This window comes from Cupriavidus sp. OV096, from assembly GCF_900115455.1.
Classification (GTDB): Bacteria; Pseudomonadota; Gammaproteobacteria; order Burkholderiales; family Burkholderiaceae; genus Cupriavidus.
In genome coordinates this window covers 567,007-621,637 of record NZ_FOWM01000003.1, presented here as the reverse complement: position 1 = coordinate 621,637, position 54,631 = coordinate 567,007, and the positions used below count along the sequence as shown (strand labels likewise).

Below are 54,631 nucleotides of genomic sequence, written 5' to 3'. Positions count from 1 at the left end.
CCCACGCCACCAGCGCGGCCACCATGGCCAGCACGTAGCGGGGAATCGGCGCGCGGTTCTCGTGCGGATCGGCATTCTCGCGGGCACGCGCCGCGGCGGCCTGACGTTCTTCCGATGGATCTGCCATCTGTTTCCTCTGCGGATGCGCTTATCGGGTGCTTATCGCGGGTGCTTATCGCGGGTGCTTATCGCGGGTGCTTATCGCGGGTTCGACTCGCTACCTTCGGGCGGCAACACCGCCCCGGTGCGGTTCAGCGACTGGAGATAGGCCACCAGGTCAGACGCGGCGGCGGTCGGCACCACCACCTTGCCCGGCGGTGCGTAGCCCGGGGGCAGCGTCACCGGCTTGTCGCCCGGCTCCGGCGCGTCCTTCACATCGAACAAGTACGGGTAGCTGGGCATGATGCTGCCGCTCACGTAGGCGCGCGGCTGGTACAGGTGCCCGAGGTGCCAGTCGGCGCCGGGCTGGCGCACGCCAATGTTCATCAGGTCCGGCCCGGTGCGCATGGTGCCCAGCAGGTGCGGCTTGTCGTAGTAGTAGTCGCCGGCCACGGCCACGCGACCCCAGCCGCGCTTGGCGTCCGGCGCGTAGGAACTGTCGCGCGGCTGCTGGGAATGGCAGTAGATGCAGCCGTTGGCGATATAGACCTCCCGCCCACGCAGCTGCGCGGCGGTATAGGGCTTGGTGCCTTCGGTGGGCTTGACGTCCTGGAGTTGCAGATACGGCAGGACGACCAGCGCGCTGGTGGCCAGCGCCAGCATGGTCATGCCCCCCGCCAGCAGGGCGCTTTCATTGTTCACGGTTCAGACTCCCTCGGCAGGTTTTTGGCCCGACTGGCCCGTTTTGCGCAGGCGGCCCTGGTGGAACAGCGCCGGGCGGTCACGATTCGGCCCGAAGCCAAAGACCGCGCAGACGAAGTTCGTCACGAAGAACAGGTGGCCCGTCAGCATCATTGCCCCGCCCAGCGAGCGGGCGCGCAGGTACGGCAGGGTCACGGCGACCGAGTCCATGAACGGGCGCGCCGCGTCCAGCATGGCCAGCCCCTGCAGCCAGCCGCCAATGCTCAGGAAGACGAAATAGATGCCGATGCCGCCCGCCGCGAGCCAGAAGTGCATGTAGATCATCCAGCGGTACGGCCATTCGCGGCCGGTCACGCGCGGCACGATGAAGTACAGCGCGCCGAAGAAGGCGAAGCTGACGAACGCGTACAGCCCCAGGTGGGCGTGGGCCACGGTGTAGTGCGTGAAGTGGGCCACGCGGCTCACCGTGCGCAGCGCCTCGAACGAGCCCTGGATGGAACTCAGCGTGTACATCATCCCGCCGAAGGTGATGAAACGCAGCGTCGGCGAGTCGATCAGCCGGCGGAAGTTGCCGCGCAGCGTCTGGTGCTGGTTGATGGAGAACGCGACCACCGGAATCAGCATCATCATGCTCTGCACGATGGACAGCGTAATCAGCCACCCCGGCACCGGCCCGCCCACGAGGTGGTGGCCGCCCACCTGCCCGTAGAAGAACGCCAGCGCCCAGAAACCCAGCAGCGAGAGCCCGTACGACCGGACCGGCTGGCCGATGATCTTGGGCAGGAAATAGTAGATGGAAGCCAGCGCCAGCGGCGTGTAGAACAGCCCCAGCACGTTGTGGCCGAACCACCAGTTCATGGTGGCCTGCTCTACGCCGAAGTGCACGCCCGGCACGTTCGCCACCAGGAACAGCACCGGGAACCAGAACAGCGCGCAGCCCATGTACCAGACCGACACGTAGAGGTGATCCACCTTCCGGTTGACCAGCGTCAGCACCAGCGGCAACCCCACGAAGGCGCCGCCGATCACGAACAGGATGTCCACCTGCCAGGGAATCTCGAGCCACTCCAGCCCATCGGAAATCCCCGCGCCGATGCTGCCGATGCCGGCAATCAGCCCGGCATTCCACACCGCCGCCCCCAGCACCGCCCAACGGGCGCCGACCAGCGCCGTCTTGAGCAGCCGGGGCAGCAGGAACAGGGCGATGGCCAGCCCGGCCATCGGCGCCCAGCCGTAGGCCACGGCGTTCAGGTGGATGGTGCGGATGCGGCCGAAGGACAGCCAGGGCACGCTGGCGAGCAGGTCCGGTTCGTGCAGCTTGATCGAGGCGGTGAGCCCGGCCATCGACGCCACCACCAGCCACACCATGGCGCAGCAGATGAACAGGAACACGACTGGCGCGGAAGATGCATCGGCGGCATCGCGGGAGGGATCGTCCAGCCCGGGCGTCAGGTGCGCCGAGGCAGGATCCTCGGGGTGCCCGGTCTCGCCGTCGGCAAAGATCACCCGCGCGGCGGCTGGCGAAGTATCGAACAGGCCCTTCTGCATGCTCCAGATAAAGGCCGCCAGCGCGATCACGGAAAGCAGGAACGCGGAGAGCAGAATGGCGATGGTATTCATGGCATTGCCGGCAGGCATGAGATGAGTCCTGCGCAGATTACGCACGGGGCGGATAGGCGCCCATAGCCACTTCCTGCGTTTTTTGGGTGACCACCGCCGCCTCAGGTTGCAGGCGCGATACGCGCAGGGGGCGCGCAGCGGGTACTGAATCGAGGCACCGATGGGAGCCCGCCCCCTGGAGAGCGCCGCGCCGGACCCCGCCCCCGCAGCGTGGTTTTTTGTCGAATTACCTTAAATTGCATCAAGGATGCAACTTAACTAGAATGGCGGCAGCGCCTGCCTGCGCGCGGTTTTCCGACCGATGACTCGCCCCCGCCCCCATCATGAACGTCCACTTGAGCATTGAAGGCCGCCACGGCCTGGCCAGTCAGATTTATCGCCAGTTGCGCGCCGGTATTCTCGACGGCCGGCTGGCCGCTGGAGAGCGGCTCCCGTCGACGCGCGAACTTGCCACGCAACTCGGTGTTTCCCGAAAGACAACACTCGATGTCTTCGAACGGCTCACCGCCGAGGGCTATCTGCGCTCGCGCACCGGCGAGGGCACCTTCGTGGCGGCGGCCATGACGCGGCGCGGCAACCTGCCCACGCACGCCACGGCCTTGCAGCCGGCCGACGCGCTCTGGGAATCGATGCCGGACGCGCTGCCGATCCGCCAGGAGGGCGTCTCCCCGCAGTACGACTTCATGGGCGGCGTGACCGAAAAGCGGCTGTTTCCGTTCGACCAGTGGCGCCGCTGCGTGAGCCATGCGATACGCGTGCAGGCGCGCGTGCCGGCAGGCTACCGGGATCCGGCCGGCGAGCCGGAGCTGCGGCTGGCGGTGTCGCGCTACCTGGCCTTCAGCCGCGCCGTGGTCAGCAACTGGCACGACGTGATCATGACCCAGGGCGCCCAGCAGGCGCTGACCCTGCTGGCGCGGGTGGTGCTGCGGCCCGGCGACGTGGTGGCCATGGAAGACCCCGGCTATCCGCCCGCCCGCATGAGCTTTACGGCGGCGGGCGCCCGGGTGGTGCCGGTACCGGTGGATGCAGATGGCATCGTGGTCAGCGCCCTGCCCGCGGACGCCCGCATCATCTATGTCACCCCCTCGCACCAGTTCCCGCTCGGCATGCCGATGAGCCTGGAGCGCCGGCTGGCGCTGCTCGACTGGGCGCAGCGGCGCGGCGCGCTGGTGGTGGAGGACGACTACGACGGGGAATTCCGCTTCGAGGGCCGGCCGATGGACTCGCTCAAGAGCCTCGACCATGACGACGTGGTCGCCTATGTCGGCACATTCTCGAAGACTATTTTTCCGGAACTGCGCATCGGCTACGTGATTCCGCCCGCCCCGCTGGCGCAGGCGCTGTGCCGGGCCAAGCAGACCAGCGACTGGCATAGCTGCACCCTCACCCAGACCGCGCTGGCCAAGTTCATGCTCGACGGCTATTTCGCCAAGCACCTGCGGCGCATGCACAAGGAGTACGCGGCGCGGCGCGCGGCGCTGCTGCGCTGGCTCGATCTCGACCTGTCGCCCTGGCTGGCCCCGCTGCCGGCGTCGGCCGGCATCCACCTCGTGGCCGAAATCCGTCCGGTCGGCCTGAAACAGGCTGACGAAGCCGCCTTTATCGCCCGGGCCGGGGCGGCGTCGATCGGGCTCTACGGCGTCAGCGGCATGTTCGCGGGGCGGCCACCGCGCCCCGGCGTGCTGATGGGCTACGGCGGCCTCAGCATCGAGGAGATCGACGCGGCCATGCAGCGGCTGCTGGACACACTCCACGGCCGGGCGGTGTTGCCGGGGGCTGTGCATCTGTTGCCCAGCCAGCATACGCGGCCGGGCCGGGCCGCTATACCTTGAAAAATTCGGCAATCTGCCGTTAATTGTTGTCGGCCTCCGCTATTGCGTCTTTCCTGCTTGATGCATACCCATTACGACAACCTCAAGGTATCCCGCGACGCGCCCCAGGAAGTAATCCGGGCCGCGTACAAGTCGCTTAGCCAGAAATATCATCCCGATCGCCATGCGGACGGCGAGGAATCCAATCGCATCATGCGGCTGCTGAACGTGGCCTATGACGTCCTGAGCGACCCCGGGCGGCGCGCGGAGCATGACCAGTGGATCGTGGAGCAGGAGCGGATGGAGGCGATCCGCGCCCGCCGCCGCGAGGTGCCGCCGCGCCCTGCACCGGGCACGGCGCGGCCCCAGACGGCGCGTCCGCAGGCCCAGCCCCGGCAGCCACGCGCTGCCAGCGGCGCTGCCGGGGCGGCGGGAGGGGCCAAGGCCGGCGGTGCGTCCGCCCAGGGTGCCTCCGCGCGCGGCGCCAACAACAAGTCCTCGCAGAAAGCCGAAGAAGCCCGCCCCTCGCGCGGCGAGAAGACCCGTTTCCGCCCCAAACCCGAACCCCGGCCCGATGGCCCGCCGCCGCGCGGCCAGCCGCTGCCGGCCCATCTGGCCTTCCTGCTCTATATCGCGGTGGGGGCCAGCATCGTGGTCCTGCTTGGCGACTGGACGCCCAGCGCCAGTTCGGCCGCCGACACCCCGGTCGCGCTGGTCAAGCCGGCCCGGGCCGAGGAAGCCTTCCCGCCGCAACCGCTCCGCTACAGCCGGCCGGCCAACACGCCGCGCGGCATGCCGTGGCCGAGCCGCTCGGGCTACCTGACCGGCTATCCGGTGCTGAACAGCAACGGGTTGTCCACGGTGACCGTGGACAACACCCGCAATGTGTCCGATGTGTTCCTGAAACTGGTATCGATCGAGGGTGACGCGGCGATTCCGGTGCGCACAAGCTTCGTACGCAGCGGGTCGATGTTCACGATGGAGAATATTGCGCCCGGCCGTTACGACGTGCGCTACCGGAGCCTCGACTCCGGGGAGATCTTCCGTTCCGAGCGCTTCGACCTCAAGGAGATCCAGGAGGCCAACGGCACGAGCTTCGCCAACAACACGCTCACGCTCTACAGCGTGATGGGCAAGTCGAAGAGCGTGACCATCACGGAATCGGAATTTCCCTGAACCGGCTGGCGCCGGCCCAGTAACAGCTCAGTCGCCGTTCAGTACGGCTTGGGCTGCGGCTGCTTGTTCGGCGCGCCCTGGGTGCCCGAGGGGTTATAGGGCACCGGCTTCGGCGCGGGGGCCGGTACCGCGCCATAGAGTTTCTGCCAGCGGGACTTCAGCCCGTCGGCAATCTCCTTCTGGTTGTACTGCTCGGCAAAGTCGATCGCGGTCATGCGCTGCTGGTTCTTCAGGCGCAGGTCCGCGCCCTCGTCCAGCAGCACCTTCACGGTGTCGATATGCCCGCCGCGCGCGGCCATCATCAGCGGCGTGGTGCCGTTGGGGCTTTCCGCATCGATATAGGCGGCGTGATCGACGAGGTACTTCACCACCTCGTTGTGGCCGTTGGAGGCCGCGTAGTGCAGCGGCGCCCAGCCCTTCTTGTTGATCTCGGCCTCTTCGCCGTCGACCATCAGCTTCACCATGTCCAGCTCGCCCTGCAGGCTGGCCATCATCAGCGCGTTCTCGCCGGCCGGGTTGGTCTTGTCGAAGTCGATGTTCTTCGCCTTGATCAGCACCGTGGCGGCCTTGATCGATTTCTCGCGCAGCGCCAACACCAGCATCGGGTTGCCCCGGGCGTCGGTCAGGTTCGGGTCCACGCCGCGCGCCAGCAGTTTCTGCACCGTGTTGGCATCGTCGAATTCCACGGCCTTGCGCATGTCGTCCGCCGGCGCGGCCCAGCCTGCCGTGGCGGCGCCCAGCATCAGGGCGGCCGCCGCGCCACGCATCGTCTTCATGTCAAACATGAGCATTCCTGTCTATGTGCTTGAAGAGACGGAAGAAATTATCCGTCGTCTGTTCGGCGATGGTTTCCACCGGCACCCCGCGCAGCTGGGCAATGAACTCGCCCACATGGCGCACCCAGGCCGGCTCATTGGTCTTGCCGCGATACGGCACCGGCGCCAGATAGGGCGAATCGGTCTCGATCAGCATGCGGTCCAGCGGCACCTTCTTGGCGGTTTCCTGGAGGTCCGCCGCGCTCTTGAAGGTGACGATGCCCGAGAACGAGATATGGAAGCCCTCGTCGAGCGCCTGTTTCGCCACATCCCAGGTTTCGGTAAAGCAGTGCATCACGCCGCCGGCCTCGCGCGCATTTTCCTCGCGCATCACGCGCAGCGTGTCGTCCGCCGACGACCGGGTATGGATGATCAGCGGCTTGCCGGTCTGTTTGGCGGCGCGGATATGGGTGCGGAAGCGCTCGCGCTGCCATTCCATGTCGTCGACGCTGCGGCCATTGAGCCGGTAGTAATCGAGCCCGGTCTCGCCGGTGCCCACCACGCGCGGGTGAGCGGACAGCGCCAGCAGGCGTTCGAGCGTCGGGTCCTCGCCCTCCTCGTAGTCCGGGTGCACACCCACCGACGCATACAGGTGCGGATGCTGCTCGGCCAGCGCCAGCACGCGCGGGAAGTCCTCCAGCGTCACCGAGATGCACAGCGCGTGGGTGACCTGATTGGCCTTCATGTTCTCGAGCAGCTGCGGCAGCCGCTCGGACAGTTCCGGGAAATCGATATGGCAGTGGGAATCAACGAACATCGTCAGTCTCTGGATGCGGGTCAGTCGAGCCGGCGGCCGACGATCACGAGATCGCGCTCGATGCCATCGAGCACCGCCACGCGCGGCAGGTCGCCCCAGCGGGCGAAACCGTGCCGCTCGAACAGGGCCAGGCTCGGCGTGTTGTGGCCGAAGATGAAACCGAGCAGCGTGGTCACGCCCACCTGCGGGGCATGGGCGATGGCCTGCTCGAGCAGGTAGCGCCCCAGCCCTTGCCCACGGCGGTCCGCGTGTAGGTAGATCGACAGCTCGGCGGTCGCGCCATAGGCCGGACGGCCATAGAAATCCGAGTAGCTGAGCCAGCCGGCCATACGGCCCTCGGCATCCTCGCACACCCACAGCGGGCGGCGCTCCGGCTGATGGGCGTCGAACCACGCCTGGCGGGACGCCACGCTCACCGGCTCCGTATCCGCCGTGACCATGCGCGATGGCACCGTACTGTTATAGATCTCGACGATGCCGGGCAGGTCGGCCGGCATGGCCAGGCGCAGGGTGAAATCGGAAATACGCATGAATAACAAATACTTGCGAAGCTAACTTCGCGTGGATGATCAGATTGCTACAAGGTCTGGGTCGGCCGTCCGGAATCGATGGCCTTGCCCAGGATTTCCTCGACGGCACGGCGCAGGTTGCGGCCATTGTCGTCCTCGGGCAGATGCACGCCCACGCCGGGGGTCTTCATCGGCGTACCGGCCGGCGTGATCCACGCCACCGTGCCCTGCACCTGGTATTTCTGCGGGCGGTCCAGCAGGGACAGCACCAGGAACACCTGTTCGCCAATCCGGAACGGCCGGTTGGACGGCACGAAGATACCGCCGCGCGTCAGGAACGGCATGTAGGCCGCGTACAGCCCCGCCTGGTCCTTGATCGACAGCGACAGCACGTTCGGCCGCTGCGCGGCGCCTGCCGTGGCAGGTTGGCCCGGCACGGTGGCGGGTGCTCCGGGTGCTGCGGGTGCGGCCGGACGCACGGGCGCGCCGGTGACTGGTGCATTCATTGTTTGACCCCTGTTTGGCGTTGCGCCCTGTCCGCTTGGTGCGGCGCTATTTGGCGCGTTTGACAAATCGACAGCTTGACTGCGTTAGCTTTTACCACGGGCGGCGCCCGATTCCTATCGCCCGGCGGCACTTCCCTGGAACAAATGCCGGTAATCGAGGAAAACGGACTCCATGACGAGGCGCGCCGCCAACGGATGGTTCTCGTTGCGCCGATGGCCGACCAGCCGGGCGCTGAACGCCTGGAGGCGGTGGGCATCGGTGGCGCCGGCACAACGCGCCAGCGCCGCCTGCTCCTTCGGGAAATAGCGGACCGCGCCGGTGCCGACGCAGAGCGCCAGCAGGTCATAGGTCCAGCGCTGGAGCGTGCCGAGCACGGCCGGCACCGGCAGCTTCTGAAGCTGCTCGGCGGCGGCCAGCGCGTCGAACGCGGCGCCCGCGCCCAGTTGCGAGACCAGCCAGCGCTGCATCGGCTGCTCCTCGGCTTCGGCGGCATGGAGCGCCGTCAGCGGCGATCCGCCAGCCAGCGCCAGTTGCGCCTCGGCATCGGCCACGCCCTGGCTGCGCAGCCAGTCCAGCGCAGCGGCGGCCGTGGGGCGCTCCACGGAAAACTGGCGGCAGCGGGACAGGATGGTCGGCAGCACGCGGTCCAGCCGGTCGGTCACCAGCAGGAAAACCGTGGACGGCGGCGGCTCTTCAAGCGTCTTCAGCAGCGCGTTCGCGCCTTCGGTCTGCAGGGCATCGAGCGGATAGACCACCACCACGCGCAGCCCGGCGCGGTGCGTGCCCACGCCCACGGCCTCGATCAGCGCGCGCACCTGCTCCATGCGGATGATCTTGCTTGGCGCCTTCTTCTTGGCGCCGCCCTCGGCCTCGCCATCCGCCTCGCCGCTCGCATCGAGCGCCTCGGGGCGGACCACCGTGAAATCGGGATGGTTGCCCTGGCTGAACCAGTGGCAGGCCCCGCAGGTATTGCACGGCTGGCCATCGGCAAGAGCCGACTCGCACAGCAGGCCCTGGGCGAAATGCAGCGCCAGGTCCCGCTTGCCAATGCCTTGCTGGCCATGCAGCAGCATCGCGTGCGGCAGCCGGGGGCGCAGCGCAGCCAGTCGTTGCCAGTCTTCTCGTTGCCAGGGATAAAGCATGCCGATTCAGTCAGTTAGCAGGGATCGCTCATGTATTGTCGGAGGGTGGCCAGCGGACATCATCGCCGCCATATAGGCCATCCAGATCAAAGGCTTGCGATGATTTCCTCGAGCGTTACGCGAATCTCGTCGATCGAGCGCGTGGCGTCAATGACCCGGAAGCGCGCCGGGGCTGCCGCCGCACGGCGCAGGTACTCGTCACGCGTGCGCTGGAAGAAGGCGCGCGATTCGGCCTCGAACTTGTCCGGGGAACGCGCGCCGGCCAGCCGCGCACTGGCGGTCTCCAGCGGGACGTCGAACAACAGGGTCAGGTCGGGTTGCAGGCCGCCCTGCACCCAGGTTTCGAGCACTTCCAGCCGCCCGGTGGGCAGGCCCCGCCCGCCGCCCTGATAGGCGAACGTGGCGTCGGTGAATCGGTCCGAGATCACCCAGTCGCCTCGAGACAGGGCTGGCTCGATGACTTCGGCGATGTGCTCGCGGCGCGCCGCGAACATCAGCAGCGCCTCGGTTTCCAGGTGCATCGGCCGGTGCAGCAGCAGCTGGCGCAGGTCCTCGCCCAGCGGCGTGCCGCCCGGCTCGCGCGTGGTCACCACGCTGCCCGTATCGGCACGTGCGCGCAGGCGTTCGGCCACCCAGTCGATATGGGTGCTCTTGCCGGCGCCGTCGATGCCTTCGAAGGTAATGAATTTTCCGCGCATGAAAGGCTTATTTGCCGCGCTGGTATTTATCTACCGCGCGATTGTGTTCGGGAAGCGAATTGGAGAAATGGCTGCTGCCGTCGCCGCGCGCCACGAAGTACAGCGCATCGGACGGCGCCGGCGTCGTGGCCGCGGCCAGCGAGGCGATGCCCGGCAGCGCGATCGGCGTGGGCGGCAGGCCGGTGCGGGTGTACGTATTGTACGGGGTGTCCGTCTGCAGGTCCTTCTTGCGCAGGTTGCCGTCGAACGACTCGCCCACGCCATAGATCACGGTCGGATCGGTCTGCAGCATCATGTTCTTCCGCAGCCGGTTGATGAACACGGCGGCAATCATCGGCCGCTCCACGGCCTGCCCGGTCTCCTTCTCCACGATGGAGGCCATGACTAGCGCCTCGTACGGCGTCTTGTACGGGAGGTCCGGCGCGCGGGCGTTCCAGGCTTCGTTCAGGCGCTTCTGCATGGCGCGGTAAGCGTGGCGATACAGCTCGACATCGCTGCTGCCGCGCGCGAACAGGTAGGTATCGGGGAAAAACAGCCCCTCGGGTGACGGTTCCGTCGCACCGATGGCCTTCATCAGGTCTGCATCGGACATGCCCGCCGTGTCGTGCTTGAGTGCCGGGTTGGCATCGACCGCCGCCCGCATCTTGCGAAATTCCCAGCCTTCGATCACGGTAACTACATAGTGCGTGACCTCGCCCTTCACCATCTTCTCGATGATGTCGAGCGGCGTGATACCGGTCTCGAACTGGTAGCCGCCGGCCTTGAGGTCGGCGCCGTGGCCGGTGATGCGGGCCAGCAACTGGAACAGGCGCGGGTCCATCGACACGCCGCCGCGCTGGATCTGGCGGCCGACGCTGGCAACGCCCGAACTGGGCTTGATGATGACCTCGACGGGCGAGGCGGACAGGCCGACCGGCTGGTGCGCCCACCAGGCGAAGCCGCCGGCGGCTGCCAGGGCAAAGACCAGCAGGACCCCGATCAGACGCAGAACAATACGTTTCATGGAGGATTGGTGAATTTTGGCGACGCCAGGGTGATGCCAACGCCATGCCCCCAACGGCGGGTCGGGATCGGCAGGGCGGCGGGCCGGAATGGCGACAGCCCCATATAATACCGGGAGCCCCGCGCCGCCACGAGCCCGCATCGTCACGTTGCCGATTTGCCCTGGCGGCAAGCGTCCCTATATAGAGGAGGCGGCGGCACCCCATTCGGCGTGCCGCCGCCTCCCGTCACCTGTTCGCCAACCGGCCTGATTGCATGTCCAACGCAACTCCCACCCTGGCTTCGAGCCTTGAATCGCTGCGCCGCACCGGCGTAATCGCCACGCCTGCTGGCGTCGGGCTGATCCGCGTGGCCGGCGACGATGCCGCCGCGTTCCTGCACACCCAACTGACCAACGCCGTCGAGGATTTGTCCCCGGACACGGCGCGGCTGGCCGGCTACTGCTCGCCCAAGGGTCGCCTGCAAGCCAGCTTCCTCATGTGGCGCGATGCCGACGGCATCGTCCTGCAGATCTCGGCCGACATCCAGCCGGCCATCCAGAAGCGCCTGAGCATGTTCGTGCTGCGTGCCAAGGCCAAGCTGTCCGATCTTTCCGCCACGCATGGCGTGCTCGGCGTGGCCGGCCCGGCTGCCGCCGGCGCGCTCGCCGTGGCGGGCCTGCCCGCGCCGCAGGGTCCGCTCCAGGCAGCGAGTGCCGAAGGCGTCACCGTGATTCGTCTGGCTGATGCCGATGGCGCCCCGCGCTGGCAGATCGTGGCCCCGGCGGAGCGCATCGCCGCCCTGCAGCAGACGCTGTCCGGCAACCTCGACGCCGCCGCGCCGGCCTTCTGGGACTGGCTCGACGTGCTCTCCGGCGTGCCGCGCATCAGCACGCCGACGCAGGAGCAGTTCGTGCCGCAGATGATCAATTTCGAGCTGATTGGCGGCGTGAACTTCCGCAAGGGCTGCTATCCGGGCCAGGAAGTCGTGGCGCGCAGCCAGTATCGCGGCACGCTCAAGCGGCGCATGTGGCGCCTGCATGGCGATGGCGAGGTACCGGCCGCTGCCGCCGAGATCTTCCGCCCGGAAGACCCGGAACAGCCGTGCGGGATGATCGTCAACGCGGCGCCGTCGCCTGAGGGCGGCTGGGATGCGCTGGCGGAACTGAAGATCGAGGCGGCCACGGGCGCGCTGCGGCTCGGCGCTGCTGACGGCCCGGCCGTGGCCACGCGTGCGCTGCCGTACGAAGTGCCGCTGCCGAATGCGGCCGAAGCGGCCGGCTGAATCTCCCCGGAGCGCCGACATGAGCGATCATCTGTACGTCTATTTCAATGTACCGGACGAGCGGGCCGTCGAGGCCCTGCCCCACTGGCACCGCTGGATGGAAACGGTGGCCGAAGCCACCGGGATTGGTGGTACGCTCATGCGCAGGCCCGAGACCCGCGCCGGCCTGCAAACCTGGATGGAATGCTATGCCGATGTGCCGCCCGCCTTCGACGCCACGCTCACGGGCCTGTGGCACCAGAGCGGGTTGTCGCAATGGGTCAGCGGCGAGCGGATGGCGGAACGGTTCGTGGATCTCGATGTCTTGTAGTTGTCTTGCAGTGTGCTGCATGAAGACATCGACTGATCAAGTTGTAAAGGAAGTGCTATGTGCCTGATTCTGGTGGCCTGGCAATCGCACCCGGACTATGCCCTGGTGGTTGCCGGCAACCGCGACGAGTTCTATGCCCGCCCGGCGGCGGCCGCGCACTGGTGGCAGGATGCCCCCCACGTGCTGGGCGGTCGCGACCTCGCGGAAGTGATTGGCGAACCCGGTACGTGGATGGGCATTGCGGGCGCTGACGCCCAGCATGCCGGCCACGCCCACCCGGGCGCGCGCTTTGCCGCGCTGACCAATTACCGCGCGCCGTCCGAGAAGCGCACCGATGCGCGCTCGCGCGGCGAACTGGTGTCGCAGTTTTTGCGCGGCAACCAGAGCGCCGACGAATACCTGCATGCGCTGGCCGGCGACCACGGCGCCTACAACGGCTTCAACCTGCTCGCGAGCGATCTGCACGACCTCTGGTGGTACAGCAACCGTTCGCCGTCGCGCCAGCCGCAACGGCTCAAGCCGGGGCTCTACGGCTTGTCCAACGCGCTGCTCGATACGCCGTGGCCCAAGGTGCGCAGCCGCGTGGGCGCGATGTGCGAAGTGTTGGCAGCGGATAGCGGCCAGCCTACCGCCAGCGCGGAACCGTACCTGCAACTGCTGGCTGACGACCGTCAGGCGCCCGACTGGGAATTGCCGCGCACGGGCGTGGCGCCGGAATGGGAAAAGCTGCTGTCGTCGTCGTTCATCCGCTCGCCGAGCTACGGCACGCGCGCCAGCACGCTGCTCCGCGTGCGGCACGATGGCCGTTTCGACTTCAGCGAGCGCAGCTTCGATGCGAATGGTCCGACCGGCGAGGTGATGTATCGCGGCCGGCTCAACGTGGCGCGCGACCCGGGCACCGTGCCGGCGCCCCGGTAATCACTGTTAAATCCGTTTCCGCATCTCCACGTGCGGGATGCCGGCTTCCTCGAATTCCTCACCCACCTGCTCGAACCCCACGCGCGCGTAGAACGGCGCCGCGTGGGTCTGCGCGTTGAGGATCAGTTCGGGATAACCGAGTTCAGCGGCCTTGGCCATCAGCGCGTCCAGCACCTTCGCACCCATGCCGGTGCCGCGCGCCACCTTCAGCACGGCCATGCGGCCGATGTGGCCGTCCGGCAGCAGCCGGCCCGTGGCCACGGGCGTGCCATCGGCGGCGAATGCCAGCGCGTGCCAGCTCGGCTCGTCCATGTCGTCCCATTCCAGTTCCACCGGCACACCCTGCTCCTCGACAAAAACGCTGTAGCGGATGGCGCGGGCGCGCTCGAGGGCTTCGGCCCAGGCGCAAACGATGACGGTCTCGGACATGATTCGATCCAGCTTGGAAGTCTGTAGAAAGGCGCAATGATACGCTGCGCAACGGCCAAATCGTAACGCAATGCACCAATCGTCCTAGGGTTTCCCCGGTCGGCAGGCGCGCTGAAAATTTGTATGATGACCTGACTACCTGATCACTGCCCTCCCTCGCCGTGCCCGTCTTCCAGAAAATTCCCGCCCGCGCCCTGACCGACAGCGTTGCCGAACAACTGCTCGAGAAGATCGAGGGTGGCGCCTTCCCGCGCGGCGCCAAGTTGCCGACAGAGGCCGTGCTGTCCGAGGAATTCGGCGTCAGCCGCACCGTGGTCCGCGAGGCGATTGCCCGGCTGAAGTACGAGGGGCTGGTGGAATCGCGCCAGGGAAGCGGCGTATTCGTCACCGATCAGGCGGGCATCCGGCCGCTGCGCATCGACTACACCGATACCGGCACGCTCGAATCGGTGCTCCAGATCGTGGAACTGCGCCGTTCGATCGAAGCCGAGGTAGCCGCGCAGGCCGCGCGCCGCCGCACCGATACGGCCATGACCAATATCGACGCCGCGCTGGCGCACCTCGATGCCACCGTGGCCGAAGGCGGCGATGGCGTGCAGGCGGACGTGGCCTTCCACCGTGCCATTGCCGAAGCCACCGGCAACCCCTATTTCCTCAAGACGCTGGCCTTCCTGAGCCAGTACCTCGAAACCGCCACGCGGGTGACCCGCACCAACGAAGCCCGCCGCGAGGACTTCTCGCGCCAGGTGCGCGAGGAACACCAGACCATCGTCGCGGCCATCCGCGCCGGCGATGCCGATGCCGCGCGCAACGCCGCGCAGACCCACATGTACAACGCCGCGCGCCGCCTCGCCCAACTGGGCGAGGACACGCCGGCCGAACGCGACGGCCTCCGCTCGCACTGAAACACTTCCGTAGGAGATTCAATATGTCCCGCAATGTCGGCGTCATCGGTTTGGGCGCAATGGGCAATGGTGTCGCGCAGTCGCTGCTGCGTGCCGGTTTCAAGGTCCACGCCTGCGACCTGCGCCCCGAGGTGCTGCAACGCTTTGCCGATGCCGGCGGTGTGCCGTGCGCCAATCCGGCCGAACTCGGCGAACGTTGCGACGTGGTCATCACGCTGGTGGTGAACGCCGCGCAAACGGAAGCGGTGCTGTTCGGTGACAACGGGGCCGTGCCGGCCATGTCCGCCGGCAAGCTGGTCATCGCCAGCGCCACCGTGCCGCCCGTCTTCGCCGAGACGCTGGGCAAGCGGCTGGCCGAGCGCGGCCTGCTGCTGCTGGACGCACCGGTCTCCGGTGGCGCAGCCCGCGCCGCCAGCGGCGAAATGACCATGATGACCTCCGGCCCCGCCGAGGCCTACGCGCTGGCCGAGGACGTGCTGGCCGCGATGGCGGGCAAGGTCTACCGCCTGGGCGACGCGCACGGTGCCGGCTCCAAGGTCAAGATCATCAACCAGCTGCTGGCCGGCGTGCATATCGCTGCCGCCGCCGAGGCCATGGCGCTGGGCCTGCGCGAGGGCGTGGACCCGGACGCGCTCTACGACGTCATCACGCACAGCGCCGGCAACTCGTGGATGTTCGAGAACCGCGTGCCGCACATCCTCTCCGGCGACTACACCCCGCTGTCCGCCGTTGACATCTTCGTCAAGGATCTGGGGATGGTGCTCGACACCGCGCGCACCAGCAAATTCCCGCTGCCGCTGTCCGCCGCCGCACACCAGATGTTCATGATGGCCTCCACCGCCGGCCACGGCGGCGAGGACGACTCGGCCGTGATCAAGATCTTCCCCGGCATCGAACTGCCGGCGGCCAAGGCCAAGTAAGGGGGCGCGATGATGACTGCATCGACCCCATCGACCCACACGCCCCTGCTCGGCTGCATTGCTGACGACTTCACCGGCGCCACCGACCTCGCCAACACGCTGGTTCGCAATGGCATGCGCACCGTGCAGACGATTGGCGTGCCAGCAGCCGGTACGGCCAATGACGCCGTGCAGGCGGACGCCATCGTCGTGGCGCTGAAGTCCCGCACCATCCCGGCCGCCGACGCCGTCGCGCAATCGCTGGCCGCGCTGGCCTGGCTGCGCGCCCAGGGCTGCCGCCAGTTCGTGTTCAAGTACTGCTCAACCTTCGATTCGACGGACGCCGGCAACATCGGCCCCGTGGCCGAGGCGCTGCTCGAGGCGCTGGGCAGCGACTTCACCATCGCCTGCCCGGCCTTCCCCGAGAACGGCCGCACCATCTTCCGCGGTCACCTGTTCGTGGCCGATACGCTGCTGAGCGAGTCCGGCATGGAACACCATCCGCTCACGCCGATGACCGACGCCAACCTGGTGCGCGTGCTGCAACGCCAGAGCCAGAGCAAGGTCGGCCTGCTGCGCTACGACAGCGTGGCGCGCGGTGCCGACGAGACCCGCACGCGCATCGGCGCCCTGCGTGCCGAAGGCGCGCGGCTGGCGATTGCCGATGCGATCTCCGACGCCGACCTGTTCACGCTCGGCCAGGCCTGCGCCGACCTGCCGCTGATCACCGGCGGCTCCGGTATCGCCCTGGGCTTGCCCGAGAACTTCCGCCGTGCCGGCCTGCTGCCGCAACGCGTGGATGCCGCCGAGGTGCCGTCCGTCGATGGCCACGGTGTGGTGCTGGCTGGCAGCGCGTCGCGCGCCACCAATGGGCAGGTAGCGCACTGGATCGCCCAGAAGCGCCCCGCCCTGCGCATCGACCCCCTCCGGCTGGCCCGTGGCGAGCCGGTGGTGGACGAGGCGCTGGCCTTTGCCGCCGATCGCGCTGAACCCGTGCTGATCTACGCCACCGCCACCCCGGATCAGGTCAAGGCCGTGCAGGCCGAACTGGGCGTGGAGCGCGCCGGCCATCTGGTGGAGGCCGCGCTGGCTGGCATCGCCGCCGCGCTCAAGGCCTCGGGCACGCGCCGCTTCGTGGTGGCCGGCGGCGAGACCTCCGGCGCCGTGGTCCAGTCGCTCGCCGTGCAGGCGCTGCGTATCGGCACGCAGATCGCGCCGGGCGTGCCCGCCACGGTCACGCTGGACGTCACGCCACTCGCGCTGGCCCTGAAATCGGGCAACTTCGGCGGCGAGAATTTCTTCGACGAGGCGCTGCGCGCGCTGGGAGCGGCGCAATGAGCAAGACGGAATCCGCGCTGCGCGAGGAGATCTGCCGCGTCGGCGCCAGCCTCTACCAGCGCGGCTACACGGTCGGCACGGCGGGCAATATCAGCGCCCGGCTCGATGACGGCTGGCTGATCACGCCGACCGACGCCTGCCTCGGCACGCTCGACCCGGCCGCCGTGGCCAAGGTCGGCCTGGACGGCAGTTGGGTGTCCGGCGACAAGCCGTCCAAGACGCTGACGCTGCACCGCGCCGTCTACGACAACAATCCGAACGTGCATGGCGTGGTCCATACCCACTCCACGCACCTGGTGGCGCTGACGCTGGCTGGCGTCTGGCAGCCCGACGATGTCCTGCCCCCTCTCACGCCGTACCACGTGATGAAGGTGGGTCATATACCGCTGATTCCCTACCACCGTCCCGGCGACCCAGCCGTGGCCGCGCGCGTGGCCACGCTGGCCAACGACGTGCGCGGCGTGCTGCTGGCGCGCCTCGGGCCGGTGGTGTGGGAAGACAGTGTCTCGCGCGCGGCGTACGCGCTGGAAGAACTGGAGGAGACCGCCAAGTTATGGATGATGCTCAAGGACCAGGCCGGCTTTGCCGACCGCGCCAGCCTCGATGAGGCTGCGTTGACCGAACTGCGCGACGCCTTCAAGGCGCGCTGGTAGCCCGGGCAGGCCCGACGTCGATCAGTAGAACGCCCCCCTAGGACAAAACGCGACGATTTTCGCGACGCGAGCTGCGTGGTGCCCCCGGCCCCGCGCGGGATGCGTGCGCGCCAACGATTGCCGGCCGTCATCCGACGGCCATGAAATTGGAGACCTCAAACGTGAATACTTCCCACACGGCGGCCGGCGCGGCTGCCATTCCCGCCAGCGGCCGGCTCGACGCCGACGCCGTCATCGAGAAACGCGCCTACAAGAAGGTGTTCTGGCGCATCATGCCGTTCCTGATGCTCTGCTACGTGATCGCCTACCTCGATCGCGTGAACGTGGGCTTCGCCAAGCTGCAGATGGCCCAGGACCTGCAATTCTCCGAAACCGTGTTCGGCCTCGGCGCCGGGCTGTTCTTCATCGGCTACTTCCTGTTCGAGGTGCCCAGCAACCTGCTGATGCACCGCATCGGCGCGCGCATCTGGATCGCGCGGATCATGATCACGTGGGGCATCATCTCGGCGCTCTTCGTGTTCGTGAAGACGCCGACCACGTTCTACATCATGCGCTTCCTGCTCGGTTTGGCTGAAGCGGGCTTCTATCCCGGCGTGATCCTGTACCTCACCTACTGGTTCCCGGCCGACCGCCGCGCCAAGATGATCGCGCTGTTCATGTCGGGCATTCCGGTGGCCGGCATGTTCGGCAACCCGCTCTCGGGCTGGATCATGGACGCCTTCCACGACACGCACGGCTGGGCCGGCTGGCAGTGGATGTTCTTCATCGAGGCCCTGCCGGCATTCCTGATCGGTGTCGTCACGGTCTTCGTGCTGCGCGACGGCATCGACAAGGCCCCGTGGCTCGACGCCGATGAAAAGCGCGTGCTCAAGCGCAATATCGAGGAAGACGAGCGCAACGCCAGCGCCGCCGCCACGGCCAACGGCCAGCGCGGCGTGCATTCGCTGGGCGCCGTGTTCAGCGACCGCCGCGTGTGGTGGATGTGCCTGATCTACTTCTGCTTCGTGACCGGCCAGTACGCGCTGACGTTCTGGATGCCGACCCTGGTCAAGGCCAGCGGCGTAAGCGGCAACCTGAAGATCGGCCTGCTCTCGGCGATTCCGTTCGTCTGCGCCATCGTCGTCATGAACATCCTCGGCCACAGCGCCGACGCCCGTCGCGAACGCCGCTGGCACCTGATCGTGCCGGCCCTGATGGGTGCCGTGGGCTTTGCCATCGCGGCCTCGTTCACCGACAATACCGTGGTAGCCATCGCCGCGCTGTCCCTGGCGGCCGCCGGGGTGTTGACCTGCGCACCGCTGTTCTGGTCGCTGCCGACGGCGTTCCTGTCGGGCATCGCCGCCGCATCGGGCATCGCCGTGGTCAACTCGGTGGGCAACCTCGCCGGCTTTGTCTCGCCGTACATGGTGGGCACGCTGAAGGATCTGACCCACAGCACGCAGCTGCCGATGTATGTGCTGTCCGGCATCCTGGTGGTGGGCGCGCTGCTGGTGTGGCTGACGCCCGCTAAGATGGTCAACCGCTGATTCCATTCCTCCTAGGAGACCGCCATGCCGCGCTTTGCCGCGAACCTCTCGATGATGTACACCGAGCACGATTTTCTGGACCGGTTCGCCGCCGCGGCGGCGGACGGTTTCCAGGCGGTGGAATACCTGTTCCCGTACGATCATCCGGCCGCCGAGATCCGCAAGCGGCTCGATGACAACGGGCTGACCCAGGCACTGTTCAATGCGCCGCCGGGCGACTGGGGCGCGGGCGAGCGCGGCATCGCCGCCCTGCCCGGCCGCGAAACCGAGTTCCGCACCGCGTTCGCGCGGGCGCTCGAGTACGCCGGCGTGATCGGCAACGACCGCGTCCACGTGATGGCCGGCCTGGTGCCGGCCGATGCGGACCGCGCGAAGGCGCGTGCCACGTATCTCGAGAACCTGGCCTATGCCGCCGCCTCGGCCGCCGCGCAGGGCGTGACGGTGCTGATCGAGCCGATCAACACGCGCGACATGCCGGGCTACTTCCTGAACCGCCAGGACGACGGCCAGGCCATCTGCCAGCAGGTGGGCGCCGCCAACCTGAAGGTGCAGTTCGACTGCTACCACTGCCAGATCGTCGAGGGCGACCTCGCGGTCAAGCTCAAGCGCGACTTCGCGGGCATCGGCCATATCCAGATCGCCGGCGTGCCGGACCGCCACGAGCCGGATCTGGGCGAACTGAACTATCCCTACCTGTTCAACGTGATCGACGAACTCGGCTACGACGGCTGGATCGGCTGCGAGTACCGCCCGCGCGCGGGCACCTCGGCGGGTCTCGGCTGGCTGAAGCCGTACCTCAATCGCTGAACTGAACGTCTACACGACTGAGCTGCAACCATGAATGTACTGATTACCGGCGGCGCCGGCTTCCTCGGCCTGCAACTGGCCCGCCTGCTGCTCAAGCGCGGCAGCCTGAACCTCGACGGCAAGGCCGTCACGATCGACCGCCTGACGCTGCTGGACGTCGTGGCGCCGCAGATCGACGATGCGCGCGTGCGCGTGGTCACCGGCGACCTCTCCGACCCGGCCGTGCTGGCCCGCGCGATGGATGCCGATACCGGCGCCGTGTTCCACCTGGCCGCCGTGGTCAGCGGGCAAGCCGAGGCCGATTTCGACCTTGGCATGCGCGTGAACCTCGATGCCTCGCGCGCGCTGCTCGAAACCTGCCGCCAGCTGGGCCACCGCCCGCGCGTGGTGTTCACGAGTTCGGTGGCCGTCTATGGCGGCAAGCTGCCGGCCGTGGTGCAGGACGACACCGCGCTGAACCCGCAGTCGTCGTACGGCGCGCAGAAGGCCATCGGCGAACTGCTGCTGTCCGACTACAGCCGACGCGGCTTCGTCGATGGCCGCGTACTGCGCCTGCCGACCATCAGCGTCCGCCCGGGCAAGCCCAACGCGGCGGCGTCGTCGTTCGCCAGCGGCATCATCCGCGAACCGCTGGCCGGCGAGGCCGCCAACTGCCCGGTGGCCCCCGAGACGTCGCTGTGGCTGCTCTCGCCGCGCGGCGCCATCACGGCGCTGGTCAACGGCCTGGAACTGGACGGCGCGCGCTTCGGCAACCGCCGCGTGGTGAACCTGCCGGGCCTGTCGGTAACCGCCAAGCAAATGGTCGAGGCGCTCCGGCGCGTGGCCGGCGACACCGTGGCCGACCGCGTCACCTGGCAGCGCGAAGAACGCATCGAGAACATCGTCGGCACCTGGCCGGCGGCATGGGACGCCACCCGCGCCGTCGAACTGGGCTTCCAGAGCGACGCGAGCTTCGATGACGTGATCCGCGGCTATATGGAGGATGCGGGAATCGGGGGCTAAACCGTCCGACTGCGGTTCGATTGCGGAGGTTTTCGTCCCCGAAAGCCTCCGCCCTACCGCTCCGGCTTCACCACCTCGTACGCCTCGATCGTCTCCCTGACCTGCCCGGGGATCGGGGCCGATTTCTGCGTGGCCGGGTCAGCGCAGACGTAGATCACCTCCCCGGTGATCAGGTGTTCGTCGCCGCGATACATTTCCACGCGGAACAGCATGCTCGAGCGGCCCAGGCGGGCCATGCGGCCGCGGATCTCCAGCACGTCGTCGAACCGCGCCGAGGCGTGGTATTCCAGGGTCGACTTCACCACGAAGATGTCCACGCCGTGCGCGTGGAGCACGTCTTCGGGATAGCGGATGCCCACCGCGCGCCAGTACTCGGTCACGCAGATATCGCAATACGTCAGGTAGTGCGCGTTGAAGACGATGGACTGCGGGTCCACCTCGGCCCAGCGCACGCGCAGCGGCACGCTGTGGCGGAAATCCTCTTTCGCCATGTTTCGTATTCCCCAAGCCAATACGGGCGCCTCGAGGGGCGCCCGCATGTCATCGTCATTCAGCGAATTACTGTGCCTTGGCCAGGCCCAGCTTCTCGATGATGGCCTTTTCCTTCTTGACCGTCTCGGCGGCGAAAGCCGCGTACTGCTCGCTGCTCATGTAGTACGGCTCCATGTCGAACTTGGCGAGCGACTCGCGGTAGTTCGGCATTTCCATCGCCTTCTTGAACGCGTCATGCAGTTTCTGCACGATCTTCGGGTCCGTGCCCTTCGGCACCACCAGCCCGAACGGCGACGTCTGGACGATGCCCATGCCGAGTTCCTTTAGCGTCGGCACGTTCGGGAAGCGCGCCGAGCGCTTCTCGCCCCAGGTGGACAGCAGGCGCAGCTTGCCCTGCTCCACATACTGCGCCCACGCCGGCGTGTCCGCCACCGACATCACGTGGCCGCCCAGCAGGGCCTGCATCGATTCCGAGTTGCCTTTGTAAGGAATATGCGAGAACTGCACGCCCTGGCGCATGGCCAGTTCTTCCATGGTCAGGTGCAGCGTGGTCATCGAGCCTGGCGAGCCGTAGGTCAGCTTGCCCGGATTGGCCTTGGCGTAGGCCACGTACTCCTGCATCGTCTTGATCGGCGAATCGGCCGGCACCACCAGACCGAACGAATACCCGGCCAGGTTGATGACGTACGACAGGTCCTTCACCGGATCCCAGTTGATCTTGGTGGTGTACGGCAGGCGGTAGACCGGCATGGCGACCTGGGCCAGCGTGTAGCCGTCAGGCGCCGTGGATTGCATCAACTGGGCCGGCAGCACGCCGCCGGCACCCGGCTTGTTCTCGACGATCACGGGCTGGCCGAGGATCTTCGAGGCGTTGTCGGCCAGCACACGGAACGGGATGTCGGTGGAACCGCCCGCCGTGTAGCCGATGATCAGGCGGATCGGCCGGGTTGGGAATTTGTCCGCCTGCGCGTGGGCCGGCAGGGCTGCGAAACCGATCGCGGCCGTGGCGGCGAGCATGCCCGCACGGGCGATGAAATGGCGGCGTTGCATAAGTCAATGTCTCCTTCTTCTGCTGCAGTTCTGCAATATTGCGACTTCAGGTCTTGAATGCTTGACGGAGCGCGCCGTTGGCGTCGGCGTGCGCCTGTAGTACAGCCGGCACGAAGCGGCCGAGCTTGAAAAAATCGTGAATCATCGACGGATAGTCGACCAGCGTGGCCGGCACGCCCGCCGCCTGGAGCTTGGCGGCGTAGGCCACGCCCTCGTCATGCAAGGGGTCGTAGCCGGCCACGGCGATCCAGGCCGGGCATACCCCGCGCACATCGGCGCCGGTACCGCCCCCGTCCAGCGGCGCGAAGCGCCAGTCGTCACGGTCGGCGTCCTGGCCCAGATAGTGCGAAAAGAACCACTGGATCATGTCGCCAGTGAGCAGGTAGCCCTCGGCCAGTGCGCGGTGCGAGGGTGTGTCCTGCCGCGCGCTCGTGCCTGGATAGATCAGCAGTTGCAGCACCGGCGCCAGGCCGGCGTTGCGGGCCGCCACGGCGCTGGCTGCGGCCAGCGTGCCGCCGGCGCTGTCGCCGCCGAGCGCGATCCGGGCCGGGTCGGCGCCCAGCCGCTCGGCTTCGGCGACGACCCAGTGCAGCGCGTCGAACGCATCGTTGGCGGCCGTCGGGAATTTCCAGTCCGGCCCGAGCCGGTAGTCCACCGACAACACCAGGCATTCCGCGCCCATGCAGAACGTGCGGCACAGCGCATCGTGCGAATTGACACTCCCCACTGTAAACCCGCCGCCGTGGAAATACACCAGCAACGGCAGCGGATCGGCCCAGCTTGCCTCGCGCGGTGCATAGAGCCGCACCGGAATCTGATGGCCGTCGCGCGCCGGGATGGCGAAGTTCTCCACGTCATGGACGGGCGGCGGCGAAATATCGAGGATCGGGGCGCTTTTCTCGTACGCAATCTTGGCGTCCGCCACGTCCAGCGCGTGGATCGGCGGGCGCTTGGCGCGCGCGATCAGGTCCAGCAACTGCGCAACTTGCGGGTCGAGCGGCTGGGAGGACTTGCCAGGAGGAACACCGGACGCGGAATCGGTCGGCAAAGGCTTGGCGGACATGGACTGACCCGAGGAAGCTGTCTCTGAATATTGTCGAGGTTCGAATAGTGAACGATCGTTCGTTTTCCGTATCATGCCAGCGTTTTGCGGTTGCAGCATGACGAAATCATTCCGGCGATGTGTTTTGGCGACGCTTTTGCGCGATCATCGACCACATCAGCGGCTATGCTGAGAGCGTATTCCATCGGGAGACACCATGACAGGCGAGCACTTGCAGGTTGTACACGGGGATATTACGCGGCTGGAGGTCGATGCCATCGTCAATGCCGCGAACAACGGCTTGTTGGGCGGCGGGGGTGTGGACGGCGCCATCCACGGCGCGGGCGGGCCGGCCATCATGAACGCGTGCCGGGCGATCCGCGATGCACAGGGCGGCTGCCCGACCGGCGAAGCGGTCATCACCACGGGCGGCCTGCTGCCGGCGCCCTATGTCATCCATGCAGTGGGGCCGGTCTGGAAAGGCGGGAGCCAGAACGAGGACGCGCTGCTGGCCAACGCCTACCGCAACAGCGTGCGGCTGGCCGGCGAGCAGGGCCTGCGCACCCTCGCCTTCCCGAACATCAGCACCGGCATCTACGGCTTTCCGCGCGAGCGCGCCGTGGACATCGCCATCCGCGCCGTGCGGGACGCCCTGCCCAAGGCGCCGAGCCTGGAGCAGGTGACCTTCGTCTGCTTCGATGACGAGAACTACCGCCTGTATCGCGAGCGGCTCACCTAGTCACCCTTCACCACCCTCCACGATCGATCACGGCAGCGCGCTGCGGATCAGCAGATTGATCCGCTCGGGCTGCTCGTGGATGATCCAGTGCGTGCCTTCCGGAATCCGCTCCAGGCGCAGGTCGGGGACGAAGTCCTCCAGCCCGTCCGCGAGCGTCTTCGGTAGCGCGCGGTCGTTCTCGCCCCAGATCACCAGCGTGGGCACGCGTACGACGAAGGCCGACGGATCGAGCCGCGAGATGTCCGGCGCGGCTTCGCCCGGCCCGGGCGGGTGCATCGGCGAGGCGCGGTAGTAGTTCACACCCCCCGTAAGCGGATGGCTCCCGACATCGCCCGGCTGCGACCACGCCGCGTGGTACCGCGTGCGCGTCTCGCCGTTGAACCAGGCGGGCAGCCGGTCGGCATCGCCCGTCAGCATCTTCTCCAGCAGCGCGAATTCGTCAGCGGCCAGCGCCTGCTCGGACCCCGGCTTGCGCAGCCAGTTCATATAGCCCGATGCCTTTTGCTGCGCCGCATCGGCCGACAGCGCGCGCGCAAACACATAGGGATGGGGCGAGTTGATGATGATCAACTGCTCGACCAGATCCGGATGCTGGATGGCGAGGTTCCAGCAGATCGCCCCGCCCCAGTCGTGCGCCACCACCACGCAGCGCTGGTAGCCCAGCGCGCGCACGAACTGCACGAGATCCTCGACCAGATGCTTCGGTTTGTAGGCGTCCGGCTCGGCCGGCTTGCTGGACAGGTTGAACCCACGCAGGTCCGGCGCCACGGCGAAATGGGTCTGGCCGAACTGCGCCAACTGGTGCTCCCAGGCGTACCAGAACTCGGGAAAGCCATGCACGAACAGGATCAGCGGCCTGCCCTGCTCCCCGGCGCTCGCGTAATGGAGGCGGGTGCCGTTGGGCAGGTTGGCAAACTGCAGGTGCTGAATCACAGCGGGTGCGGTCATCGCGGTCTCCATCGCCACTCCTTTACGTTAGGGTGGCTCGGTTCAGCCGCGCAGCGCGGCGATCAGGCCGGCGCGCACTTCTTTCTTGTCGCCGAACGGATCGCCCGGATTGCGCTGGCCGACGATGTCCTCCATGCGTTGCCGCACCGTCTCCAGCGCCTGCGGGTGGGAGTAAATATAGAAGCTTTCGTCGCGGATGGCGTCGAAAGTGAGCTGCGCCACGTCCGCCGCCGTCACCTTTCCCGAATGCACGGCCTTGTCCGACAACGCCTGCGACACCAGTTGCGAGCGCGTGGGCGGTGCCTCATTGGCCAGCCCGGCCGGCCGGTTGCGCTGCGACTGGCTGATGCCGGTCGGCACGAAGTACGGGCACAACACCGAGCAATGCACCTGCTCCGTGACCAGGCTCAGATCCTGGTAGAGCGATTCCGATAGCGACACCACCGCGTGCTTGGAGACGTTGTAGACCCCCATCGCCGGCGGGTTCAGCAGCCCCGCCATCGATGCCGTATTGACGATATGGCCCTGGTAGCCCGGATCCTTCGTCGCAGCGGCCAGCATCAGCGGGGTGAAGATCCGCACGCCGTGGATCACGCCGTAGAGGTTCACGCCGAGCACCCAGTCCCAGTCCTTCTGGGTGTTTTCCCAGAGCAGCCCGCCCGCGCCGACGCCGGCGTTGTTGAACAGCAGGTGGACTTCGCCGAACGCGGTCATCGCCGCGTCAGCCAGCGCCTGCATGTCTTCGGCGCGCGACACATCGGTGCGCAGGCCGATGACTTGCACGCCCTGCGCCTTGAATTCGGCGACGGTTGTGTCGAGTGCATCCTCCTGCACATCGGCCAGCACCAGCTTCATGCCCAGCGAGGCACCGATCCGGGCGAATTCCTTGCCGAAACCGGACGCGCCGCCGGTGATCACCGCCACCTTGCTCTCGAACTGCTTCATATCGTCTCCTCCGGCAGATGCCTTCTTATATAGGGATGTCAGGCGGCGGACTGCACGTGGTAGCCCTGCCGCGGGAAATGGACGTTGACGGCGCCGGCACGCGGGTCCTGCCGGCGGATGGTGACCACGTGGCCGGTCAGCGTCAGCAGCACGCCGGCGACGGGATCCTTCGCATAATCGGTGGGCGTGACCGTGACCGGGTCGCCCGCCGCCAGGCCGCTGCCGGGCAGGATGGTGGTGTCGTGCGGCAGCGGGTCGTGGTTCAGCGCGTCGGCGATGGCGGTCTCGGGCGGCACCACGCGCAGCTTGCCGTGGCCGTACGCCTGCATGCGCGCGAACCAGGTCTTGACCAGCGGGTAGCCGTCGAGGATCGCCGCCAGCGGCGTGGCGCGGCGGATGAACCAGAGGTTGTGGAACAGCGAGAAATCGGCAATCGACAATTCCGGGCCGGCCACATGCGGCACGCCGGCTGCGAACTGCTCCTGCAGGCGGCCCAGCGTGTCGTGGAGCATCGCGGCGGCCTCGGGCAGCGGCATGCGCAGCGCGTTGGTATCGCCGCGCATGGCCTTGCGGTCGGCGATGAACGCCTGCACCTGGCCCGGCGTCAGGTGCGCCAGCATCGCCTGCACGCCGGCTGGCTGCATCGTGTAGGTGACCGAGGCCGTGAACAGCGCGCTGTCGATCCACGCCGCCGCCAACCGCGCCGAGGCAGCCTGGATGGCCGGATAGAGCGGCGGCTGGGGGGCCAGCCGGTCCAGCACGTCGCAGATCAGCGCCGTATCGCAATAGATGTCCGCGCCAATCTGCATCACCGGGGTGCGGCGGTAGCCGCCGGTCAGCGCCAGCAGATCGGGCTTGGGCAGGATGGGCGGGATCTCCACCGCGTTCCAGGTCAAGCCCTTGGCGCCGAGCACGAGACGAATCTTCTCGGAAAACGGCGAGGTGGCGTACTGATGCAGGATGATGTCAGGCATGCGATGCGGGTCCGGTCAGGTCGGGTTGGATCGATTGGGGGCTTATTCCAGGAGGTCGGGCTGCTCGCGCACGATGCGCGCGTACAGCGGCTGGAACTGGAACCAGCCCGCCTGTGCGGTACCGACGATGGAGTATGCCTGCCGCGCCGCTGCCTCGCCAATCATCTTGAGCGGGGCGTTGGTGCGCGCCGACGCAGCCTCCGCCAGGAGCTGCACCTGGCACGAACGCTCCATCGTGATGAACCACCACGCGGCCTCGTCCACGGTCTTGCCGACGGTCAGCAGGCCGTGGTTCTGGAGGATGGCGGCCTTGTTGTCGCCCAGCGCGTTGGCAATGCGCTGGCCTTCGTCGAGTTCCACCACCACGCCGCCGAAGTCGTCATACAGCGCGTGGTCGTCGTAGAAGGCGCAGACGTCCTGGGTGAGCGGATCGAGCTTGCGGCCCAGCGTGGACCACGCGCGGCCATGGGTGCTGTGCGAGTGCGCCGCCGCCACGGCGTCCGGCCGGGTCCCGTGCACGCGCGAGTGGATGGCGAACGCCGCCGCGTTGACCGGGTAGTCGCCCTCCACCACGTTGCCGTGGTGGTCGCAGCGGATCAGGTTCGACACCGTCACCTGGCTGAAATGGACGCCGAACGGGTTGACCCAGAAGGTGTCCTCGAACTCGGGGTCGCGCGCGGTGATATGGCCAGCCACGCCTTCATCGAATCCGAATTTCGAGAACAGCCGGAACGCCGCCGCCAGCCGCTGCTTGCGGTGCAGCCGCTCCTGCGCCGGGGTGTCGAACTTGGGCGGGCGCGGCAGGTTGCGGTAGCGGGCCTTGACCTCCTCGGACAGGCCCTCGGCCATGTCGTCGGGGCGGGGTGCGGATTGCGGGGCGTTCATGGGGTGTCTCCCTCTATATGTATACGTTTAGCGTCAGACCAGCTTCACGAGCTGCTTGCCGAAGTTCTTGCCCTTCAGCAGGCCGATAAAGGCTTCCGGCGCGCTGGCCAGCCCTTCGGCAATGCTCTCGCGGAACTTGATCTTGCCTTGGGCGACGTAGGTGCCCAGTTCCTTGAGCGCCTGCGGCCAGACGTCCATGTGCTCGGAGACGATAAAGCCCTCGATGCGTGCACGCGATACAAGGATCGCCCGCGGATTGCGGATCGGCATGTCCTGGCCGTCGTAGCCGGCGATCAGGCCGCACACCGCCACGCGCGCGAAGGCGTTCAGGCGGGCCAGCACCACGTCGAGGATGTCGCCGCCCACGTTCTCGAAGTAACCGTCGATGCCGTCCGGGGTGACTTCCTTGACCATCGCATAGAGTTCCTTGGCGTCCTTGGCGGCCTTGTAGTCCACGCAGGCGTCGAAGCCGAGTTCCTTGACCACGTAGTCGCACTTGTCCTTGCCACCGGCCACGCCGATCACGCGGCAGCCGGCCAGCTTGGCCAACTGGCCCACCACGCTGCCCACCGCGCCGGACGCGGCGCTGACCACGATGGTCTCGCCCGCCTTCGGCGCGATGATCTTGTTCAGGCCGTACCAGGCGGTCACGCCGGGCATGCCCACCGAGCCGAGGTAGGCCGACAGCGGGATATGCGTGGTGTCGACCTTCTGAATGCCGCCGCCATCGGTCACGCCGTATTCCTGCCAGCCGAACATGCCGACGACCTTGTCGCCCACGTTCCACTTCGGATTCTTGCTCGCCGCCACCTCGCCCACGGTGCCGCCGATCATCACTTCGCCCAGCGGCTGCGGGTTGGCGTACGACTTGCCCTCGCTCATGCGGCCGCGCATGTACGGGTCCAGCGACAAATAGTGGTTGCGCACGAGCACCTGGCCATCGGCCAGTTCCGGCACGGGCGCCTGCTCCAGCCGGAAGTTGTCGGGCGTGACGGCGGCCTCGGGGCGCGATGCCAGGACGATGCGCTGATAGGTTTGCTTCGACATGATGGGTTCCTTCGCTCGGTCAGGAGATACGTTCGGAAAAATACGAGAAAACGCGGCGCGGCACTCAGCCGTCCGCGCCGGAGTCAGGCGAGCCGGGCTTGCGCTGGGGCGGCTTGCGCTTGATGTACTTGAAGGTGCCTGAGGCCTTGGAGACGATGGCGCCGGCCTCATCGACGATCTCGCCCTCGCAGAACACCATGGTCGAGGTGCGATGCACGGCCAGCCCACGCGCGCGCAGCTTGCCGCGCCCCGGCGCCATAAAGCTGGTTTTCATCTCGATGGTGACCACGCCCCGGCCATCGGTGTCCATCGAACGGCCGGCGACGGCCATCGCCACGTCCAGCAGCGTCATCAGCACGCCGCCGTGGGCCATGTCCCAGCTGTTCTGGTGGCGTTCGCGCAGGTCGAGTTCGATCTCGCTGCGCCCGCCCTCCATGAAGTTGCAGCGCACGCCGAGGTCGGCCAGGAACGGGATCTTGAGGTTGAAGCCGTTGTCTTGTGTCATGGCTCAGATGGGGCTCAGGTTGCGCTCAGACCGCGCTCACGCCACCGTCGACGGCCAGGATCTGGCCGGTGATGTGCTTGCCCGCCGCCGTGGCGAACAGCAGCGCGGCGCCCTTGAGGTCTTCGTCGTCGCCCAGGCGGTGCAGCGGCACGCCGGCGCACATCGCCTCCACGCCCAGCCGCTCCAGCGAGCCCTTGGTCATCTTCGACGGGAAGAAGCCCGGCGCCAGCGCGTTGACGGTGATGTTGTGCTCGCCCCACTCGGCCGCCAGCGTGCGCGTGAAGTTGACCACGGCGCCCTTGGAAGTGTTGTAGGCAATCGTCTCCATGCTGCCCGGCGGGTTGCCAGCCAGCCCGGCAATGGACGCCACGTTGATCACGCGGCCATGGCGGCGCGGGATCATCGACAGCTTGCCCACGCGCTGCGTCAGCAGGAACAGGCCGCGGATGTTCAGGTTCATCACCTTGTCCCACGCTTCCACGGGGTGGTCTTCGGCCGGGGCGCCCCAGGTGGCGCCGGCGTTGTTGACCAGGATGTCGATGTGGCCGAGCCGGGCCAGCGACTCATCGGCCAGCCGGGCGATTTCGTCATCACGCGCGCCATCGGCGGCGATCCAGTCGGCCTCGATGCCGCGCGACTGCAAATGCGCCTGCGCGGCCTGCAGCTCGTCGGCCTTGCGGGCGGACAGCACGATGCGCGCGCCCTGCTCGCCCAGCGCCTCGGCAATCTGCAGCCCGAGCCCGCGCGAGCCGCCGGTGATCAGCGCGGTCTGGCCCTTGAGGTCGAACAGTTGCTGGATGGTATGCATGCTTGTCTCCTTGTTTTCTTGTGGATGCGGGCGTGCAGGGGGTCAGAACCAGGCGTCCTGCATGTCCAGCGTCGTACGGTCCAGCGTGGCCAGCAGGTCGAGCTGCGGGTACACCTTCGGCAGCTCGAAGCGGAAGAAGAACGCCGCCGCCGCCAGCTTGCCGCGATAGAAATCGCCGTCTTCGCCTTGTGCCTGCGGCAGCGCGGCTTGTGCCACCAGCGCCTGCTCCAGCCAGATCCACGCCACCACCACGTGGCCGAACGCCTCCAGATAGACCGAGGCGTTGGCGAGCGTGACGTTGGGGTCCCCTGCGGACCACAGCGTGGCGGTGACTTCCGCCAGCCGCTGCGACGCCTTGCCGAGCGCGGCGGCCTGCGCGGCCAGCGTCTTGTCACCGGTGGCGACGGCGCGCTCGCACGTGGCGCGCAGGCGCTCACCCACCAGCCGGAGCGCGGCGCCGTCCTGCATCACGACCTTGCGGCCCAGCAGGTCCAGCCCCTGAATGCCGTGGGTGCCTTCGTGAATCGGGTTCAGGCGGTTATCGCGATAGAACTGTTCGACGTTGTACTCGCGCGTGTAGCCGTAGCCGCCATGCACCTGGATGGCGAGGTTGTTCGCCTCCAGACACCATTGCGACGGCCAGCTCTTGGCGATGGGGGTCAGGATGTCGAGCAGCAGGGACAGTTCACGGTGCCGCTCGGCCTCGCCGGCAGCCTTGGCCGCGTGTTCCTCGTCCACCAGCCGCGCGCAGTACAGGTTCAGCGCCAGGCCGCCTTCGACATAGCTCTTCTGCGCCAGCAGCATGCGGCGGATGTCGGCATGCTCGACCAGCTTCACCTGCGGGCTGGCCGGGTCCTTGCCACCCGGGCCGACTGGCCGGCCCTGCGGACGGTTGCGCGCGTAGTCCAGCGCATGGAGGTAGCCGGTGTAGCCCAGCGTCACCGCGCCCAGACCCACGCCGATGCGGGCCTCGTTCATCATGTGGAACATGCAGGCCAGGCCCTTGTGGGGCTCACCCACGAGGTAGCCGATGGCGCCAGCCTTGCCGTCCGGGCGATATTTCATGCCTTCGCCGAAGTTCAGCAGGCAGTTGGTGGTGCCGCGATAGCCCATCTTGTGGTTCAGGCCGGCCAGCACCACGTCGTTATGCTCGCCGAGCGAGCCGTCGCCATTGACGAGGAACTTCGGCACGATGAACAGCGAGATGCCCTTGACGCCCGGGATCAGCTTGCCGTCCGGGCCGGGAATCTTGGCCAGCACGAGGTGGACGATGTTGTCCGACAGCTCGTGCTCGCCGGCCGAGATCCACATCTTGTTCCCGCGCAGCCGGTATTGCTGGCCGAGCGGCGATTCGCCTTCGTAGTCGGCCCGCGTGGTGATGTCCGACAGCGACGAGCCCGCCTGCGGCTCCGACAGGCACATCGTGCCGAAGAAGCGGCCTTCGAGTTCGGGGCGAACAAAAGTGTCGATCTGCGCCGCCGTGCCGTGGGTGAGCAGCAGGTTGGCGTTGCCGATGGTCAGGAACGGATACGAACTCGTGCCGACGTTGGCCGCCTTGAAGTACGCGAACGCGGCCTTCTCGAGCGTGACCGGCAGCTGCATGCCGCCGTACTCGTAGTCCTGCCCGGCGGCCATCAGGCCGGCGTCGCAGAAGGCGCGCAGCGCGGTGCTGACTTCGGGAATGATGGTGACCGTCTCGCCATCGAAGTGCGGCTCGTTGGCATCGCTCTTCTTGTTGTGCGGCGCGAACAGGTCCGTGGCGATCTTCTCGCAGGTGTCCAGCGCGGCGTCGAAGGTCTCGCGCGAGTGGTCTGCGTAACGGGGAATCTGGGTGAGGTCCTCCGCCTTGAGCCACTCATAGAGCACAAAATTGAGGTCACGGCGGGAAAGAATCAGCGACATGGAATGCGAGGCTCCGGGCTGAGGGGATGAGGGATGTTGCTCCCCTCTCCCGCTTGCGGGAGAGGGGTTGGGGGAGAGGGCGGGAATGTCTCGATGCGATAGCGCATGTTGAACCGCCTGCCCTCTCCCCCGCCCCTCTCCCAGAGGGAGAGGGGAGACAACCATCAAGCGGGAGAAGACTTACAGCACTTCGAACAGCCCGGCAGCGCCCTGGCCGCCGCCGATGCACATCGTCACGACCACGTACTTCACGCCACGGCGCTTGCCTTCGATCAGCGCATGGCCGACCAGGCGGGCGCCGGAGACGCCGTACGGGTGGCCCACGGCGATGGCGCCGCCGTTCACGTTCAGGCGGTCCATCGGAATGCCGAGGGTGTCGGCGCAGTAGAGCACCTGCACCGCGAAGGCCTCGTTCAGCTCCCACAGGCCGATGTCGTCCACCTTCAAGCCGGCCTTCTTCAGCAGCTTGGGCACCGCGAACACCGGGCCGATGCCCATTTCGTCAGGCTCGCAGCCGGCCACGGCAAAGCCGCGGAACACGCCCAGCGGCTGCAGGCCGCGGGCTGCCGCCACGCTCGCGTTCATCACCACCACTGCCGAGGCGCCGTCGGAGAACTGCGAGGCATTGCCGGCCGTGACCACGCCGCCGGGCATGGCGGTGCGGATCTTCGACACGCCTTCCAGCGTGGTGTCGGCGCGGATGCCCTCGTCGGCGTCGATCGTCACTTCCTTGGTCATCAGCTGGCCGGTAGCCTTGTCGGCCACGCCTGCGAGGACCGTCATCGGCACGATCTCGTCCTTGAACTTGCCGGCTTCCAGCGCGGCGGCGGCACGTTGCTGGCTGCGCACGCCGTATTCGTCCTGGCGCTCCTTCGAGATGTTGTAGCGCTTGGCCACGTTCTCGGCGGTCTGGAGCATGCTCCAGTAGATTTCCGGCTTGTTCTTGTTGAGCCAGCTTTCCTGGATCATGTGGCGGTTCATCTCCTGCTGTACGCACGAGATGGACTCCACGCCGCCGGCCACGAAGATGTCGCCTTCATCGGCAATCACGCGCTGTGCGGCCATGGCGATGGTTTGCAGGCCGGACGAGCAGAAGCGGTTCACGGTGGCGCCGGGCACGGTCACCGGGCAGCCGGCGCGCAGGGCGATCTGGCGCGCGATGTTGGCACCGGTGGCGCCTTCCGGGTTGGCACAGCCCATCAGCACGTCTTCCACTTCACCCGCCTCGATCTTGGCGCGCGCGATGGCGTGCTGGACCGCGTGACCGCCCAGGGTCGCGCCGTGGGTCATGTTGAATGCGCCCTTCCAGCTCTTGGCCAGCCCGGTGCGGGCCGTGGATACGATGACTGCCTCGTTCATGTCTTGCTCCTCGGTATCTTGGTGTCTCTTGCGAGTTATTCAGTGTGTTCAGCGTGGGGCGGCGGGATGGCCTTCCAGGACCTGGGCCGACGTCGCCCGGACCACGCCGGCGGCGGTCATGTCCGCCCAGGCCTGTTCCAGCGAGCCGTTCAGGTCGATGGCGCGGCAGGCGTCCTCGATCACCACGACCTCGAAGCCGGCGGCGCGCGCATCGAGCGCGCTCCAGGCCACGCAGTAGTCCGTGGCCAGCCCGGCGCAGAAGACGCGGGTGACGCCATGCTCCCGCAGGTAGCCGGCCAGCCCGGTGCGGGTGGTGCGGTCGGCCTCCAGGAATGCGGAATAGCTGTCCACGTCCGCATGATGGCCCTTGCGCAGCACCAGCCTTACGTGCGGGATACACAGGTCCGCATGCAGCGCGGCGCCCCGGGTCTCCTGCACGCAATGGTCCGGCCAGAGCACCTGCTCGCCATAGGCCAGCGTGGTGGTCTGGAACGGCGCGCGGCCGGCGTGGCTGGTGGCGAACGACGCATGCCCGGCGGGATGCCAGTCCTGCGTCATCACCACATGGCCGAACGCCCGCGCCAGCCGGTTGATGACGGGCACCACTTCATCGCCACGGGGCACGGCCAGCGCGCCATCGGGCATGAAGTCGTTCTGCACGTCGATCACCAGCAGGCAGTCCTGCGCGCCGTAGGTCATGGTCGAATCCGCTTCCTCACGCTATCTACTATCTATATCGGTGGCGGGTCAGCCGTTGAAGCCCTTGCCCTCGTCGGCCAGCTTCGTCAGCAGTGCGGCCGGCTTCCAGGCTTCGCCGTGATAACCCTTGGCGTAGCGCTGCATGGCCTGGACCACGTTGAACAGGCCAACCTGGTCCGCGTACAGCATCGGGCCGCCGCGGAACAGCGGGAAGCCGTAGCCAGTCAGGTAGACCATGTCGATGTCGGACGCCTTCGAGGCAATGCCCTCGTCCAGGATCTTGGCGCCCTCGTTGACCAGCGCGAACACCAGGCGCTCCACGATCTCCTCGTCGGAAATCTTGCGGCGCGTGAGTCCGAGCGCCTTCGAGTGCTCGACGATCATGTCGTTGACCTGCTGGTTCGGGTACGGCTTGCGGTCGCCCGGCTTGTAGTCGTACCAGCCGGCGCCGGTCTTCTGGCCGAAGCGGCCCAGCTCGCAGAGCTTGTCGGCGGTCTTCGAGTACTGAATGTCCGGCTTGTCCACGGCACGGCGCTTGCGGATGGCCCAGCCGATGTCGTTGCCGGCCAGGTCGCCCATGCGGAACGGGCCCATGGCGAAACCGAACTTCTCGATGGCCTTGTCCACCTGCTCGGGCAGCGCGCCTTCGTCCAGCAGATAGCCAGCCTGGCGGCTGTACTGCTCGATCATGCGGTTGCCGATGAAGCCGTCGCAGACGCCGGACACCACGGCAGTCTTCTTGATCTTCTTGGCGATCTGCATCACCGTGGCCAGCACGTCCTTGCCGGTTTCCGCGCCACGCACCACTTCCAGCAGCTTCATGACGTTGGCCGGGCTGAAGAAGTGCATGCCGACTACGTCCTGCGGACGCTTGGTGAACGAGGCGATCTTGTTCACATCGAGCGTGGAGGTGTTGGAGGCCAGGATCGCGCCGGGCTTCATCACTTCGTCCAGCTTCTTGAACACGATTTCCTTGACGCCCATTTCCTCGAACACGGCCTCGATGACCATGTCGGCGTCCTTGATGTCGTCATAGGACAGCGTGGTGTTCAGCAGGCCCATGCGCTGCTCGACCTTCTCCTGCGTGAGCTTGCCCTTCTTGGCGCTGTTCTCGTAGTTCTTGCGGATCGTGGTCACGCCACGGTCCAGCGCTTCCTGCTTGGTTTCCAGCATGGTCACCGGAATGCCTGCGTTCAGGAAGTTCATGGTGATGCCGCCGCCCATGGTGCCGGCGCCGATCACGGCCACGCGCTCGACCTTGCGCACCGGCGTGTCGCTGGACACATCGGGAATCTTGCTGGCGGCGCGCTCGCCGAAGAAGGCATGGCGCAGCGCGCGCGATTCCGGCGTGCCGACCAGGTACATGAAGCCTTCGCGCTCGGCCTTCAGGCCCTGCTCGAACGGCTTGAGCGAGGCGGCCACGGCCTCCACGCACTTCAGCGGCGCCGGGAAGTTCTTGGCTACGGCGGCCACGGTGGTCTTGGCGAAGGCCAGGAAGCCCTCGGCGTTCTCGTGGCGCACCTTCAGGTCGCGCACCTTCGGGTACGGGCCGGGGGCCGCGCCAACGTTCTGGGCGAACTTGATGGCGGCGGGCAGCACGTCACCGTCGACGATTTCATCGAACAGCTTCGAACCCGCAAACTTCTCGGACGGGATGGCCGTGCCCGAGACGATCATGTTCAGCGCATGCTCCAGGCCGATCACGCGTGGCAGGCGCTGCGTGCCACCGGCGCCGGGCAGCAGGCCCAGCTTCACTTCCGGCAGCGCGATCTGCGCGCCCTTGGCGGCCACGCGGTAGTTACAGCCCAGCGCCAGTTCCAGCCCGCCGCCCATGGCGACCGAGTGGATCGCGGCCACAACCGGCTTGGCGGAGGCTTCCACGGCGCGGATCACCGAATGCAGCGTCGGCTCCTGCGTGGCCTTCGGCGTGTTGAATTCGCGGATGTCGGCGCCGCCCGAGAAAGCCTTGCCGGCGCCGGTGATGACGACGGCCTTGACGGCCGCATCGTCCAGCGCACGGGTCAAGCCTTCGACGATGCCCAGCCGGGTGCTGTGACCCAGGCCGTTGACGGGGGGATTGTCGAGCGTGATGACGGCAACGCCGTCCTGAACCTGATACTGCGCTGTCATGCTGGTTCCTTTGGTCTTTGGTTGTCTCGGGATTCGAATTCTCGAATTTTTGTTACGGCCGGGGCCTTGCGCGGCGGTGTCGTGAAATGTCTCCTCACCCCGCAATCCCTTGCTCCACGGGCTGTCGGGCCCGAAAGCGGATCAAGCATACACAAAATAGCACGGTCGTTCAATTTCAATTTTCTGCGATGGATTCCCTGTCATGCGCGGGCTTCATGGCCGCTCCATCCGGCGTTCATGGTGAGCCTCGAAGCGGGCCGAAACCCTCAGGGGGAACCCGTAGGGAATCGGCCCGCTTGATGCCCGTCATGGCGGCGGAGGCACTTTTCAACCACCCTGCGGCCCGGGTTCGACTTTATTTGACGCCGCCCTCCAATCCACTAAAAAGGACAGGTTAGACTCGCGCCTTTTCGTTTTTATGGGTATGGCGTCCCCGCGCGCCCCGGCCGGCTTACGAGGCCGCCGGTATTCCCTGACGTTGCAGCGACCCTGTGTCTACCTGATGTCTTCCACTCACTCGCATCCCCATCCGCATCAACATCCCGTCGTCGAGCACGACGACCTGCGCCGCCAGCTCAAGGCACGCCACCTGACCATGATCGCCCTCGGCGGGGCCATCGGCACGGGGCTGTTCGTGGCCTCCGGCGCCTCGATCGCCCAGTCCGGCCCCGGCGGCGCCCTGCTCGCCTACTGCCTGATCGGCCTGATGGTCTATTGCCTGATGACCAGCCTCGGCGAACTGGCCGTGCACATGCCCGTGGCCGGCTCGTTTGTCACCTATAGCGCGGTCTATGTCGAGGAAGGCTTCGGCTTCGCGCTGGGCTGGAACTACTGGTTCAGCCTGGCCGTGACGATTGCGGTGGAACTGACCGCCGCCCAGCTCGTCATGCAGTACTGGTTCCCGGACGTGCCGGGCGTGGCCTGGAGCGCCAGCTTCCTGGCACTGATGTTCGCGCTCAACGCGTTCTCGGTGCGCGGCTTCGGCGAGGCCGAATACTGGTTCGCGCTGATCAAGGTGGTCACGGTGGTGGTGTTTCTCGGTGTGGGCGTGCTGATGATTGTCGGCATCATGCACGGCGGGCCGCAGTCGGGCTGGCACAACTTCACCATGGGCGAGGCGCCGTTCGTCGGCGGGCTGCCGGGGATGTTCGCGGTGGCGATGATCGCCGGGTTCTCGTTCCAGGGCACCGAGACCGTGGGCGTGGCCGCCGGCGAAGCCACCGACCCGGCCCGCACGCTGCCGCGCGCCATCCGGCAGACGTTCTGGCGCATCCTGCTGTTCTATGTGCTGGCGATCCTGATCATCGGCGTGCTGATTCCCTACACCGACCCGAGCCTGCTCCGCAACGACGTGACCGACGTGGGCGTGAGCCCGTTCGCGCTGGTCTTCCGCCACGCCGGGCTGGCCTTCGCGGCGGGGCTGATGAACGCGGTGGTGCTGACGGCGCTGCTGTCGGCGGGCACCTCGAGCATGTATGTCTCCACCCGCATCCTGTACGGCCTGGCCGTCAGCGGCCGCGCCCCGCGCATGTTCGCCCGGCTGACGCCGAGCGGCGTGCCGTTCAACGCGCTGCTGATCACCACCGGCATCGGCGCGCTGTGCTTCTTCAGTTCACTGTTTGGCGACAAGGCGGTGTACCTGTGGCTGCTCAATACCTCGGCCATGACCGGCTTCTTCGCCTGGCTCGGCATCGCCCTGAGCCACTACCGCTTCCGGCGCGGGCTGGTCTACCAGGGCTACAGCGTGAGCGACCTCGCATACCGGTCCCCCCTCTACCCGTTCGGCCCGATCTTCGCCGGCGTGCTGTGTGTGGTCATCGTGGCCGGCCAGAACTACCAGGCATTCGCCGATATTGCCAACCGCTGGCCAGAGATCCTGGCGACCTATATCGGCGTGCCGATGTTCCTGGCCCTGTGGATCGGCTACCGGATCGTCAAAAAGACCCGGCTGATCGACTATGAGGACATGCCGTTCGACCTGCCGAAGGCAACGAAGCGGTAAGGGTGTTGAGGTTTGAGACAGTATGCGGGCAATTGATCCCGCGCAAGGCGGGCAGCGGTCGGATAGGTAGGCTGGGCGTTCACCTTTGAGTGGAGGCCCATATGGACGCCAGAGACATCGCCAGGGAAGTCGACGCGAGCCAGGATCTGGCAACCGAGCTCCGCGAACTGGCGGGCCGCCGCTTGGGGATTGCCGCCGCCGCTGGCAACGATACTGAATCGATCGTTCGCATGCTCGGACTTGCCGAGACCATACGTCGCATGGAGTCCCGTCGAGCGACGTTGCACTTCAACGGCACACGTCTCATTTGGGTTGAGAATGGCGCGCACCAGTCGTGGCATGCTGTCTCGGGCGCGCCCGGACATACAGACAAGGAACATCAGGCAACCCGGCATCTGGGGCCCATTCCCGAAGGCCACTACAGTGCAAGGCAAGACCGCCTGCAGCGGTGGGAAAACTACTCCTGGTCCGATCGACGACGGTGCATCATCCGCGCCTTCGGCATCGTGAAGGGAAGTGGAACCTGGCCGGGCTGCGTCATGCCCTGGGGCAAGCGCCGGGTATGGCTGGACCCACTCCCGGGCACCCGGACACATGGACGCAGCGATTTCTCGATCCATGGTGGCTGGGTCGCCGGCTCGGCAGGCTGTATAGACCTGACCTCCGACATGCCTTCATTCGTTGATGCATTTCTAAAGTATGGAAAGGACATGGATGTCGTGGTTCGCTATTGAACGTGGTTGTCGCATCCTCTGGTCCGTGCTGCTGGTCGTTCTTTTCCTAAGCGTGTGCGCGGACCTCGCGACGGTCGCCGGCATTCCGCACCCTGCTGACGACAACGGCCCGCCCCTCTGGCGGATCCAGGGATTCCCCAACCTTCGCGCATACTTCGAATCGAGCGGGGAACAGATCTTCCTGCTTCTGTTCGCATTGGCTGGGCTGTGGGTCCGGCAACGCCGCCGCTGGCTAAACTGGGCATGGTCGATGCCACTGCTGTTCGGCATCGTCCTGCACGCCTATATCTATCCCTGACATGCCCTGGTCCAATATCGAACGCGGGTTGCGGATGGTCTGGTCGGGGATGTTGATGTGCCACCTCCTGGCCCTTGCGCTCCAATGCCTGTTGGCGGCAGCCAATGTCCTCGAAGGCCCGCAGGCCACCTATCCCGTGTATGGGCCGATCTGGGAGTCGGAGGGGTTTCAGGACCCGCTCGCCCATCTTTACCGTCAGGGACTGACTGCCTGCTACTGGCTGTTCGCCCTCGCTGGGCTCTGGATCCGCCAGCGGTCAATATGGCTGAACTGGGCATGGTCGCTGCCCTGGCTCGTAACGACGCTGATCGGACTGTTCACCGGAGGTTGGCCGGTATAGTGCCCCTCGATCACTGATCACTGGATTGGTGATCGAGAGACGTCCACACCGGCGCGCCCCCGCCCTTTCGTTGACTTACGACGCCAGGTTCGGCGGCAGCTTGCCGCCGTTCGCGGCCAGCTCCGTCATGACCTTCTTGTGCAGCCAGATGTTCATGGCGGCGGAGTCGTTCATGTCACCGGTGTAGTTCAGCTCCTTCGCCAGTTCCTTGCGGTGTTCCAGGCTGCTGTCGATGCCGAGCGCCTTCATGGTGTCGACAATCGACGTCCGCCAGTTCAGTTGTTGCCCCGACTCGGTGACGGCCTTGTCCATGACCGCTTCCACATCGACGGCCGACAGCGGCTTTGCAGCGCCACCCGGGGTACCCGCACCGGCCGGCGCCGCGCCGGGCGTGGCCGGACTGGGGCTGGCCGCCGGCGCAGTGGTGCCCGTGCCGGGGGCCGCGCTTGCCGTGCCCGCCTGTGGCTGGGCCGGCTGGGACCGGTGCAGCAGCTTGTTCAGAATGTCCTTGAAGATGCTCATGGCGCCTCCTGCGCAACGTTCGTTGTAGCGAACCCGTCCCGCAAGTTCCGTTCCCATCGTCGCACCACGCCACGCACGGCGCTTGAGCCGCCAACTGCCGCCATCGTTACAACGCGCGAGCGGAACGGTCGGGCGATTCTGCAACGCCGCCCCATCCCTCGCCACGCCCGGCGGCGTCCCGCACTGGCACGCATCGTGCGCCCCGGTTCCTTATTGATCGACGAACGATCGACGAACTCCAAGGAACCGACGATGAAGAACCCCTGGCTGAAGAAAAACCCCATGCTGAGCATGTGGCTGAGCGGCGCCAACGCCGTAGCGGGCGCCGCCCGAGGCCGCGCGAGCGCCGAAGCCAAACGCCAGGCCGCGTTGGCAACGTCCAGCATGATGAAAACCACGACTGATGCCTGGCTGGCCGCCCTCACCCCGGCTGCGCCTACTAAGAAGCGTGCCAAGCCAAAGAGCCGCCCGGGCGCGGGGCGGCGGAAGTAACCCTCAAACCTCCAGCCACTCCTTCCGCACCTGTCCATTCGCCTTCAGTTCGGTCGGCGTGCCCTCGAACACGATGTGGCCGTGGCCCATGACGTACACCCGTTGGGAGATATCGAGCGCGATCGCCAGTTTCTGTTCGATCAGCAGCACCGACACGCCGCGCTCCTTCAGCGTCTTCAGGAAATCGCCGACCAGCGCCACGATCATGGGCGCGAGGCCTTCGGTGGGTTCGTCGATCAGGATCAGGTCGGGGTCGCCCATCAGGGTGCGGCACAGCGTCAGCATCTGCTGTTCGCCGCCCGAGAGCACGCCGGCTGACGTGTTCTCGCGCTCCTTCAGCCTTGGGAACATTTGATACATATCGTCCACCGACCAGCGCGGCGATGACTGGCGCGGGTTGCGCTTCTCGCCCAGCAGCAGGTTCTGGCGCACGGTCAGGCTTGGGAAGATGTCGCGGTTCTCCGGCACATAGCCGATGCCCGCATGGGCGATCTCGAACGTGCGGCGGCCCAGGATTTCCTCGTCGCGGAAGCGCACGGACCCCTCGGCCTTGACCATGCCGAGGATCGCCTTGGCCATGGTCGAGCGCCCCACCCCGTTGCGGCCCAGCAGCGCCACGATCTCGCCCTCGTCGATATGGGCGTCCACGCCGTGCAGGATGTGGCTCTTGCCGTAATAGGCGTGCAGCCCGGTAACGTCCAGCATCCGCTTGCCCATCAGTGCGCTCCTTCCGGCACGGGTTCGTCGAGGCTCGTGCCCAGGTAGGCTTCCTTGACCTTGCGGTTGTTGCGGATGGCCTCGGGGGTGTCCGTGGCGATGACCTCGCCGTAGACCAGCACCGAGATCCGGTCCGCCAGGCCGAAGACCACGCTCATGTCGTGCTCCACCATCACCAGCGTCTTGCCGACCGTGACCTTGCGGATCAGTTCGACCGCGTGGTCCGATTCCGACCGGCTCATGCCGGCCGTGGGCTCGTCCAGCAGGATCACCTCGGCGCCGCCCGCGATGGTGATGCCGATCTCCAGCGCGCGCTGCTCGGCATAGGTCAGCAGCCCGGCCTGCGAATTGCGCCGATGCTGCATGCCGATCAGCTCCAGCACCTCGTCTGCCCGCTCGCGGGCGTCGCGCAGTTCGGAGAGCCGGTGCCAGAACGAATACTTGTAGCCGAGCGACCACAGCACCGCGCAGCGCAGGTTCTCGAACACGGACAGCCGGTGGAAGATATTGGTGATCTGGAAGCTGCGCGAGAGCCCCATCCGGTTGATCTCGAACGGCCGCAGCCCGCTGATGGGCTGGCCGTTCAGCCTGACCGTGCCCGAGCTAGGCGCAAACCGCCCCGAGATCAGGTTGAACGTGGTGGACTTGCCCGCCCCGTTCGGCCCGATCATCGCGTGGCGCTCTCCCTTGCCGATGGCCAGCGTCACGCCACGGATGATCTCGGTCTGGCCGAACTTCTTGCGCACATCGATGAGTTCCAGCGCGGGCGTGCCCCCGCCTGTCATGGCCGCCGTCATGCCTGACCTCCGAATTCCGCCTGGATCTTGTCGAGTTCGGCGCGCACGCGGCCCCCCGCCCAGCGCCACGCCACGTAGCCCACGGCCCAGAGCGCCGCCGCGAAGATCCACGGGGCCACCGTGCCGGCGTCGAACGCCACGCCGAACAGCCGCATCGCCGTGCCGTTGGCGCTATCCACCTGCACCTTGTAGACCAGCTCCACGGTCAGGATCAGCGCCGCCAGCAGCACCAGGCCGGCCACGGCCGCCTGGCCGTAGCTGGGCAGCATCCGCCCGAAGCGCTTCTTCGCCAGCAGCGGCATCTGCATCAGCAGCAGGCTGGCGATGCCGCCCGGCACGAACATCACCATCATCACGAAGAACAGGCCGAGATAGAGCAGCCAGGCCTTGGTCAGGTCCGACAGCGCCACCGCGAACAGTACGAAGACCACGGCGCCGATCACCGGACCGAAGAACACCCCCGCACCGCCGATGAAGGCCGCCAGCAGCACGCCGCCCGAGCGCACCGCGCTGACGTTCTCGGCGGAGACGATCTCGAAGTTGATCGCCGACAAGGCCCCGGCGATACCCGCGAAAAATGCCGAAAGAATCACTACGAGGAAGCGGACGCGCTGGGTGTTGTAGCCGATGAATTCGACGCGCTCCGGGTTGTCGCGCACGGCGTTGGCGATGCGGCCGAGCGGCGTCTGGGTCCAGGCGTACATCGCCACCATGGACGCCAGGCACCAGAGGGCAATCAGGTAATAGACCTGCCGGCCCGGGCCAAAGGTGATGCCCAGGAAGGGATCGCCGACCACCCGGTTCGTGGAAATGCCGCCCTCGCCGCCGAAGAAGTCCGGGAACATCAGGGAGCTGGCGAACACCATCTCACCGATGCCCATGGTGATCATGGCAAAGGTCGTGCCGGACTTCTTGGTCGTCACGTAGCCGAACAGCACGCCGAAGAACGCGCCGGCCAGCCCGCCCACCAGCGGCAGCATCGACACCGGCAGCCAGACCTTGCCGGCACCGATCATGTTCAGCACATGCACGGCGATGAACGCGCCGAGGCCCGCGTAGACCGCATGGCCGAAGGACAGCATGCCGGTCTGCCCGAGCAGCATGTTGTACGACAGCGCGAAGATAATCATGATGCCCATCTGGGACATCAGCGTCACGGCGAAGCCGCCCGTGAAGATCATCGGCATCACCAGCATCAGCAGCGCCGTGGCGCCCCAGATGATCCAGCGGGCGAGGTTGAGCGGGCGGTAGCGCATGGTGCGGCCGGTGACCACCGCGTTGGGAGTCTGTTGCATGGTCGTGGTCTCCATCGCTCAACTCTCCCGGGTGCCCATGAGCCCGCGCGGGCGGAAAATCAGCATCACCACGAGCAGCAGGTACGGCATCACGGGCGCCACCTGGGCCACCGTGAGCTTCCAGACCGAACTCAGTGGCGTGGCGTCGCTGACGTTGAGCCCCAGGCTGCCGAACAGGCCGGCCAGCGAGGCGTCGATCGTCACCGCGAAGGTTTGCAGCACGCCAATCAGGATCGAGGCGATGAACGCCCCCACCAGCGACCCCATGCCGCCCACCACAGCCACCACGAAGACGATGGAGCCCACCGCCGCCGCCATCGACGGCTCGGTCACGAAGGCATTGCCGCCGATCACCCCCGCCAGCCCCGCCAGCGCGGCGCCGCCGCCGAAGACCATCATGAACACGCGCGGCACGTTGTGGCCGAGGGCCTCGACCATTTCCGGGTGCGTCAGCGCGGCCTGGATCACCAGCCCGATGCGGGTGCGGGTCAGCACGAGGTAGATCGCCACCAGCATGCCCAGCGAGACCAGCATCATGAACGCCCGGTAGGTGGGGAAGGACGAGGTGAACACCGTGAACAGCGGCCCGTCCAGTTCCGGCGGAATCCGGTACGGCACCGCGGCCAGTCCCCAGACCAGCTTCACGCCTTCCTCGATCAGGTAGGCCAGGCCGAACGTGAATAGCAATTCGGCTACGTGGCCGAACTTGTGCACGGTGCGCAGCCCGAAGCGCTCGACCAGCGCGCCGGCTCCGGCCACCAGCAGCGGGGCCAGGATCAGCGCCGGCCAGAAGCCGATCTTGCTGGCGATGGTGTAGGCAAAGTAGGCGCCCAGCATATAGAAGCTGGCATGCGCGAAATTGAGCACGCCCATCATGCTGAAGATGAGCGTGAGCCCCGATGACAGCATGAACAGCAGCAGCCCGTAGCTGATGCCGTTCAATAGCGAAATGACGAAAAATTCCACGGCGGGTCCTTCGGTGGACGTGTGGCGCCCAGGGCAAAAGCGTGATTGTCCGCCGATCCGGGGCAGACGGAAACCCGTCCGGCCCCGGATCGCTCAGATGCCGGTCGCGCGCCGGATCAGCCCGGGCGCTTCATCTGGCAGGACGTGGGCTGGGCGGCCACGAACTGGTCGAGCTCCGCGTTCGTCTTCCAGCCGTAGCCGGTGTTCTCGGCGTCGTACTTGACTTCCTTGCCGTCCACCTTGGTCCACGTGGCCACCACAAGCGGCTGCTGCGCCTGGTGGTCGGTGTTACGCATTTCCACGGTGCCGTTCATGCTCTCCACCTTGAGCCCCTCCAGCGCGTGGGCCACCTTCACCGGATCGGTGGAGTTGGCCTTCTTCATGGCCTGGCTCAGCATGGCGATGCCCGTGTACGACGCCATCACGTAGAAATCGTCGTTGTACTTCTTCTTGAAGCCCTCGATGATGTCCGAGCCCTTGAACCCCTTGTTGTTCGGGTTGTAGTAGCCCACGTACTTGACCCGCTCGGCGCCGGCAGCGCCCATGGCCGTTGCCACGCCCGTGGTGCCGGCATAGTAGGTGTAGTAGTTCGTGGTCAGCCCGGCGTCCTTGCCGGCCTTGATCAGCAGGGCCAGGTCGCTGCCCCAGTTGCCGGTGATGACCGTGTCGGCGCCCGACGCCTTGATCTTGGCCGCATACGGCGCGAAGTCCTTGACCTGCGCCAGCGGGTGCAGATCCTCGCCCACGATCTGGATGTCCGGACGTTTGCGCTTCAGGTAGTCCTTGGCGGCGCGCGTCACCTGGTGGCCGAACGAGTAGTTCTGGTTGATCAGGTAGACCTTCTTGACGTTCTGGTCCTTGGCCAGGAAGGTGGTCAGCGCCTCCATCTTCATGTCCGAGTTGGCGTCCAGCCGGAAGTGCCAGTAGTTGCACTTGCTGTTGGTCATGTCCGGGTCAACCGCCGCGTAGTTCAGGTAGACGATTTCCTTGCCCGGATTGCGCTCGTTGTGCTTGGCCACCGCGTCTTCGAGCGCCAGCCCCACCGAGGAGCCGTTGCCCTGCACGATATAGCGGATGTTCTGGTCCACGGCCTGCTTGAGGATGGTCAGGCTTTCCTGCGGCGACAGCTTGTTGTCAAACCCCACCACCTCGAACTTGTGCGCGCCGGCCCAGTTCTTCTGGTTGGCCACCTCGGCCACGTATTGCCAGCTCTTGAGCTGGTTCTGTCCCACCGGGGCCATCAGCCCCGACAGCGGATCGATGAAGGCAATCTTCACCGTCTCCGCCCCCGCCATGCCCGACACCAGCGTGGAACCCAGTGCCGCAAATACCGCCACACCAGCCACCAGCGGACGCATCTTCGTCATACCTGTCTCCTTCACTCTCGTTATCGAATGGCGATTGGCACCGCCGCGGGCGGGGTTGCCGCCTGCCTGTTGCTGCCTGTTATGGATGGGAATTGCACCCGGCCCCGGTCTACGCCGGTTGACTCAGGCGGTTGGCAGCTTGTAATCCTTGAACTGCTCGCGCAGCTTGAGCTTCTGCATCTTGCCGGTGGCCGTCAGCGGCATCTCGGTGACGAACGCCACGTCGTCCGGGATCCACCACTTGGCGACCTTGCCCTCGAAGAAGGCCAGCAGCGCTTCGCGCGTGATGTCCATGCCGGGCCGCCTGACCACCACCAGCAGCGGGCGCTCGTCCCACTTGGGGTGATAGGCGGAGATGCACGCGGCCATATGCACCGCCGGGTGGGCGGCAGCCACGTTCTCGACGTCGATGGACGAAATCCACTCGCCGCCGGACTTGATCACGTCCTTGCTGCGGTCCGTGATCTGCATGTAGCCCTCTTCGTCGATGGTCGCCACGTCCCCGGTGGGGAACCAGCCATCGACCAGCGGCGTGTTGTCGTTGCGGAAGTAGGTGGATATCACCCACGGGCCGCGCACATACAGGTCGCCGAAGGCCTTGCCGTCCCACGGCAGCTCGGCGCCTTCGCCATCGACGATCTTCATGTCGACGCCATAGATCACCCGGCCCTGCTTCTCCAGGATCTTGTGGCGCGCGTCCTCGGGGAGGTCCTCATGGCGGGCCAGCAGCTTGCACGAGGTGCCCAGCGGCGACATCTCGGTCATGCCCCAGGCGTGGATCACCTCCACGTCCAGCGCCTCGAGCGCGCGGATCATGGCCGGCGGCGCCGCCGAACCGCCGATCACGGTGCGACGGAACGTCGAGAATTTCAGATTGTTCGCATTGACATGCTGGAGCAAACCGAGCCAGACCGTCGGCACGCCAGCGGAAAAGGTCACCTTTTCCTGCTCGAACAGTTCGTAGAGCGAGGGGCCGTCCAGCTTGGCCCCCGGCAGCACCAGCTTGGCGCCGACCAGCGGCACCGAGTACGGCAGGCCCCAGGCGTTGACGTGGAACATCGGCACGACGGGCAGGATCACGTCCCGCGCGGAGCAGCCGAGCGCATCGGGCAGCGCGGACGCATACGAGTGCAGCACCGTGGACCGGTGCGAATACAGCGCGCCCTTCGGATTGCCGGTGGTGCCCGAGGTGTAGCAGAGGCTGGAGGCCAGGTTTTCGTCGAATTCCGGCCAGGTGTAGTCGCCATCCTGCGCGTCGATCAGGTCCTCGTAGCAGAGCAGCGGCACCTTGGCGTCGGCCGGCATGTGGGCGCGGTCGGTCATCATCACCCAGCCCTTCACGTTCGGGCAGTGCGGCGCCACGCCTTCCACCAACGGCAGGAAGGTGGCGTCGAAGAACACGTAGCGGTCTTCGGCGTGATTGACGATATAGGCGATCTGTTCCGGGAACAGCCGGGGATTGATGGTGTGGCAGACGGCGCCCATGCCGGAGACGCCGTAGTAGATCTCCAGGTGGCGATAGCCGTTCCACGCCAGCGTGCCGACCCGCTCGCCCTGCTGCACGCCGAGCGCGCCAAGGGCCTGGGCCACCTTGCGGGCCCGCAGTTCGCAATCGCGGTAGGTGTAGCGATGGAGGTCGCCCTCGGTCCGCCGCGAGACGATTTCTGTGCTGGCGTAATACCGCGCAGCGTGCTTGATGATGGAGGAAATGAGCAGCGGCGCGCTCATCATTTGACCCATCAATGCCATGGAATGTCTCCAGTCTTGTCGTGGTCGGCAGAGAAAAACGAACAACCGTGCTTATTTTTGGCGGAATGTTCCCGTGCTCCTCGCCGCATGCGCGTCCACGTCATGCACGAGATTGATGTCCGCTATCGATAAGGCATGGCGCCCCGGTGGACACCCCCTCGGCCGACAGGGGAAAACCGGTGCAAGTACAATACTGCGTGCCCTGATGCGTCTCAATATGTCGTTTTCCCCTAGCCTGCAAGCGCACTTCGGCACCCCCTATTCACCTCCGCAGATCGCAAAGCAGGACGTCGATGCCCCCTGAGTCCCCCGTACCGTTCCGCACCGCGCCCGGCTTTGCCGCGCTGGGCGAGCGCTTCTTCACGCGCCTGCAGCCCACGCCGCTGCCCTCGCCCTACCTGGTCAGCGTGGCCCCGGCTGCCGCCGCGCTGCTGGGCTGGAACCCGCAGACGATCGGCGCCGAAGCCAGCCAGCCGGACTTCCTCGACACCTTTATCGGCAACTGCGTGCCTGACTGGGCCGACCCGCTGGCCACGGTCTACTCGGGCCACCAGTTCGGCGTCTGGGCCGGGCAACTGGGCGATGGCCGTGCCATCCGCCTCGCCGAGGCTGAGCGCGACGACGGCCCGTGGGAAATCCAGCTCAAGGGGGGCGGCCTGACGCCCTACTCGCGCATGGCCGATGGCCGCGCGGTGCTGCGCTCGTCGATCCGCGAATACCTGTGCTCCGAGGCCATGTACGCGCTGGGCGTGCCGACGACGCGGGCGCTGGCCATCGTCGGCTCGGACGCTCCGGTGCGCCGCGAGACCATCGAGACCGCCGCCGTGGTCACGCGCCTGGCGCCGAGCTTTATCCGCTTCGGCCATTTCGAACACTTCGCCGCGCGCGAGGACCATGCCGCGCTGCGCGAGCTGGCCGATTTCGTCATCGACCGCTTCTACCCCGCCTGCCGCGACGCCGGCGGCAACCCCTACCAGGCGCTGCTGCGCGAGGTCTCGCTGCGCACTGCGGACATGGTGGCGCACTGGCAGGCCGTCGGCTTCTGCCACGGGGTGATGAACACGGACAACATGTCGATCCTGGGCCTGACCATCGACTACGGTCCGTTCGGCTTCCTGGACGCCTTCGACGCCAACCATATTTGCAACCATTCCGACCAGCAGGGCCGCTACGCCTACAGCCAGCAGCCCCAGGTGGCGTTCTGGAACCTGCATTGCCTGGCGCAGGCGCTGCTCCCGCTCTGGCGCGATACCGATGCGGCCGATGCAGCCGATCCCGAGGCCGCCAAGGAAGCAGCGAAGGAAGCTGCAGTGGCCGCCGCGCGCGAGGCGCTCGACCCGTTCCGCGACCGCTACGCTGCCGCCTTCTTCCGCCACTATCGCGCCAAGCTGGGCCTGCGCCCGCTGGGCGGGCAGGAAAACGAGGACGAGGCGCTGCTGACCAACCTGTTCCGGGTACTGCACGCCAACCGCGTGGACTACACCTTGTTCTGGCGCAACCTCGCCCGCATCTCGGGGAAGGATGCGAACGCCGACGCCCCGGTGCGCGACCTGTTCCTGGACCGCGCCGCCTGGGACGCCTGGGCGGCCGAATACCGCGCCCGGCTGCAGGCCGAGCAGTCCGACGACGCTACGCGCGCCGCCGGCATGCTCGCCGTGAACCCAAAGTACATCCTGCGCAACCACCTCGCAGAAACCGCGATCCGCGCCGCGCGCGACAAGGATTTCTCCGAGGTAGACCGGCTGCTGGCCGTGCTGTCCCGGCCATTCGACGAGCAACCCGAGTCGGAAGCCTATGCCGCCCTGCCGCCGGACTGGGCGTCCGGGCTCGAAGTCAGTTGCTCGTCGTGACATCGACATAACGTGAATTTCTGAATCTGTAAGGATTGCGGCGCGAGTCCGACCAAGCAAGACTGGGGCCCCGCGCCACCGCCTAATGAGAAGGACGCAAGATGACCACCAAGAAAACCGACGCCGAATGGCGTGAGCAACTTTCCGACATCGAGTACCGCGTCGCGCGCGAAGCCGCCACCGAGCGCCCGTTCACGGGCCGCTACTGGGACCACTGGAACCAGGGCATCTACCACTGCGTGGGGTGCGGCACGCCGCTGTTCGAATCGGCCACGAAGTTCGACGCCGGCTGCGGCTGGCCCAGCTATTTCAAGCCAATCAACGGCGAGGTAATCGACGAGCACACGGACCACACCCACGGCATGACCCGCGTGGAAGTGCGCTGCAAGGAATGCGGCAGCCACCTGGGCCACGTGTTCGAGGACGGCCCGGCCCCCACCGGCCTGCGCTATTGCATCAACTCGGCTGCGCTAAAATTCGACGATCGGGATCCTTCCGATCGCGGGTGATTCATCGAGTGATGTAATCGTTGCTTCGGATGCCCGCCGCGCGCCATTCCCCAAGTACAATGGCGCGGCCGCGGGCCTCTGCGCTCGGCAAGCCCGCCAATCAACAATCGTCCGCATGAAATTTCTTTTCGACCTGTTTCCGGTCATCCTGTTCTTCATCGCCTTCAAGCTGTTCGGCATCTATCCGGCCACGGCCGTCGCGATGATTGCCACGGTGCTCCAGATTGCCTGGGTGCGCATCCGCCATGGAAAGGTGGAGCCGATGCAATGGGTCAGCCTGCTGATCATTGGCGTGTTTGGCGGTGCAACGATCCTGTTGCACAACGAGACCTTCATCAAGTGGAAGCCGACGGTGCTCTACTGGCTGTTCGCGGTGACGCTGGTGGGCTCTGTCATCGGCTGGCGCAAGAACCTGGTGCGGGCCATGATGGAAAAGCAGGTCACCCTGCCGGACGCGATGTGGGGCCGCCTGAATGCCGCCTGGGCGGGCTTCTTCGCCGCCATGGGCCTGCTGAACCTCTACGTGGCGTACACGTTCTCCACGGATACCTGGGTCAACTTCAAGCTGTTCGGCAGCATGGGGCTGATGCTGGTGTTCATCGTGCTGCAGAGCATCTGGATGTCGCGCCATATCCAGGAAACCCCGTCCGAGTAAACCGGACGCCACGCTACAAGGAACCCGGATGGCTGCAGACCCCGCCACCATCGAGACGCTGCTGCGTGCGGCCCTCGACCCCTCCCGCCTGACCGTGCGCGACGACAGCGCGGCCCATGCCGGCCATGCCGGCGCGGCCTCGGGCGGAGGCCATTACGATGTGCTGATCGTCAGCGAGTTGTTTGCGGGCCACTCGCGGGTTGCCCGCCATCGCATGGTGTATGATGCGCTGCGCGCCCTGTTCCCGGCGCAGATTCATGCGCTGGCCGTCAGCGCCTACACCGACCAAGAATATCAATCCCGCGAAGCTTCACGCGACGCTACCCGCAACTCTCAGACCTGATTCCATGAAGACCACCGTCCTCTCGTTCAGCCTGGCGGCTGTGCTTGCTGCTGGCAGCCTGCCCGCAATCGCCCAGAACGCCGCCGTTGTGAATGGCAAGCCCATCCCCTCGGCCAAGCTGGACAAGCTGATCGCCGGCACCGGCCAGCCCGCCAGCCCCGAGCTGCGCGACCGGGCCCGCACCATGCTGATCGACCGGGAACTGCTGCTGCAGGAAGCCAACAAGCGCGGCATCACCCAGCGCGACGACGTGCAGGAGCAACTCGAGCAGGCCAAGCTCAACGTGCTGGCCGGCGCGGTGTTCGAGGACTACGTGCGCACCAACGGCGCCAACGACGACGAACTGCGCAAGCAGTACGACAAGATCAAGGCGCAGTTCGGCAACGGCAAGGAATACCACGCCCGCCACATCCTGGTGGAGAAGGAAGCCGACGCCAAGGCGATCATCGCCAAGATCAAGGGCGGCGCCAAGTTCGAGGACGTGGCCAAGGCTTCGTCGAAGGACACCGGCTCGGCTGTCAACGGCGGCGACCTGGACTGGGCCAACAGCACCAGCTACGTGCCCGAGTTCTCGGCCGCGATGACCGGCCTGAAGAAGGGCCAGATGACCGAAACGCCGGTCAAGACCCAGTTTGGCTGGCACATCATCGAACTGGTGGACACGCGCGACGCCAAGATCCCGTCGTTCGAGGAAGTGAAGCCGCAGCTGCAACAGATGCTGATGGGCGACCAGGCCTGGCAGCGCGAGCAGTTCCAGGCGATGATGAAGTCGATCAAGGAAAAGGCCAAGATCCAGTAAGGATCCCGGCGTTTCCCGATACCGAAACCGGCGCCCAGGCGCCGGTTTTTGTTTTCCGGGCGCGCTGGCGCACACTTTGGGGAGATTTCGACATTCCCCCGGCACAGTGCGCTCGGTAAGATGTTTCCCACTGGCCGCCGGGCTGTTCCGGACCGGCATCCGGCATCCTGGGAGCGCATCGCAAGCATGGGCGTGACAAGCGGCTACTGGCACCTGTGGCACCTCTACTCGCGCGGCATCGTCTATTGCGCGCTGGGCATGCCCCATATCGATTGCACGGGCATGCGCTGGCGCCATCTCCACCCCCACCTGCCCGAGCGCGACCGCTACGCACAGACCAAGCTGCTCCAGGCCACGATCGCCTATATGGAGATGCACGGCGAGCTGCCCGTGCCGCCCGACGCCGACCGCATGCGCCTGCTGTACTCGCGCTACCTGCCCTGGAGCGCCCGGCTCCAGGCAGACACGGCGCCCATCGACCCCACCTTGAACCCCGCGAGGGCCTGACCTCGCTTCCCCCCGACCTCGGCCTCAAGTATCTCTGGCATCACCCCTGACCCGACGATTTCTCGGCCAGGCTGGAACTGGAGCGGCCGGGCTCGGATGCGCGCCACATCATCACTGAAGCCTGCCGCGAGGCGCTGGCCGAGGACCAGAGCGACTGCATCGTCCTGGGCTGCGCGGGCATGACCGACCTGTGCGACGAGATCTCCGACGCGATTGGCGCGCCGGTCATCGACGGCGTGTCCTGCGCCGTCAAGATGGCCGAGGCGCTTGTCTCGCTGCGGCTCTCCACCAGCAAGCGCGGAGACTGGGGGCTTGCGCATGGCAAATGAGCAAAAGAAAAGCCCGCTTGCGCGGGCTTTTCTGGGATTTCCGGCCGGCTAGCGCCTTGCAGCGATCAACCGACCCACTTCCGTGCGTTGCGGAACATGCGCATCCACGGGCTGCCGCCGTCCGTGGCCTGCTTCCAGGCGTCCGGGGCCCAGCTCATGGTGGCTGCACGGAACACGCGCTCCGGGTGGGGCATCAGGGCCGTAAAGCGGCCGTCCACGGTCGTGACCGAGGTGATACCGTCCGGCGAGCCGTTCGGGTTCAGCGGATAGGCCTGCGTCACCGCGCCCTTGTTGTCGACGAAGCGCAGCGCCACCTTGGCGGCTTGGATATCACCCTGCTGCGAGAAGTCGGCAAACCCTTCGCCGTGTGCCACGACGATCGGAATGCGGCTGCCTTCCATGCCGGCGAAGAAGATCGACGAGGACTGCTCGACCTGCACGGTCACGAAGCGCGCTTCGTACTGTTCCGACTGGTTACGCGTGAACTTCGGCCAGGCATTGGCGCCCGGGATGATCGGGGCGAGGTTGCTCAGCATCTGGCAACCGTTGCAAACGCCGAGCGCGAAGGTGTCCTGGCGGTTGAAGAAGGCCGCGAACTGCTCGGCCATCTGCGCGTTGAACAGGATGGTCTTGGCCCAGCCTTCGCCGGCACCCAGCACGTCGCCATAGCTGAAGCCGCCGCACGCCACGAAGCCCTTGAAGTCGGCCAGGCTTGCCCGGCCGGCGATCAGGTCACTCATATGGACGTCGTGCGTATCGAAACCGGCGCGGTCCATGCTGTATGCCATTTCGAGGTGCGAGTTGACGCCCTGCTCACGCAGGATGGCCACGCGCGGACGGCTGCCGGTGGCGATGAACGGCGCGGCGATGTCCTCGGCCGGGTCGAACGTCAGCACCGGGCTGATGCCAGGGTCCGTATCGTCCTGGAGCAGCTGGTACTCGCTGTCCGCGCAGGCCGGGTTGTCGCGCAGGCGCGCGATGCGCCAGCTGACTTCCGACCAGTTGCGCTGGAGTTCGGCACGGGCAGCGCCGAACACCTTCTTGGCGTCGCGGTACACCTCGAGCTGATCGGTCGCATTCGGCTTGCCGATCACGTGGCTGCAGGCCGACAGGCCGGCTTCGCGGAGCACGCCGAACACCGCGTCGCGCTCGTCGAGTCGCACCTGGATCACGGCGCCCAGTTCCTCGGAGAACAGCGCGCGCAGCGTCTGCTCGTTGCGGCGCTCCGCCACCTGCTGGGCCCAGTTCTTGGCATCGCCATAGTCCTGTTCCTGCGTCGGGTCGAGCGCGAGCATGTCCACGTTCAGGGACACGCCGCAGTGACCCGCGAACGCCATTTCCGCCACGGCAGCCATGAAGCCACCGTCCGAGCGGTCGTGGTAGGCCAGCAGCTTGCCTTCGCGGTTCAGGCGCTGGATCACGTTGAAGAAGTTCTTCAGGTCGTCGGCGTTGTCGACGTCCGGCGCGCGGTCGCCCACCTGCTGCGTCACCTGCGCCAGGATGCTGCCGCCCATGCGGTTCTTGCCGCGGCCCAGGTCGATGGCGATCAGTACGCTGTCACCCTGGTCCGTGCGAAGCTGCGGCGTCAGGGTATTGTCGACGTCATCCACGGCGGCAAACGCCGAGATGATCAGCGACACGGGTGCCACGACTTCCTTGTCGCCGTCGGCGTCCTGCCACTTGGTGCGCATGGACAGCGAATCCTTGCCGACCGGAATGCTGATGCCCAGCGCCGGGCACAGTTCCATGCCAACGGCATGCACGGTGTCGTACAGCTTGGCATCCTCGCCCGCCACGCCGCAGGCGGCCATCCAGTTGGCCGACAGCTTCACCTTGCCGAGGTCCTTGACCGGTGCGGCCGCCAGGTTCGTCAGCGCCTCGCCAATCGCCATGCGGCCGGAGGCCGGTGCGTCGATCACGGCCAGCGGCGTGCGCTCGCCCATGGTC

The 54,631-nt window shown here is 66.6% G+C and carries 57 protein-coding genes and 1 pseudogene (2 of these 58 running past the window's edge); 25 read left to right on the top strand and 33 right to left on the bottom strand.

The genetic code is table 11. The annotated features are described in order from the left end of the window. The 3 genes from BM115_RS10175 to BM115_RS10165 form a co-directional block, all read right to left on the bottom strand. Window positions 1-127 carry the 5' end (the start) of a c-type cytochrome gene (locus BM115_RS10175; RefSeq protein ID WP_092293221.1) on the bottom strand. It extends 485 nt beyond the left edge of the window, so the window shows 127 of its 612 coding nt (coding positions 1-127); it begins with the start codon at window positions 125-127; the stop codon falls past the left edge of the window. Window positions 128-198: 71 nt separating this feature from the next. Beyond that, a complete protein-coding gene (locus BM115_RS10170) occupies window positions 199-801 on the bottom strand; it encodes a cbb3-type cytochrome c oxidase subunit II (RefSeq protein ID WP_092293219.1) in 603 nt (200 codons plus the stop codon). Between the two features lie 3 nt (window positions 802-804). Then, window positions 805-2,421 (bottom strand): cbb3-type cytochrome c oxidase subunit I, encoded by a 1,617-nt coding sequence (locus BM115_RS10165; protein ID WP_092293345.1) that lies wholly within the window; start codon window positions 2,419-2,421, stop codon window positions 805-807. Between the two features lie 323 nt (window positions 2,422-2,744). Between BM115_RS10165 and BM115_RS10160 the strand changes: the two genes are divergently transcribed. Both BM115_RS10160 and BM115_RS10155 read left to right on the top strand, forming a co-directional pair. Beyond that, on the top strand, window positions 2,745-4,253 hold the full coding sequence (locus BM115_RS10160) for a MocR-like pyridoxine biosynthesis transcription factor PdxR (protein ID WP_092293217.1): 1,509 nt from the start codon (window positions 2,745-2,747) through the stop codon (window positions 4,251-4,253). A 60-nt stretch (window positions 4,254-4,313) separates the two neighbouring features. Then, a complete protein-coding gene (locus tag BM115_RS10155) occupies window positions 4,314-5,408 on the top strand; it encodes a J domain-containing protein (protein ID WP_092293215.1) in 1,095 nt (364 codons plus the stop codon). A 38-nt stretch (window positions 5,409-5,446) separates the two neighbouring features. Here the strand turns inward: BM115_RS10155 and BM115_RS10150 are convergent, their stop codons facing one another. From BM115_RS10150 to mltG, 7 genes are all read right to left on the bottom strand, one after another. Next, complete coding sequence (locus BM115_RS10150; RefSeq protein WP_092293213.1) at window positions 5,447-6,193, bottom strand: ankyrin repeat domain-containing protein; 747 nt, start codon at window positions 6,191-6,193, stop codon at window positions 5,447-5,449. Continuing rightward, window positions 6,186-6,980, bottom strand: a complete 795-nt coding sequence (locus tag BM115_RS10145; RefSeq protein WP_092293211.1) for a TatD family hydrolase — start codon at window positions 6,978-6,980, stop codon at window positions 6,186-6,188. Before BM115_RS10145 ends, BM115_RS10150 begins: the two co-directional genes overlap by 8 nt. 20 nt (window positions 6,981-7,000) lie before the next feature. Then, window positions 7,001-7,510: a GNAT family N-acetyltransferase gene (locus BM115_RS10140; RefSeq protein WP_092293209.1), complete on the bottom strand. Its 510-nt coding sequence runs from the start codon at window positions 7,508-7,510 to the stop codon at window positions 7,001-7,003. A gap of 47 nt (window positions 7,511-7,557) precedes the next feature. Continuing rightward, entirely contained in the window at window positions 7,558-7,995 is a 438-nt protein-coding gene (locus BM115_RS10135; RefSeq protein ID WP_092293207.1) for a PilZ domain-containing protein, read from the bottom strand. Window positions 7,996-8,109: 114 nt separating this feature from the next. Then, on the bottom strand, window positions 8,110-9,138 hold the full coding sequence (locus BM115_RS10130) for a DNA polymerase III subunit delta' (protein ID WP_092293205.1): 1,029 nt from the start codon (window positions 9,136-9,138) through the stop codon (window positions 8,110-8,112). An 86-nt stretch (window positions 9,139-9,224) separates the two neighbouring features. Continuing rightward, window positions 9,225-9,836 carry a dTMP kinase gene (gene tmk, locus BM115_RS10125; RefSeq protein WP_092293203.1) on the bottom strand — a complete coding sequence of 204 codons (612 nt, stop codon included), beginning with the start codon at window positions 9,834-9,836 and terminating at the stop codon, window positions 9,225-9,227. A gap of 7 nt (window positions 9,837-9,843) precedes the next feature. Beyond that, on the bottom strand, window positions 9,844-10,839 hold the full coding sequence (gene mltG / locus BM115_RS10120) for an endolytic transglycosylase MltG (protein WP_092293201.1): 996 nt from the start codon (window positions 10,837-10,839) through the stop codon (window positions 9,844-9,846). A 254-nt stretch (window positions 10,840-11,093) separates the two neighbouring features. On the opposite strand from mltG, the gene BM115_RS10115 reads away from it, so the two are divergent. Genes BM115_RS10115 through BM115_RS10105 form a run of 3 tightly spaced genes read left to right on the top strand, consistent with a single transcriptional unit; the run spans window position 11,094 to window position 13,329 of the window. Beyond that, entirely contained in the window at window positions 11,094-12,101 is a 1,008-nt protein-coding gene (locus BM115_RS10115; RefSeq protein WP_092293199.1) for a CAF17-like 4Fe-4S cluster assembly/insertion protein YgfZ, read from the top strand. 19 nt (window positions 12,102-12,120) lie between these two features. Continuing rightward, the gene (locus tag BM115_RS10110; protein WP_092293197.1) at window positions 12,121-12,411 is read left to right on the top strand and encodes a DUF4936 family protein; all 291 of its coding nucleotides are present in this window, start codon (window positions 12,121-12,123) and stop codon (window positions 12,409-12,411) included. Window positions 12,412-12,468: 57 nt separating this feature from the next. After that, on the top strand, window positions 12,469-13,329 hold the full coding sequence (locus BM115_RS10105; protein WP_092293195.1) for an NRDE family protein: 861 nt from the start codon (window positions 12,469-12,471) through the stop codon (window positions 13,327-13,329). 6 nt (window positions 13,330-13,335) lie between these two features. Here the strand turns inward: BM115_RS10105 and BM115_RS10100 are convergent, their stop codons facing one another. Next, the gene (locus BM115_RS10100) at window positions 13,336-13,758 is read right to left on the bottom strand and encodes a GNAT family N-acetyltransferase (protein WP_092293193.1); all 423 of its coding nucleotides are present in this window, start codon (window positions 13,756-13,758) and stop codon (window positions 13,336-13,338) included. A gap of 161 nt (window positions 13,759-13,919) precedes the next feature. On the opposite strand from BM115_RS10100, the gene BM115_RS10095 reads away from it, so the two are divergent. The 7 genes from BM115_RS10095 (at window position 13,920) to denD (ending at window position 20,888) form a co-directional block, all read left to right on the top strand. Further along, a complete protein-coding gene (locus tag BM115_RS10095; RefSeq protein ID WP_092293192.1) occupies window positions 13,920-14,663 on the top strand; it encodes a FadR/GntR family transcriptional regulator in 744 nt (247 codons plus the stop codon). 23 nt (window positions 14,664-14,686) lie between these two features. Then, window positions 14,687-15,583 carry an L-threonate dehydrogenase gene (gene ltnD / locus BM115_RS10090; RefSeq protein ID WP_092293190.1) on the top strand — a complete coding sequence of 299 codons (897 nt, stop codon included), beginning with the start codon at window positions 14,687-14,689 and terminating at the stop codon, window positions 15,581-15,583. A 12-nt stretch (window positions 15,584-15,595) separates the two neighbouring features. After that, window positions 15,596-16,900, top strand: coding sequence for a 3-oxo-tetronate kinase (gene otnK / locus BM115_RS10085; protein ID WP_092293343.1), 1,305 nt, complete (start codon window positions 15,596-15,598; stop codon window positions 16,898-16,900). Beyond that, the gene (locus BM115_RS10080) at window positions 16,897-17,553 is read left to right on the top strand and encodes a 3-oxo-tetronate 4-phosphate decarboxylase (protein WP_092293189.1); all 657 of its coding nucleotides are present in this window, start codon (window positions 16,897-16,899) and stop codon (window positions 17,551-17,553) included. Before otnK ends, BM115_RS10080 begins: the two co-directional genes overlap by 4 nt. A gap of 161 nt (window positions 17,554-17,714) precedes the next feature. Then, window positions 17,715-19,079 carry an MFS transporter gene (locus tag BM115_RS10075; protein ID WP_092293187.1) on the top strand — a complete coding sequence of 455 codons (1,365 nt, stop codon included), beginning with the start codon at window positions 17,715-17,717 and terminating at the stop codon, window positions 19,077-19,079. A 24-nt stretch (window positions 19,080-19,103) separates the two neighbouring features. Beyond that, a complete protein-coding gene (otnI, locus tag BM115_RS10070) occupies window positions 19,104-19,886 on the top strand; it encodes a 2-oxo-tetronate isomerase (RefSeq protein ID WP_092293185.1) in 783 nt (260 codons plus the stop codon). A gap of 30 nt (window positions 19,887-19,916) precedes the next feature. Next, on the top strand, window positions 19,917-20,888 hold the full coding sequence (gene denD, locus BM115_RS10065; protein WP_092293184.1) for a D-erythronate dehydrogenase: 972 nt from the start codon (window positions 19,917-19,919) through the stop codon (window positions 20,886-20,888). Between the two features lie 53 nt (window positions 20,889-20,941). On the opposite strand, the gene BM115_RS10060 is transcribed toward denD, so the two are convergent. From BM115_RS10060 to BM115_RS10050, 3 genes are all read right to left on the bottom strand, one after another. After that, entirely contained in the window at window positions 20,942-21,379 is a 438-nt protein-coding gene (locus BM115_RS10060) for a YbgC/FadM family acyl-CoA thioesterase (protein WP_092293182.1), read from the bottom strand. 67 nt (window positions 21,380-21,446) lie between these two features. Next, window positions 21,447-22,430, bottom strand: coding sequence for a tripartite tricarboxylate transporter substrate binding protein (locus BM115_RS10055; RefSeq protein WP_092293180.1), 984 nt, complete (start codon window positions 22,428-22,430; stop codon window positions 21,447-21,449). Between the two features lie 46 nt (window positions 22,431-22,476). Further along, window positions 22,477-23,493, bottom strand: coding sequence for an alpha/beta hydrolase (locus BM115_RS10050; protein ID WP_092293178.1), 1,017 nt, complete (start codon window positions 23,491-23,493; stop codon window positions 22,477-22,479). A 196-nt stretch (window positions 23,494-23,689) separates the two neighbouring features. Here BM115_RS10050 and BM115_RS10045 point away from each other — a divergent pair, with 196 nt between their 5' ends. Further along, the gene (locus BM115_RS10045; RefSeq protein ID WP_092293176.1) at window positions 23,690-24,211 is read left to right on the top strand and encodes an O-acetyl-ADP-ribose deacetylase; all 522 of its coding nucleotides are present in this window, start codon (window positions 23,690-23,692) and stop codon (window positions 24,209-24,211) included. Window positions 24,212-24,238: 27 nt separating this feature from the next. Here BM115_RS10045 and BM115_RS10040 read toward each other — a convergent pair whose 3' ends face one another. From BM115_RS10040 to BM115_RS09990, 11 genes are all read right to left on the bottom strand, one after another. Then, window positions 24,239-25,171: an alpha/beta fold hydrolase gene (locus BM115_RS10040; RefSeq protein WP_092293174.1), complete on the bottom strand. Its 933-nt coding sequence runs from the start codon at window positions 25,169-25,171 to the stop codon at window positions 24,239-24,241. Window positions 25,172-25,201: 30 nt separating this feature from the next. Continuing rightward, window positions 25,202-26,104: an SDR family oxidoreductase gene (locus tag BM115_RS10035; RefSeq protein WP_092293172.1), complete on the bottom strand. Its 903-nt coding sequence runs from the start codon at window positions 26,102-26,104 to the stop codon at window positions 25,202-25,204. A gap of 38 nt (window positions 26,105-26,142) precedes the next feature. Further along, window positions 26,143-27,078 carry a glutathione S-transferase family protein gene (locus tag BM115_RS10030; protein WP_092293169.1) on the bottom strand — a complete coding sequence of 312 codons (936 nt, stop codon included), beginning with the start codon at window positions 27,076-27,078 and terminating at the stop codon, window positions 26,143-26,145. Window positions 27,079-27,120: 42 nt separating this feature from the next. Beyond that, window positions 27,121-27,963, bottom strand: coding sequence for a class II aldolase/adducin family protein (locus BM115_RS10025; RefSeq protein ID WP_092293167.1), 843 nt, complete (start codon window positions 27,961-27,963; stop codon window positions 27,121-27,123). A gap of 33 nt (window positions 27,964-27,996) precedes the next feature. Further along, window positions 27,997-29,010, bottom strand: a complete 1,014-nt coding sequence (locus BM115_RS10020) for an NADP-dependent oxidoreductase (protein WP_092293163.1) — start codon at window positions 29,008-29,010, stop codon at window positions 27,997-27,999. 64 nt (window positions 29,011-29,074) lie between these two features. Next, window positions 29,075-29,515: a PaaI family thioesterase gene (locus BM115_RS10015; RefSeq protein ID WP_092293161.1), complete on the bottom strand. Its 441-nt coding sequence runs from the start codon at window positions 29,513-29,515 to the stop codon at window positions 29,075-29,077. Window positions 29,516-29,540: 25 nt separating this feature from the next. After that, a complete protein-coding gene (locus BM115_RS10010; protein ID WP_092293158.1) occupies window positions 29,541-30,323 on the bottom strand; it encodes an SDR family oxidoreductase in 783 nt (260 codons plus the stop codon). 42 nt (window positions 30,324-30,365) lie between these two features. After that, window positions 30,366-32,225, bottom strand: a complete 1,860-nt coding sequence (locus BM115_RS10005; protein WP_092293155.1) for an acyl-CoA dehydrogenase — start codon at window positions 32,223-32,225, stop codon at window positions 30,366-30,368. A 180-nt stretch (window positions 32,226-32,405) separates the two neighbouring features. Further along, a complete protein-coding gene (locus BM115_RS10000) occupies window positions 32,406-33,584 on the bottom strand; it encodes an acetyl-CoA C-acyltransferase (RefSeq protein WP_092293153.1) in 1,179 nt (392 codons plus the stop codon). A gap of 48 nt (window positions 33,585-33,632) precedes the next feature. Further along, window positions 33,633-34,283 carry a bifunctional nicotinamidase/pyrazinamidase gene (pncA, locus tag BM115_RS09995; RefSeq protein WP_092293151.1) on the bottom strand — a complete coding sequence of 217 codons (651 nt, stop codon included), beginning with the start codon at window positions 34,281-34,283 and terminating at the stop codon, window positions 33,633-33,635. 48 nt (window positions 34,284-34,331) lie between these two features. After that, a complete protein-coding gene (locus tag BM115_RS09990; protein ID WP_092293149.1) occupies window positions 34,332-36,413 on the bottom strand; it encodes a 3-hydroxyacyl-CoA dehydrogenase NAD-binding domain-containing protein in 2,082 nt (693 codons plus the stop codon). A 502-nt stretch (window positions 36,414-36,915) separates the two neighbouring features. Here BM115_RS09990 and BM115_RS09985 point away from each other — a divergent pair. The 4 genes from BM115_RS09985 to BM115_RS09970 all read left to right on the top strand — a co-directional run bounded on the left by BM115_RS09985 (window position 36,916) and on the right by BM115_RS09970 (window position 39,787). Then, the gene (locus BM115_RS09985) at window positions 36,916-38,415 is read left to right on the top strand and encodes an amino acid permease (RefSeq protein ID WP_092293146.1); all 1,500 of its coding nucleotides are present in this window, start codon (window positions 36,916-36,918) and stop codon (window positions 38,413-38,415) included. 101 nt (window positions 38,416-38,516) lie between these two features. Beyond that, window positions 38,517-39,149 carry a hypothetical protein gene (locus BM115_RS09980; RefSeq protein ID WP_092293144.1) on the top strand — a complete coding sequence of 211 codons (633 nt, stop codon included), beginning with the start codon at window positions 38,517-38,519 and terminating at the stop codon, window positions 39,147-39,149. After that, window positions 39,130-39,447 carry a hypothetical protein gene (locus BM115_RS09975; RefSeq protein WP_092293142.1) on the top strand — a complete coding sequence of 106 codons (318 nt, stop codon included), beginning with the start codon at window positions 39,130-39,132 and terminating at the stop codon, window positions 39,445-39,447. The genes BM115_RS09980 and BM115_RS09975 overlap by 20 nt, the downstream gene beginning before the upstream one ends. 1 nt (window position 39,448) lies before the next feature. Further along, window positions 39,449-39,787 carry a hypothetical protein gene (locus BM115_RS09970; protein ID WP_092293140.1) on the top strand — a complete coding sequence of 113 codons (339 nt, stop codon included), beginning with the start codon at window positions 39,449-39,451 and terminating at the stop codon, window positions 39,785-39,787. Window positions 39,788-39,862: 75 nt separating this feature from the next. Here BM115_RS09970 and BM115_RS09965 read toward each other — a convergent pair whose 3' ends face one another. Then, the gene (locus BM115_RS09965; RefSeq protein WP_092293138.1) at window positions 39,863-40,309 is read right to left on the bottom strand and encodes a DUF3597 domain-containing protein; all 447 of its coding nucleotides are present in this window, start codon (window positions 40,307-40,309) and stop codon (window positions 39,863-39,865) included. Between the two features lie 252 nt (window positions 40,310-40,561). Between BM115_RS09965 and BM115_RS09960 the strand changes: the two genes are divergently transcribed. Next, on the top strand, window positions 40,562-40,801 hold the full coding sequence (locus BM115_RS09960) for a hypothetical protein (protein WP_092293136.1): 240 nt from the start codon (window positions 40,562-40,564) through the stop codon (window positions 40,799-40,801). A 3-nt stretch (window positions 40,802-40,804) separates the two neighbouring features. Here the strand turns inward: BM115_RS09960 and BM115_RS09955 are convergent, their stop codons facing one another. The 6 genes from BM115_RS09955 to BM115_RS09930 form a co-directional block, all read right to left on the bottom strand. Further along, window positions 40,805-41,518, bottom strand: a complete 714-nt coding sequence (locus BM115_RS09955) for an ABC transporter ATP-binding protein (RefSeq protein WP_092293134.1) — start codon at window positions 41,516-41,518, stop codon at window positions 40,805-40,807. Next, window positions 41,518-42,315, bottom strand: a complete 798-nt coding sequence (locus BM115_RS09950; RefSeq protein WP_369823378.1) for an ABC transporter ATP-binding protein — start codon at window positions 42,313-42,315, stop codon at window positions 41,518-41,520. Before BM115_RS09950 ends, BM115_RS09955 begins: the two co-directional genes overlap by 1 nt. Then, a complete protein-coding gene (locus BM115_RS09945; RefSeq protein ID WP_092293132.1) occupies window positions 42,312-43,625 on the bottom strand; it encodes a branched-chain amino acid ABC transporter permease in 1,314 nt (437 codons plus the stop codon). Before BM115_RS09945 ends, BM115_RS09950 begins: the two co-directional genes overlap by 4 nt. 3 nt (window positions 43,626-43,628) lie before the next feature. Then, window positions 43,629-44,576, bottom strand: a complete 948-nt coding sequence (locus BM115_RS09940; RefSeq protein WP_092293131.1) for a branched-chain amino acid ABC transporter permease — start codon at window positions 44,574-44,576, stop codon at window positions 43,629-43,631. A gap of 116 nt (window positions 44,577-44,692) precedes the next feature. Continuing rightward, entirely contained in the window at window positions 44,693-45,943 is a 1,251-nt protein-coding gene (locus BM115_RS09935) for a branched-chain amino acid ABC transporter substrate-binding protein (RefSeq protein ID WP_092293129.1), read from the bottom strand. 123 nt (window positions 45,944-46,066) lie between these two features. Further along, window positions 46,067-47,692, bottom strand: coding sequence for a 3-(methylthio)propionyl-CoA ligase (locus BM115_RS09930; protein ID WP_092293127.1), 1,626 nt, complete (start codon window positions 47,690-47,692; stop codon window positions 46,067-46,069). A 293-nt stretch (window positions 47,693-47,985) separates the two neighbouring features. Here BM115_RS09930 and BM115_RS09925 point away from each other — a divergent pair, with 293 nt between their 5' ends. From BM115_RS09925 to BM115_RS09895, 7 genes and pseudogenes are all read left to right on the top strand, one after another. Continuing rightward, window positions 47,986-49,542: a protein adenylyltransferase SelO gene (locus tag BM115_RS09925; RefSeq protein WP_092293125.1), complete on the top strand. Its 1,557-nt coding sequence runs from the start codon at window positions 47,986-47,988 to the stop codon at window positions 49,540-49,542. Window positions 49,543-49,643: 101 nt separating this feature from the next. Continuing rightward, the gene (gene msrB, locus BM115_RS09920; RefSeq protein ID WP_092293123.1) at window positions 49,644-50,051 is read left to right on the top strand and encodes a peptide-methionine (R)-S-oxide reductase MsrB; all 408 of its coding nucleotides are present in this window, start codon (window positions 49,644-49,646) and stop codon (window positions 50,049-50,051) included. Window positions 50,052-50,166: 115 nt separating this feature from the next. Further along, a complete protein-coding gene (locus BM115_RS09915) occupies window positions 50,167-50,706 on the top strand; it encodes a septation protein A (RefSeq protein WP_092293121.1) in 540 nt (179 codons plus the stop codon). 28 nt (window positions 50,707-50,734) lie between these two features. After that, entirely contained in the window at window positions 50,735-51,049 is a 315-nt protein-coding gene (locus tag BM115_RS09910) for a BolA family protein (RefSeq protein ID WP_092293119.1), read from the top strand. 4 nt (window positions 51,050-51,053) lie between these two features. Continuing rightward, window positions 51,054-51,848, top strand: coding sequence for a peptidylprolyl isomerase (locus BM115_RS09905; protein ID WP_092293117.1), 795 nt, complete (start codon window positions 51,054-51,056; stop codon window positions 51,846-51,848). Between the two features lie 186 nt (window positions 51,849-52,034). Then, window positions 52,035-52,355 carry a hypothetical protein gene (locus BM115_RS09900; RefSeq protein ID WP_092293114.1) on the top strand — a complete coding sequence of 107 codons (321 nt, stop codon included), beginning with the start codon at window positions 52,035-52,037 and terminating at the stop codon, window positions 52,353-52,355. A 71-nt stretch (window positions 52,356-52,426) separates the two neighbouring features. Continuing rightward, window positions 52,427-52,684, top strand: a pseudogene (locus BM115_RS09895) (aspartate/glutamate racemase family protein); the annotation flags it as partial. Window positions 52,685-52,749: 65 nt separating this feature from the next. Here the strand turns inward: BM115_RS09895 and purL are convergent. Then, window positions 52,750-54,631, bottom strand: the end of a protein-coding gene (gene purL / locus BM115_RS09890; protein ID WP_092293112.1) for a phosphoribosylformylglycinamidine synthase. 2,165 nt of this gene lie beyond the right edge of the window; 1,882 of the gene's 4,047 nt are visible here — the last part of the coding sequence; the start codon falls outside the window, past its right edge; its stop codon occupies window positions 52,750-52,752.

What these genes read in the sequence shown, in the direction of transcription:
- BM115_RS10165 (WP_092293345.1), bottom strand. Translation starts at nt 2,421, where the DNA reads ATGAATACCATCGCCATTCTGCTCTCCGCGTTCCTGCTTTCCGTGATC.
- BM115_RS10160 (WP_092293217.1), top strand. Translation starts at nt 2,745, where the DNA reads ATGAACGTCCACTTGAGCATTGAAGGCCGCCACGGCCTGGCCAGTCAG.
- BM115_RS10155 (WP_092293215.1), top strand. Translation starts at nt 4,314, where the DNA reads ATGCATACCCATTACGACAACCTCAAGGTATCCCGCGACGCGCCCCAG.
- BM115_RS10150 (WP_092293213.1), bottom strand. Translation starts at nt 6,193, where the DNA reads ATGTTTGACATGAAGACGATGCGTGGCGCGGCGGCCGCCCTGATGCTG.
- BM115_RS10145 (WP_092293211.1), bottom strand. Translation starts at nt 6,980, where the DNA reads ATGTTCGTTGATTCCCACTGCCATATCGATTTCCCGGAACTGTCCGAG.
- BM115_RS10140 (WP_092293209.1), bottom strand. Translation starts at nt 7,510, where the DNA reads ATGCGTATTTCCGATTTCACCCTGCGCCTGGCCATGCCGGCCGACCTG.
- BM115_RS10135 (WP_092293207.1), bottom strand. Translation starts at nt 7,995, where the DNA reads ATGAATGCACCAGTCACCGGCGCGCCCGTGCGTCCGGCCGCACCCGCA.
- BM115_RS10130 (WP_092293205.1), bottom strand. Translation starts at nt 9,138, where the DNA reads ATGCTTTATCCCTGGCAACGAGAAGACTGGCAACGACTGGCTGCGCTG.
- tmk (WP_092293203.1), bottom strand. Translation starts at nt 9,836, where the DNA reads ATGCGCGGAAAATTCATTACCTTCGAAGGCATCGACGGCGCCGGCAAG.
- mltG (WP_092293201.1), bottom strand. Translation starts at nt 10,839, where the DNA reads ATGAAACGTATTGTTCTGCGTCTGATCGGGGTCCTGCTGGTCTTTGCC.
- BM115_RS10115 (WP_092293199.1), top strand. Translation starts at nt 11,094, where the DNA reads ATGTCCAACGCAACTCCCACCCTGGCTTCGAGCCTTGAATCGCTGCGC.
- BM115_RS10110 (WP_092293197.1), top strand. Translation starts at nt 12,121, where the DNA reads ATGAGCGATCATCTGTACGTCTATTTCAATGTACCGGACGAGCGGGCC.
- BM115_RS10105 (WP_092293195.1), top strand. Translation starts at nt 12,469, where the DNA reads ATGTGCCTGATTCTGGTGGCCTGGCAATCGCACCCGGACTATGCCCTG.
- BM115_RS10100 (WP_092293193.1), bottom strand. Translation starts at nt 13,758, where the DNA reads ATGTCCGAGACCGTCATCGTTTGCGCCTGGGCCGAAGCCCTCGAGCGC.
- ltnD (WP_092293190.1), top strand. Translation starts at nt 14,687, where the DNA reads ATGTCCCGCAATGTCGGCGTCATCGGTTTGGGCGCAATGGGCAATGGT.
- otnK (WP_092293343.1), top strand. Translation starts at nt 15,596, where the DNA reads ATGACTGCATCGACCCCATCGACCCACACGCCCCTGCTCGGCTGCATT.
- BM115_RS10080 (WP_092293189.1), top strand. Translation starts at nt 16,897, where the DNA reads ATGAGCAAGACGGAATCCGCGCTGCGCGAGGAGATCTGCCGCGTCGGC.
- otnI (WP_092293185.1), top strand. Translation starts at nt 19,104, where the DNA reads ATGCCGCGCTTTGCCGCGAACCTCTCGATGATGTACACCGAGCACGAT.
- denD (WP_092293184.1), top strand. Translation starts at nt 19,917, where the DNA reads ATGAATGTACTGATTACCGGCGGCGCCGGCTTCCTCGGCCTGCAACTG.
- BM115_RS10060 (WP_092293182.1), bottom strand. Translation starts at nt 21,379, where the DNA reads ATGGCGAAAGAGGATTTCCGCCACAGCGTGCCGCTGCGCGTGCGCTGG.
- BM115_RS10055 (WP_092293180.1), bottom strand. Translation starts at nt 22,430, where the DNA reads ATGCAACGCCGCCATTTCATCGCCCGTGCGGGCATGCTCGCCGCCACG.
- BM115_RS10050 (WP_092293178.1), bottom strand. Translation starts at nt 23,493, where the DNA reads ATGTCCGCCAAGCCTTTGCCGACCGATTCCGCGTCCGGTGTTCCTCCT.
- BM115_RS10045 (WP_092293176.1), top strand. Translation starts at nt 23,690, where the DNA reads ATGACAGGCGAGCACTTGCAGGTTGTACACGGGGATATTACGCGGCTG.
- BM115_RS10040 (WP_092293174.1), bottom strand. Translation starts at nt 25,171, where the DNA reads ATGGAGACCGCGATGACCGCACCCGCTGTGATTCAGCACCTGCAGTTT.
- BM115_RS10035 (WP_092293172.1), bottom strand. Translation starts at nt 26,104, where the DNA reads ATGAAGCAGTTCGAGAGCAAGGTGGCGGTGATCACCGGCGGCGCGTCC.
- BM115_RS10030 (WP_092293169.1), bottom strand. Translation starts at nt 27,078, where the DNA reads ATGCCTGACATCATCCTGCATCAGTACGCCACCTCGCCGTTTTCCGAG.
- BM115_RS10025 (WP_092293167.1), bottom strand. Translation starts at nt 27,963, where the DNA reads ATGAACGCCCCGCAATCCGCACCCCGCCCCGACGACATGGCCGAGGGC.
- BM115_RS10020 (WP_092293163.1), bottom strand. Translation starts at nt 29,010, where the DNA reads ATGTCGAAGCAAACCTATCAGCGCATCGTCCTGGCATCGCGCCCCGAG.
- BM115_RS10015 (WP_092293161.1), bottom strand. Translation starts at nt 29,515, where the DNA reads ATGACACAAGACAACGGCTTCAACCTCAAGATCCCGTTCCTGGCCGAC.
- BM115_RS10010 (WP_092293158.1), bottom strand. Translation starts at nt 30,323, where the DNA reads ATGCATACCATCCAGCAACTGTTCGACCTCAAGGGCCAGACCGCGCTG.
- BM115_RS10005 (WP_092293155.1), bottom strand. Translation starts at nt 32,225, where the DNA reads ATGTCGCTGATTCTTTCCCGCCGTGACCTCAATTTTGTGCTCTATGAG.
- BM115_RS10000 (WP_092293153.1), bottom strand. Translation starts at nt 33,584, where the DNA reads ATGAACGAGGCAGTCATCGTATCCACGGCCCGCACCGGGCTGGCCAAG.
- pncA (WP_092293151.1), bottom strand. Translation starts at nt 34,283, where the DNA reads ATGACCTACGGCGCGCAGGACTGCCTGCTGGTGATCGACGTGCAGAAC.
- BM115_RS09990 (WP_092293149.1), bottom strand. Translation starts at nt 36,413, where the DNA reads ATGACAGCGCAGTATCAGGTTCAGGACGGCGTTGCCGTCATCACGCTC.
- BM115_RS09985 (WP_092293146.1), top strand. Translation starts at nt 36,916, where the DNA reads ATGTCTTCCACTCACTCGCATCCCCATCCGCATCAACATCCCGTCGTC.
- BM115_RS09980 (WP_092293144.1), top strand. Translation starts at nt 38,517, where the DNA reads ATGGACGCCAGAGACATCGCCAGGGAAGTCGACGCGAGCCAGGATCTG.
- BM115_RS09975 (WP_092293142.1), top strand. Translation starts at nt 39,130, where the DNA reads ATGTCGTGGTTCGCTATTGAACGTGGTTGTCGCATCCTCTGGTCCGTG.
- BM115_RS09970 (WP_092293140.1), top strand. Translation starts at nt 39,449, where the DNA reads ATGCCCTGGTCCAATATCGAACGCGGGTTGCGGATGGTCTGGTCGGGG.
- BM115_RS09965 (WP_092293138.1), bottom strand. Translation starts at nt 40,309, where the DNA reads ATGAGCATCTTCAAGGACATTCTGAACAAGCTGCTGCACCGGTCCCAG.
- BM115_RS09960 (WP_092293136.1), top strand. Translation starts at nt 40,562, where the DNA reads ATGAAGAACCCCTGGCTGAAGAAAAACCCCATGCTGAGCATGTGGCTG.
- BM115_RS09955 (WP_092293134.1), bottom strand. Translation starts at nt 41,518, where the DNA reads ATGGGCAAGCGGATGCTGGACGTTACCGGGCTGCACGCCTATTACGGC.
- BM115_RS09950 (WP_369823378.1), bottom strand. Translation starts at nt 42,315, where the DNA reads ATGACGGCGGCCATGACAGGCGGGGGCACGCCCGCGCTGGAACTCATC.
- BM115_RS09945 (WP_092293132.1), bottom strand. Translation starts at nt 43,625, where the DNA reads ATGGAGACCACGACCATGCAACAGACTCCCAACGCGGTGGTCACCGGC.
- BM115_RS09935 (WP_092293129.1), bottom strand. Translation starts at nt 45,943, where the DNA reads ATGACGAAGATGCGTCCGCTGGTGGCTGGTGTGGCGGTATTTGCGGCA.
- BM115_RS09930 (WP_092293127.1), bottom strand. Translation starts at nt 47,692, where the DNA reads ATGGCATTGATGGGTCAAATGATGAGCGCGCCGCTGCTCATTTCCTCC.
- BM115_RS09925 (WP_092293125.1), top strand. Translation starts at nt 47,986, where the DNA reads ATGCCCCCTGAGTCCCCCGTACCGTTCCGCACCGCGCCCGGCTTTGCC.
- msrB (WP_092293123.1), top strand. Translation starts at nt 49,644, where the DNA reads ATGACCACCAAGAAAACCGACGCCGAATGGCGTGAGCAACTTTCCGAC.
- BM115_RS09915 (WP_092293121.1), top strand. Translation starts at nt 50,167, where the DNA reads ATGAAATTTCTTTTCGACCTGTTTCCGGTCATCCTGTTCTTCATCGCC.
- BM115_RS09910 (WP_092293119.1), top strand. Translation starts at nt 50,735, where the DNA reads ATGGCTGCAGACCCCGCCACCATCGAGACGCTGCTGCGTGCGGCCCTC.
- BM115_RS09905 (WP_092293117.1), top strand. Translation starts at nt 51,054, where the DNA reads ATGAAGACCACCGTCCTCTCGTTCAGCCTGGCGGCTGTGCTTGCTGCT.
- BM115_RS09900 (WP_092293114.1), top strand. Translation starts at nt 52,035, where the DNA reads ATGGGCGTGACAAGCGGCTACTGGCACCTGTGGCACCTCTACTCGCGC.